A 56,145-nucleotide genomic window follows, 5' to 3' on the forward strand; every position below is an offset into this window, starting at 1 on the left:
GCGCGATACACCCGCCGCCAGCGCCGCCTCGATCACGTTGAGCGTGCCCGCAACGTTGCCGTGCTCGAACCCGGCGGCGTCTGGCGCGTTGACCACACCCGCCACATGGATCACCGCCTCGGCCCCCGTAACCAACCGGGTCAGCGCGGCGCGCGCATCCAGATCGCCCTTGATCCAGTCGACGCCGGGGCGCGGGTCCTGGGGCCGGCGGGTCAGCGCGCGCACCTCTACCCCGGCGCGCGCCGCGCGGTCGAGCAAGGCCTGTCCGACAAACCCGGTCGCGCCGGTAACCGCAATCATCACAGCAGGACCAACTGGTCCCGGTGGACCACCGCCGAGCGCGGGGCATAGCCCAGCAGGTCCGCCTGCTCGGCCGATTGCGTGCCCATCAGCCGCGCGCATTCCGCCGCGTCATATTCGCTAAGGCCATGCGCCAGCGTCGTCCCGTCCTCGCCCCGGATGGCAATCGCATCGCCGCGCGAGAATTCACCCTCGGTCCGCACGATCCCGGCGGCGAGCAGGCTGCTGCCCTTGCCCAGCGCCCGCGCGGCTCCCGCATCGACCACGACCGCGCCTTTCAGCCGCAACCGTCCGCCCAGCCAGGCCTTGCGCGCACCAGCCTTCCGCCGGGGCAGGAACAACGTCCCGATCCCCTGATCGGTCGCCCGCGCGATCGGCGCGTCGTGCAGCCCGCTGGCAATGGCCAGCGCAATACCCGCCAGTTCGGCAATTTCCGCCGCCTGCAGTTTCGAGGTCATCCCGCCCGACCCCATGCCGGACGAGGAACCCCCGGTGGCCATCGCGTGAATTTCCGCCGTCACCCCGCGCACTTCGGGTAGCAGCCTGGCGCCGGGCTCAGCCGGGTTGCGATCGAACAGCCCGTCAACGTCGGACAGCAGCAGCACGGCGCTGGCCCGCGCGGCCTGCGCCACCCGCGCGGCCAACCGGTCGTTATCGCCAAAGCGGATTTCCTGCGTGGCGACGCTGTCATTCTCGTTGATCACCGGCACCGCGCCTGCATCGAGCAGCCGGGTCAGCGTGGCGGTGGCGTTGAGGTAGCGGCGGCGATCCTCCAGATCGTCCAGCGTCAGCAGCAATTGCGCGGCGGTCAGCCCATGCTGGCCGAGCAGCTCGGCCCACAGCCCCGACAGCGCGATCTGGCCCACGGCGGCAGCGGCCTGCGCATCGGCCAGACTGCCGCGCCCGCCCTTGTCGAGCCCCAGCGTCCGCGCCCCCAGCGCAATCGCACCGGACGACACCACGATGACATCCTGTCCGCGTGCCTTCGCGGCGGCGATTTCGCTAACCAGCCCTTCCAGCCAGGCGCGCCGCACACCGTCCTTCGCGACCAGCAACGACGATCCGACCTTGACCACCAGACGGGGGCAAGTCGCGGCATCGGCAAGGTCGGCAAGGCGGGCGATCTTCATCAGCGCGGGATTAGCGATTGGACGCGCGCCCGCAAGTTTTTTGGCCGCATCTGCCGCTCGGCCCAGCGTGAAAGTTCGCCTAGACCGGCGACCACGGCGTGTCGTCGGCTTCCTCGCGCTCACCATCGGGGCGTTCGGTCACCGTCGCGGCGGGGAGGTATTCCAGCACGGCGTCGAGCAGCGCGTCGATGCCCTGCCCGGTCGCGCCGGAAATCGGGAACACCCGCTCCGCCCCGGCCTCATGCAGTTCGCGCGTGAACGCATCGACCAGTTCGGCGTCGACCAGATCGACCTTGTTGAGCGCGATCAGGCGCGGCTTTTCGTCCAGCCCGCCGCCATAGGCCGCAAGTTCTTCCTCGACGATTTCCAGCGCCTCGGCCGGGTCGGTGCCCTGCACGTCGATCAGGTGGATCAGCACCCGGCAGCGTTCGATATGGCCCAGGAAGCGGTCGCCCACGCCCGCACCTTCGGCCGCGCCCGCGATCAGGCCGGGAATGTCGGCCAGTACGAATTCGCGGTTGCGGTGATGCACCACCCCCAGCTGCGGACGCAGCGTGGTGAAGGCGTAATCGCCAACCTTGGCCTTGGTGTTGGTGATCTGGTTGATGAAGGTGGACTTGCCCGCGTTGGGCAGGCCGACCAGGCCCGCGTCGGCCAGCAGCTTAAGCCGCAACCAGACGTACATTTCCTCGCCCGGCAGGCCGGGCTGGTGCTGGCGCGGGGCGCGGTTGGTGGAAGTCTTGTAGCTGGCATTGCCGCGACCGCCCAGCCCGCCTTCCAGCAGGGTCACCCGCTGGCCCGCCTCGGTCAGGTCGAGCAGCACGGTCTCGCGGTCGTCGTCCAGCACCTGCGTGCCGACCGGAACCTTGATCACCAGATCCTTGCCCGCCGCGCCGTGGCGGTTCTTGCCCATGCCCTGCACACCGCGCTGGGCCTTGAAGTGCTGGGTATAGCGGAAATCGATCAGGGTGTTCAGGCCCGCAACCGCTTCGAAAATGATGTCCCCGCCCTTGCCGCCGTTGCCGCCATCGGGGCCGCCGTATTCGACGTATTTTTCACGCCGGAACGAAACGGCGCCGGGGCCGCCCGCACCGGAACGGATGAAAATCTTGGCCTGGTCGAGAAAGTGCATGGTTCTGGCTGTCGCGAAAGTGGTCTGCGACGATCAGCCTACCACGTCAGGGGGAAAAAATCGCTACTGGTGGAGCCGAGGGGGATCGAACCCCTGACCTCGTCATTGCGAACGACGCGCTCTCCCATCTGAGCTACGGCCCCGTTCCAGTGCAAACACGCCGACCTGATCAGGCCTGCGAGAGCGGTCCCCTTAGCGAAAGGGAACCGCCCATGAAAGAGTAAAGTTGCGACTTTTTGCGATCAACGCGTCACAGTCGTCGCGGCCGGAGCCGCCGAGGACGCCGCGGTGGGCGCATACTTGGCATCCCAGGCGGCAACATCGGCACGATACTGCTCATAGGTGCGGAAAAAGGTTTCGAACACCGTCTCCAGCGTCGCCATGCTGCGCTGGCTGAACGCGCCGAGTTCAGCCGGCTTCACGGTGGCCGAATCGCGCGCGATCACGGTGGCCGCATCACAGAATGCCTCCAGCGTCGCGGGGTAGGCGTAATAGTTGTAAACTTGCGTCATGTAGGCTTCACGCGGGCGGATGAACGCGGAACCGTACCGCTTGCGGAAATCCCCGTCGACTGCCGTGTTCGCGGCCTTCAGCCCCTTGGCGTGGGTCTTCAGGAAAGTCTTGTAGTTGGTCAGGATCTCCGCATGCTCTGCCTTCAGGCAGTTCAGCGCGGCGACGTTATAGGCCGAGCGGATGTTCCAGATCGTCTGCGCCGGGGTCAGCCTGGCATTGACCGTCTGGCGCACGCCATCGGGGCCGATCGGCGGCACGAACAGTCCGGCCGAAGCGCCCAGCGGCGGGAGCGGACGCGGCGGGATGTACACGACGGGCGCGGGTGCGGGCGGCGGCGGCGGGGGCGGCGGAGGGGCCGATTTCGGCCCGCATGCAGCCACCAGGGCGGCGGCCAGGGTGGCCGCACCGATCATTGCCTTGCGCCGGAAAGTTGCGCTCATTTTCGTCCTGTCCCTCAAGCTGATGGATTGCGGTCCTGGCCCGGTCCGGGCTGACCTGCAATCTCGCAAAGTCCCTAGCCCCGATCATCGCCAAAGAAAATGCCCGGTGCGACCAATGGCGCACCGGGCATCGTATTTTCAGACCGACCGGACGGCCGATCCCGCCCGCTTATTCGCGGTTGCCCAGGAAGCTGAGCAGGAACTGGAACATGTTGATGAAGTCCAGATACAGCGTCAGCGCGCCCAGCACGACCGCCTTGCCGGCGAATTCGGTGCCCTGCACATAGGCATGTTCTTCCTTCAGGCGCTGGGTGTCATACGCGGTCAGGCCCGCGAAGATCAGCACGCCCAGGATCGAGATGGCCAGTTGCAGCCCGCTCGACTGGAGGAAGATGTTGATCACCATCGCGATCACGATGCCGATCAGGCCCATGGTCATGAACTGGCCCATGCCGGTCAGGTTCTTCTTGGTGGTGTAACCCACCAGGCTGAGGCCCGCGAAGGCGCCCGCCGTGGCGAAGAACGTGGTCGCGATCGAGGCGCCGGTGAAGACCAGGAAGATGGTCGACAGCGACAGGCCCATGGCGACGCAGAACGACCAGAACAGCACCTGCAGCGTGCCGGTCTGCATCCGGTTGGCGCCAAAGCTCATCGCGAAGACGAAGCCCAGCGGAGCGAGCATGATCAGCCAGCGCAGCGGGGTGGCCATGACCGATGCGGCCATGCCGGAATTGGCGAACAGCATCGCGACGATGCCCGAAAGCAGCACGCCCGATGCCATGTAATTGTAGATCGAGAGCATGTGGCGGCGCAGCCCGGCGTCAAACTTGACCGCCGCGCCAAGCGCGTCACCGTTAAGGCTGGGGGACGCGCCGAAGCCCGTCCGAGTGGGCTGGGGATCGTTCCAGTTTGCCATTTTATCCAAAACTCCTTTGTCACCCCGGCATGATAGCAAGGGATCAAGTCCGGAATATCGGATTGTTCCGTTCCGCTTTCAAGCGAAACCGGACATCGGCAGCTGTCGCAAATTGTATCAGGAAGCCGCGCGGGCGGCGGCGGCCATCTCCGCATTGCGATCCCGCGCGGCGCGCAGGGTGTCCTGCACCAGCGCCAGCAGCGCCCCGCCCTCGTCCAGCACATCCAGCCCCTTCTGCGTGCTGCCACCCGGGCTGGCGACGCGGCGGGCCAGTTCAGCCGGCGAGTGCGGCGATGCGGCGGCCAGCAGCGCGGCCCCTTCCACCGTCGCCACGGCCAGCCGCTGGGCCTGCGCGGGATCGAGGCCCAGCGCGCTTGCTCCGGCCGCCAGCGCATCGATGAAGCGATAGACGAACCCCGGCCCCGACCCGGCGAGCGCGGTGACGAGATCGAACTCGCTTTCCGCCGCCAGCCATTCGGGCGCGCCGAGCGGGTCCATCAGCGTCGTCACCGCCGCGCGGCCAGCATCGTCCAGCCCGGTATCGAACAGCGCCACGGGCGACTTGCCGATTGCCGCGGCCAGGTTTGGCATGAGCCGCACGATGGCCCGCGCCGCCGGGAACCGCGCGGACAGGCTGGCCAGTTCCACCCCCGCGAGGATCGACAGCACCACGGTATCCGCCCCCGCCAGCGCGGTGAGCGCGGGCGCGACATCGTCCAGCATTTGCGGCTTCACCCCCAGCAGGATCGCGTCAAAGTGGCGCTGCGGCAATGCGCGCAGCAGTTCGACCCCGGCAGGTGCCTCGGCCAGATAGGGATCAACCACGGTGAAGCGCGCCGGATCCGCACCGCCTGCCAGCCACCCGGCCAGCATCGCCCCGCCCATGTTGCCGCAGCCCAGCAGAAGGATTGAATCGAGACGCATCGGCGCTTGCTCCATCAGAAGTTCGTCATGGCGCGCACGGCACGGCCACCCGGAGGAGCGGGCACGGTGCGCAGGCGTGCCTCGCTAAGCGCGTGGCACCGAAAGTCCAGAGTGAAAAGGTTCAGGCCTCGCCCGCTGCGTCGACCATCGCGCTGGACAGCGCTTCGGTCGGGGACTTGTCCCCCCACAAGACGAACTGGAACGCGGGATAGAACCGGTCGCATTCCTCGACCGCCGCTTCCACCGCGACTTGTGCCTGGGCAAGGCTGAGCAGCCCGTCATCACCCAGCAGCAAGCCGTGGCGATAGAGCAGGACGCTGCCGTTCGACCACATGTCGAAATGGCCGACCCACAGCTGCTCGTTCACCATCGCCAGCAATTCATAGATGTTGCCCAGCTTGTCATCCGGGATGCGGATATCGGGCAGGCACAGCAACTGCAGCACGTGATCCTCGCGCCGCCAGATCCCACGCAGGGTGTAGGTTGCCCAGCTGCCCTTGATCTCGCCCGAAATCTCGTCTTCGGCGACGAACTCGCACGGCCAGCCGCGCGCCTCGAACAGCGAGGCGAGCATGTCGACGGGCGCTGCGTCTTCCTCCCGTGCGAATTCTCGGCTGCCTTGCATCTTTGGTTCCCGGCGGCTGTCTGCACCCCATGGCGCGGCCTCACGCTGGATGCGTCGGGAAGGGGCGATCCGACAATGTCAGGTTAACGCACCGTTGCGCATAACTCGACAAGGCTGTTCACAAAGTGTGGAAAAGGAGTGGGCAACCCCACGCCGCCGCCATCCGCAAATCTACTTACCCGCCTTCAGCGCATCGACGATCTGCCCGGCCGGACTGGTCCAGCTGAACGCGCCGTCGATTCCGGCCTTCTTGAGCTGCGCGATATAGGCATTCGCCGCCTTGTCCGACGGGAACGGCCCGGTCAGCAGCCGGTTGGTCTGGCCCCAGGCGGTCACGAACGGACTGCGCTTGGCAAACACGTCCGCATTCTCGCGCGAGAAGCGCCGCCAGTCGAACGCCAGCGCCGACTTGTCGCGCCCGGTCGCCACCTGCACCCAGATCCGGCTCGGATGCTTGGCCGCAGCCGAAGCCTTGATCGCCTTTTCGCGGGCCTCGGCCTCTCTGGCGGCCTTGGCTTCACGCTCGGCCTTGGCCTTGGCTTCGGCGGCGGCCTTGGCCTTGGGATCGACCGTCGGCGCGATCCGGCGCAGGTCAACGGCCCCGGCCGCCGGTTCAGCCTCACGGCTGGGCGGGCCGAGATCGGCGAACAGCTCCGCCAGGTTCTTGGGCCGCGCGGCCGGGACCGGAGCCGGTGCCGGAGACGATGCCGAAACCGGCGCTGCCGCCGCAGGGCTTGGGGGAGGAGCGACCGGCGCGCTGGCTGCCGGCGCGGGCTTCAACTCGAACGTGCGCGCCGCGCTGCTACCGCCATCAAGCGAGGCAAAACCCGGTGCTGCGGCTGGCGCGGCTGTCCCAGTGGTCGCGAGCGCCGGACGCGGCGCTTCGGCACTGGCGGGCTGAGCGGCGGCCAGCGTCGGCGCGGCGGCCGGCGCAGGCGCGGGCGCAGCCGTGACGGTCACCGGTCGGACCGGAGCCGGGGTGGGCGGCGTGGGCGATGCAGCCGCCTGAAGCGGGGGCAGCTCGGCCTGACGCGGCGCAGACGCCGCCAATCCGGCGGCGGCAGGAGCCGGTGCTGTCGTCACTGGCGGGGTGGCGGTGGTTTCACGCGTAGCGATCGGGGCCACCGGCGCGGCCGCGGTCGCGGCCACCCGCACCGCCGGCGTCCGCGCCGGAGCGGCATCGCCGCTGCGCTTGCGATCTCTGGAACGATCCCTGGCCTGATCCTTCGCACCCGACCGCGCGACCGGCACAGGTGCCGGAGTGGCCGCTGCCAGAACGGCGCGCGGGCGCTGGAACGCGGCAAAGCGGGGATCTTCGCGCCCGATATCGGCCGCGCGGGGAAACTGTCCAAGATTGGCCGCCGCCGCCTGCTGGGCCGCCGTCAGGCGCGGCATATACCGCAGATAGGCCGTCATCGGTTCGGCCAGCTGGGCGGGCATGGTCGACCGGACGATCGATTCCGCTTCGGCGCCCTGCCCCAGAATGGCCAGCGCAAAGGCGCGGGTCCGCCAGGCACCCTTGTCCTGCTTTTGCAGCAGCGGGGTCAACGTCAGCTCCATCGCGCGGCGATCCCCGCCGATGGCCTGGCTGAGCGCCAGCCGTCGCACGGTTTCATCGTCGCTGCCCGCAGCCAGCGCCAGCTTGTAATACTTCTGGGCCGTTTCGTTATCGCCCACCAGATCGTAGGCCAGCCCGCGCGGCCCCAGCAGCGCGGGATCGATCGCCCCGCCCTGCTCCGCCTCGTTGAACAGGTTGATCGCCGCAACCGGATCGTCGCTCAGCGCATAGGCCCCGGCCAGACCGGCCTTCACGTTCGGGTTGCCTGGCGCGAGCTTGGCGGCACGCTGGTAAAAGCCCACGGCCGCAGCCGAATCGCCGATCTGCATCGACATCCGCCCGGCCTCGATCAGGGTCGGGACATCGGTGGGATTGCGTGACAGCCGGTGCAGCACCTCATTGAGCTTCATGCCCGTCGATCCGGGGACCGACTGCACCACCGGGGCGCTGATCGTCGGCACCGCACCCGTGCCGTCCGCCTGGGCCAGCGCCGCGCCCGGCAGCGCCAACAGGCTGGCCCCCAGCAAGGCAGCCAGCCGCGCGCGCCGCAGCGGGGCAGGAACAGCGGTGGTGGGGGCAGATTCGGACATCGCGAAAACCTTATTCCCGAAACAGGCAGGACGAGAGCCCATTGCAAGGGTCAGGACCCATTACATACGCCTTCGAGGTTTGAGTCAAAATGGCTCAGTGCAAGGAAGGAAGGCGAAGGAATAGGTCGATACTTCAAGGCTTCCTGACGCAGCAATGGGCCATTTTGGCCAAACCCCGCCGGGGCGGCGGATTGGCTTCCATCTCGGGCTAAAATTCCCTTGGAAAGGCAACCAGCCTTCCCTGCGTGAATTGCCGCCCGATATGTTCGCCATTCCGCCGCCTCGAAGGCGCATGTAATGGGTCCTGACCCTAGGCCCCCGTCCCTGAACTGTTGCCAAACGGCACCCCGGCTGCATCGCCCCGTGGCGCTTCTGCCTTACTGGTTGTTCTGCCGCCCAAGGAAGCGGGGAATGCTGATCGACGGACCACCATCGTTGTCGTCGTCGTCATCATCTTCGCTCGACGAGCGGCCACCGCGCGAAAGGTTGGCCATGCGTTCGAACAGCGTTGCCCCGCCCACGCGCGGACCGGCGGAACCGGCCGGCGGTGCGGGCGCGCGGGCAGGAGCCGCAGCGCCAAAGTCATCCGCCGTGCCGGCCGGATCGATCGCGCCGCTGGCGCGTTCGCCGCTTTCGCTGGAAACCAGCCCACGGCGGCGGCCGGGCATGGCGAGCGGCGATGCCGCTTCATCTTCTGCCGCGAGTGCATCCGCACCCAGCAGCAGTTCGTCACCATCGCTCGCAGCGGCAGGTTCACCGGCTTCGAGGTTCAGCTCCAGCGGTTCACCCGCCGCGGCGTCTTCGGTGTCCCAGTCATCGTCGGCATAAGTCGCGACAGGCTGCGCGGCCGGGGGCGGTGCGGGGGTGGGTTCCGGCTCTGGCTCGGGAGCGGCCGCAACCGGCGCGGGAGCGGGTTCGGGCGTGCGCTCGAACAGCGGCTCGGCAGCCGGAGCAGCCATCGCCGGACGCGCAGGCCCGCGCGATCCGCCCATGTTGAACGGGCGTTCGCTGGCGGATTCGGCCTGCTGGGCCGTCTGTTCGATCCCGGTGGCGACCACCGACACGCGAATCTTGCCCTGCAGGTCGGGGTTGAAAGCGCTGCCCCAGATGATGTTGGCGTTGGGATCGACCAGCTCGCGGATGTGGTTCGCGGCCTCGTCCACTTCGAGCAGCTTCATGTCGTCGCCGCCGATGATGGAGATGATCACGCCCTTCGCGCCCTGCATCGACACGCCGTCGAGCAGCGGGTTGGCAATCGCCTTTTCGGCGGCTTCCAGCGCGCGGTTTTCGCCCTGGCCCTCGCCCGTGCCCATCATCGCCTTGCCCATCTCGGCCATGACCGAGCGGACGTCGGCAAAGTCGAGGTTGATCAGGCCCGGCATGACCATCAGGTCGGTGATGGAGCGCACGCCCTGCTGCAGCACCTCGTCAGCCAGTTCGAACGCTTCCTTGAAAGTCGTCTCGGCCTTGGCCACCAGGAACAGGTTCTGGTTGGGAATGACGATCAGGGTGTCGACGTGCTTTTGCAGCTCCTCGATCCCCGCCTCGGCCGAGCGCATCCGGCGCGTGCCTTCGAACAGGAACGGCTTGGTCACGACGCCGACCGTCAGCACGCCCTTTTCACGCGCCAGCTTGGCCACGACCGGGGCCGCGCCGGTGCCGGTGCCGCCGCCCATGCCCGCCGCGATGAAGCACATGTGCACGCCATCGAGCGCCCGCTCGATCTCGGCCATCGTTTCCTCGGCAGCCGCACGACCGACTTCGGGCCGCGAACCCGCGCCCAGGCCCTGGGTGATATCCGGACCCAGCTGGATGCGATGCTCGGCAATCGAATTGTTGAGCGCCTGCGCATCGGTGTTGGCGACGACGAAGTCCACGCCCTCGATCCCGGCATGGATCATGTTGGCAATGGCGTTGCCACCGGCCCCGCCCACCCCGATCACGGTGATCCGGGGACGCAGCTCTTCAACGGCTGGCGGTCCGATATTGATGCTCATGGCGCTCTCCTGTCCGTCGCGCGGATGCAAATGGTCATTTGGAATGGTTACTGCACTGTAAGAATCGGGCAAGCCAAGTCACTGGGGCGCGTTGTCCACAGTCGGCGCCGGATTCGGGCCAATTTCGTCGCACTTCAGAAGTACTCTTTGACGGCGCGCAACACGCGGCCAACCAGCCCCAGCCCCGAATAGCGCATCGTCTTCTGATAGCCCGGACCGATCGCGCGGATGTCGATCGGATCGTCGGCGGCATAGAGCACCAGGCCGGCCAGCGTGGTAAAGCCCGGCGTGGCGTGCGCCTCGGCCAGTCCCTTCATGTGCAACGGCTTGCCGATGCGCACCGGGCGGCCCAGCGCCGATTGCGCGAAATCGGCCAGCCCCGCCAGTTCGGCCCCGCCGCCGGTCAGCACCACCAGTTGGCCGCGCTGGCCGGTAAAGCCCAGGCCCTTGAGCGCCTTGGACACGTCTTCCATCAACCGTCCGAGCTGGCCGGTAATGACCGAGACGAGTTCGGCGCGGGGAATGCGGTTCTTGTCATCGGCGTGGCGCGCGGCCGGGCCGGTCGCTTCCTCGCCGGGGGCATTGACCGGGATCATCTCGCGGTGGTCCGCCGGGCTGGCGATGGCCGAACCGTGGACGCATTTCAGCCGCTCGGCCTGGAACCGGCGAATGCCGAACGCGCTGGCGATGGCGTCGGTCACATCGCCCGACCCCATCGGGATCGTCACCAGCCCCAGCAGCATCCCCGCGGCATAGACCGACACGTTGGTCACTTCCCCGCCAAATTCGACCAGTGCAACGCCCAGTTCGCGTTCCTCGGCAGAGAGGCAGGCATAGCCCGCCGCGATCGGCGATCCGATCACCCCTTCGACATCAAGATGCGCGTTCTGGACGGCTTCGGTGATGTTGCGGATCGGGGCGCCGTCAGCCAGCATCACGTGGATGTCCACGCCCAGCCGCTCGGCATGCAGGCCCTTGGGATCGGACACGCCGTCCGCTCCGTCGAGCGTATAGTGTGCGGGCTGCGCGTGCAGCACCATGCGACCATCGGGCTGGATCACATCGCGCGCGGCCACCAGCAGGTGATCGATGTCGTCCTGCTCGATCCGGCGACCGCCGATATCGACTTCCACTTGCGCGATCTGGCTGGCCAGCCCTGCCCCGGACGATCCGATCCAGACTTTCGACACGGAAACGTTGGCCATCTTCTCGGCCCGCTCGACCGCATCGCGCACGGCGTAAGTAGCCGCCTGCATATCGGTTACGTAACCGCGCTTGATCCCTTGCGCGGCGCGGTGGCCGGACCCCAGCACGACCATCTCGCCCGTTTCCGAAAGCCCCGCGATCATCGCGGAAATGCGGAACGAGCCGATGTTGACGGCACCGAATACCTTGGCAATGCGGGGCGGTGCCATCAGTCCTTGTCCGCCGCTTTGCTGGCCGGTTTGGTGGATTCGGGCTTCTCGGCCTTGTCAGTCGCACCTGCCGCTGCGTCGGCCTTCGCCTTGGTCGAGGTGGCGACCACAGCGGCCTGTTCCACTTCATCGGTCCGGCCCGGCACGCGCAGGTAAATGCGATCCGGCGCGCGCATGTCAAACGCGGCGACCTTGCCGCCCAGCAGGCGGTTGCGCCCGTCGATCTGCGCGAACTTCATCAGCGCGCCCGCCGATTGCCGCGCGCCTTCGGGCAGCGCCAGCACCTGGCCGGTGCGGAAGGTCAGGTTCCAGCGGCGGTTGCCGACCCATTCCGCCTCGCGCACCTGGCCCTTGATCGCGGGCGCGGCATCCAGCAGCGCGCCCAGCGCGACGACCTGCTTGCCCGCCCCCGGACCGCCAACGATCAGCTTGCCCTTGGCCCGCTCGGCCGAAACGGTTTCCAGTTCGGTCCCCTCGGCATCGATCAGCACCAGCTTGCCGGCCTTCTTCAGCACGGCGGCGGGTTTGCGCTCGACGATATCGACCACCAGCGTATCCGGCAGCTGGCGCGAGACGCGGGCATCCTGCACCCACGAGAGTTGCAGCAGTTCATTGCGCAGGCCATCGATATCGACCAGCGGCATCGCCCGTTCCCGCTCTGCCAGCGCACGTTCATAGACTTTCAGTTCGTTGAGGTTCTGGACCCCGCGCACTTCCACCCGGCGCACTTCGAACCCGGCATCGCGCGCCACCGCGGCCAGCTGCTTTTCCGCCATCGCCGGAATCCCGGCAAAACTGGCAACCGTCCACGCCAAGACCACCGCGCCGCCCAGGATCATGGCCAGGAAAATGCGGTGCAGCTGCGCCTCGCTGAACGGCAGCCAGCCCATCGCGGCGTCGAGTGCCGACCCGGTCTTCGCCTTGGCCGCGCGCACCTGCCGCGCCTTGCTTTGCGCCGCGGCGGCGCGTCGCACGCCCTTGCCGCCGCGCTTGATGGTCTGCGCGCTCATGCTGCCCCCTGCTTGCTGTTCAGCGCATCGGCGATGATCGCCTCGACCAGATCGCCATAGCTCATGCCCAGATGCCGGGCCTGTTCGGGCACCAGGCTGAGCGGAGTCATCCCCGGCTGGGTGTTGGTTTCCAGCACGAACAACCCGGCCAGACCGCGTTCATCATCCCAGCGGAAGTCGGTGCGACTGCACCCCTTGCACCCCAGCAGGCGGTGCGCGCGCAAGGCCAGATCGAGGCAGGCCTGGGTGATTTCATCGGGGATCTCCGCCGGGCAGACATGCTCGGTCATGCCCTCGGTATACTTGGCATCGAAGTCATAGAAGCCGGACTTCGGCTTCAGTTCGGTCACCATCAGTGCCCGGTCACCCAGCACCGCCGTGGTCAATTCGCGCCCGCGAATGAACGGTTCGGCCAGCAGCCGGTCAAATTCCTGCCACGGCCCCTTGGCGTCCGGGCTGATCGGGTTGCCGTAGTTGCCATCTGCCGTGACGATCGCCACGCCCACCGACGAGCCCTCGTTCACGGGCTTGAGCACATAGGGCCGCTCCAGCGGGTCGCGCTCATAGATTTCCGCCGTCTCGACGATCCGCCCGCCCGGCATCGGAATGCCATGCGGCACCAGCGCCTGCTTGGTCAGTTCCTTGTCGATGGCGATGACCGAAGTGACCATGCCCGAATGGGTATAGGTCAGCCCCATCAGGTCCATCAGCCCCTGGATCGAGCCATCTTCCCCCGGCGAGCCGTGCAGCGCGTTGAACACCACATCGGGCGCGGCCTCGGCCAGTTTCTGCGCCACGTCGCGGCCCATGTCGATCCGGGTGACGCGATGGCCGCGCTCTTCCAGCGCGCTTGCCACGCCCTCGCCGCTCATCAGGCTGACCGGCCGTTCGTTCGACCAGCCGCCCATCAGCACCGCGACATGGAGTTTCGGAAGGCTCACTTGGACTTACCTACTCTTTGAATTTCCCATTCCAGATCGACCCCGGAATGCGCTTTCACCCGCCGCCGCACTTCGTCGCCCAGCGCCTCGATATCGGCGCTGGTCGCATCGCCCAGATTGAGCAGGAAGTTGCAGTGCTTTTCGCTGACTTGTGCCCCGCCCAGGGTCAGCCCCCGGCACCCGGCCGCGTCGACCAGTTCCCACGCCTTGTGACCCGACGGATTCTTGAAGGTGGAACCGCCGGTCTTGCTGCGCAGCGGCTGGCTGGCTTCGCGGCTGGCGGAAATGCGGTCCATTTCGGCCTGGATGTCCTCCGCCTTGCCGGGACGCCCCCTGAACCGCGCGGCGACCACGATGGCCCCGTCCGGCAACTCGCTGTGGCGATAGGTATAATGCAGGTCCGCCGCGGCCAGCGTGTGCAGGCTGCCATCGCGCAGCACCACGTCGCAATCGACCAGAATGTCCTTCACTTCACCGCCGTAGGCGCCGCCGTTCATCCGCACGAACCCGCCGACCGTGCCGGGGATCGAGCGCAGGAATTCAAGGCCGCCAATGCCGTTGTCGCGCGCGGTGGAGGACACCAGGATGCCCGAAGCCCCCGCGCCGCAATCCAGCGTCAGGCCCGCGCATTTGCTGACTTTGGCAAAGGCCTTGCCCAGCCGCACCACCACGCCCGGCACCCCGCCGTCGCGCACGATCAGGTTGGACCCCAGCCCCAGCGGCATCACCGGCACGGCCGGATCAAGCCCGCGCAGGAAGGCTTGCAGGTCGGCCACGTCCTTCGGCTCGAACAGCCATTCGGCGCTACCGCCGGATTTGAACCACACCAGCGGGGCCAGCGGCGCGTTCGCCGTCAGCTTACCCGCAACAGTGGGGAGCGCCGCCTGCGTCACCCGCCCCTCCGCTGGAACGTGATCGCGGCGGCCAGACCGCCCGCCCACTTCGTGATGTCCCCCGCCCCCAGGCAGACGACCATGTCGCCCGGCTGGACAGTCTCGGCCAGCGCGCGGGCCAGCGCGTCGGCATTGGCGATCACTTGCGCATTGCGATGTCCGCGCGCCTTCATGCCGGCCACCATCGCGGCGGAATCCACGCCCTCGATCGGCTGTTCGCCGGCGGCATAGACCGGCGCGGCATAGACCACGTCGGCATCGTTGAACGCGGCGGCGAAGTCATCCATGTGGTCGCGCAGGCGGGTGAAGCGGTGCGGCTGGACCACGGCGATCACCCGGCCCTTCACCCCTTCGCGCGCGGCGGCCAGCACGGCGCGGATTTCGACCGGATGGTGGCCATAATCGTCGATCACGGTCACGCCATCGACTTCGCCAACCTTGGTAAAGCGCCGCTTGACCCCGCCGAACTTGGCAAAGCCGGTACGGATGACGTCTTCCGGCACGCCCATTTCCACCGCCACGGCGACCGCCGCGAGCGAATTCTGCACGTTATGCCGCCCCGGCATGGGCAGTTCGATGCCCTCGATCCGGCGGAAGCTGCCATCGCGCTGGCGCAGCACCGCATCGAACCGGTTGCCGCCGGGGAACGGGGTGACGTTTTCGCCGCGCACGTCAGCCTGCGCCGAAAAGCCATAAGTCACCACGCGCCGGTCGCGGACCTTGGGGATCACCGCTTGCACTTCCGGATGGTCGATGCACAGCACTGCGCAGCCATAGAAGGGGACGTTCTCGATGAATTCGACGAACGCGTCCTTGATCGCGTCAAAGCTGCCGTAGTGATCGAGGTGTTCGGGATCGATGTTGGTGACGATGGCAATCGTGCCGTCGAGCCGCAGGAACGAGCCGTCGCTCTCATCCGCCTCGACCACCATCCATTCGCTTTCGCCGAGGCGCGCGTTGGAACCGTAGGAATTGATGATCCCGCCGTTGATCACCGTGGGATCGACCCCGCCCGCATCGAGCAGCGCCGCGACCAGCGACGTCGTCGTGGTCTTGCCATGCGTGCCCGCCACGGCAACCGTGCGCTTCAGGCGCATCAGTTCGGCCAGCATTTCGGCCCGGCGCACCACCGGCACGCGGTTTTCCAGCGCGGCGACGACTTCCGGGTTGTCACGCTTCACCGCGGTCGACGTCACCACCACCGCCGCTTCGCCCAGATTTTCGGCGGCATGGCCGATCATCACCTTGATCCCGCGGGCGCGCAGCCCTTCGACCACATAGCCTTCGGCAATGTCGCTGCCCTGCACGCTGTAGCCCAGGTTGTGCATCACCTCGGCAATGCCGGACATGCCGATCCCGCCGATGCCGACGAAGTGGATCGTGCCGATATCGGTGGGCATGCGCCCGCCGGGTGCGGAAGAAAGGGCGCGTTTCACGCGTTCAGGTCCTTTGCCATTGCCTCGCCCGCCACGGCCTCGCCGGACGGGGCGGTTACACTGTTCGCCACGCGGATCACGTCCATCAGCGGCGCCCCGCCAAACCCCTCGACCAGATCGGCCAGATCGCGCACCGCATTGGGATAACCGCAGTTCCACGCCGCATGGGCCGCATTGCCCAGCGTTTCCGGGTTCATCGCGATGGCCTGGATCTGCTTGGCCAGTTCGGCGGCGGTAAACCGGTCCTGCCGGATCATCCGCGCGCCGCCCGCCTTGGCCACATCGCGGGTATTGGCGGCCTGATGGTCATCCGTGGCGATAGGCAGCGGCACGAGGATCGCGGGACGGCCCACGGCGGTCAGCTCCGCAATGGTCGATGCCCCCGCACGGCCGATGAACAGGTGCGCATCGGCCAGCCGCTCGGCCATGTTTTCGAAATAGGTGCCCAGCTCTGCCGGAATGTCATGCCCGGCATAGCGCGCGCGCACGGCCTCGATGTCTTCCGGGCGGCATTGCTGCGTCACTTGCAGGCGGCCCCGCAGCGCGGGCGGCAGCATGGCCAGGCCATCGGGCACCACTTCGGACAGCACGCTCGCTCCCTGGCTGCCGCCGGTCACCAGCACGCGCAGCAGGCCGTCTTCGGCAAACGGCGGAAACGGCTGGTCACGCAGCGCCAGCACTTCCGCGCGGACCGGGTTGCCAACCAGATGGACCTTCCCCGCCAGCTTGTCGGCCAGCCGGTCCACTTGCGAATAGGACGTGGCGATGGCGTCCACCCGGCTCGCCAGGAAACGGTTCACGCGGCCCAGCACCGCATTCTGTTCGTGGATCACGCTGGGGATCTTCGCGCTGGTCGCCGCCCACAGCGCCGGGAACGCCGGATATCCGCCAAACCCGACCACGGCGGAGGGCTGAAAGCTCTCGAACAGGCGCAGCGCCATGCGCCGCCCCTCCAGGATCGCGCCGATACCCTTGGGCCAGTGCAGCGGGTTCTTGCCGATCCGCCCGGCCGGCAGGACATGGGCCACCAGCGTTTCCGGCTTGCCGGGAAGCCGCGCCCCGCGCTCGTCCGTGATCAACGCGACATGGTGGCCGCGCCGCTCCAGCTCGGTCGCCAGCGCGAACGCCGGGATCAGGTGGCCGCCGGTGCCGCCAGCGGCCAGCACATAATGACGGCTCACGCCCGGAGCGGTGCTGCTCATTTCGAAATCCCCGGAATGGTGATGCCAACGTCGCGCAAATTGAAACCCTCACGCTGCAGGAACGGGTTGCGGCGGGTAATCGCCAGCAGGAACCCCACCCCCAGACACAGCGCGATGGTGGACGACCCGCCATAGGAAATCAGCGGCAGCGTCATCCCCTTGGATGGGAACAGTTGCAGGTTGACCAGGATGTTGATGAACGCCTGCCCGCCCAGCTGCGCGGTGAGGCCGGCGGCGGCCAGCGCGGTGAACAGGTCTTCCTCGTCCAGCAGGCGCAGCAGCACGCGCAGGACAATGGCCAGATAGAGCACCACGATCAGCGCGCACATCAGCAGGCCGAATTCCTCGCCAATGACGGAAAAGATATAGTCGGTGTGCGCCTCTGGCAGGCCCAGCTTGCGCGTGCCCAGCCACAGCCCGCTGCCGGTCCACCCCCCGGCCAGCAGCGTGCGCTGGGCCAGGTCGACCTGATCGTAGGCACTGCCGCCGCCCAGGAACGCATCGATGCGGTGGCGGGCGTTGTCGTAGAAAACATAGGCCGCAACCACAAAGGCCACGACCCCGCCGGCCAGCCCCGCAATGCGCTTCACGTCGATCCCGGACATCAGGACGAGCACGCCCCACACGCCCGCGAACAGCACGGCCGAACCAAAATCGGGCTGCAACATCAACAGCATGACGATCAGCGCCATGACCACTGTCGACATCGCCATCACCGGCAGGTTCGGATCGCGCACCCGCCATGACAGAATCCATGCCAGCCCGATGGCATAGGCGGGCTTGAGGAACTCTGACGGCTGCAACGACACGCCCAGGTTCAGCCAGCGCTTCGCCCCGTTCACGTTGGTGCCGATCAGCGGGACCAGGAACAGCCCGATCAGCATCGCGAAACCCAGCAGGATGCCGGCCCGCCGAGCGGTTTCGCGCGGCAGCAGCGATGCGCCGAACAGCGCGATCAGCCCCAGCACCTGCCAGCGCAAGTGGATGTAGAAAAAGTGCAGATCGTCCAGCCGCACCGCCGAAGTGGACAGCCGCCGCGCGCTGGCGGGCGACGATGCCGCCACCGCCGCGGTGCCGATTGCCATCAGCACCAGCACCATCGCCAGCAACCAGCGGTCGATCTCGCGCCACCACATCGCCAGCTCGCTGCGCCGGTTGCGGCGATAGCGCTGCCCGGCCAGGCCCGCCGGACCTTGCCCCGCGCGGGGAACATAGGGCGGATGGGTCGCCATCAGCACGGGCTCCCACTGGCGTCGGGCGCGATCAGCGCCTGCACGATCTGGCGAAAGCTGTCGCCGCGCGCCTCGTAATCGCGGAACTGGTCGAAACTGGCGCACGCCGGGCTGAGCAGCACGACATCGCCAGGGTGCGCCGCCGCCATGGCTTGCTGGATGGCTTCGCACATCATTTCGCTGCGGGTCACCGGCATGTGCGGAGCCAGCAACTCGGCAAAGCGCGGTCCGGCCTCACCGATCGTGTAGGCTGCCGCGATGTTGCCGAAATAGGGCGCGCATTCGTCCAGCCGGTCGCCCTTGGGCAAGCCGCCAAGGATCCAGTGGACCCGGCGGTTCGGGTTCGGCGGAAACGCCGCCAGCGCGGGCGCGGTTGAGGCCGGGTTGGTCGCCTTGCTGTCGTTAATGAACATCACGCCGTTCGCTTCGGCCACGCGCTCCATCCGGTGCGGCAGCCCGCGGAACGTCGCCATGGCCGGCCCCCACTGCTGCGCGGTCAGCCCCAGCGCCTCGGCGATGGCCACCGCAACGGCGGCATTCTGCAGGTTGTGCGGCCCCTGCAGGGTCGGCCAGCCCGCGTGCAGCGCGATCAGGTCCTGCCCGTCAACGGACCGCACCCGCGCGGGATCGCGGCGCGATTCTTCGCGCGCGGCGACGGCGCGCGTCTCCGCGTCGCCCACGCCGAACACCGCGAACTGGTCCGCCCGCTGCATCGCGAACAGCCGCGCCTTCGACGCGGCATAACCGGCAAACCCGTCATAGCGATCGAGGTGATCGGGCGTGATGTTGAGCAGCGCCGCGACATCGCATTCCAGGCTGTGCGTCAGGTCGATCTGATAGCTGGACAGTTCCAGCACATAGACCCCGCCGGGCGAGAGCGGGGTTTGCGAGAGGATCGGCAGGCCGATGTTGCCGCCCATCCGCACCGGCAGCGCGGCGCTTTGCAGGATGTGATGGACCAGCGCGGTGGTGGTCGACTTGCCGTTGGTGCCGGTAATGCCAACCACGCGGTGCGCGGGCAGCGCGGCGCGGGCCTGCGCGAACAGCTCGATGTCGCCGATCACCGGCACACCGGCCTGTGCCGCATGGGCGGCGATGGGGTGGGAATTGAGCGGAACGCCGGGTGAGACCACCACCCCGGCATAGCCGGTCAGGTCGATCCCCAGCGGGTCGGCCAGCTCAACCCGGCCTTCCAGCTTGCGGCGCGGTTCTTCGCGGTTGTCCCACGCGGTGACTTTCGCCCCGCTGGCCAGCAGGCATTCCACCGCCGCCAGCCCCGACCGGGCCAGGCCGAGCACGGCATAGCGTTTTCCGGCAAAGGCGGGCGAGGAGATCACCGCAGCTTCAGCGTCGAAAGCCCGATCAGCGCCAGAATGATCGAGACGATCCAGAACCGGATCACCACGGTCGATTCCTTCCAGCCCAGCTGTTCGAAGTGGTGGTGGATCGGGGCCATCTTGAACACGCGCTTGCCGGTGCGCTTGTACACCGCGACCTGGATGATGACCGACGCGGTTTCCGCCACGAACAGCCCGCCGACAATCAGCAGCACGATTTCATGATGCGCGGCAACGGCAATCGCCCCCAGCGCCCCGCCCAGCGCAAGGCTGCCGGTATCGCCCATGAACACGGCCGCGGGCGGCGCGTTGAACCACAGGAATGCCAGGCACGCCCCCATGATCCCGGCACACAGGATCGCCAGTTCACCCGCGCGCGGGACGTGCGGGATGCCAAGGTAGGCCGAAAAGTCAGCCCGGCCGGCCAGATAGGCGATGATCGCAAACGTTCCCGCCGCGATCACGACCGGCATCGCGGCCAGCCCGTCCAGCCCGTCGGTCAGGTTCACCGCGTTGCCGAAGCCCACGATCACGGTCGCCGCGAACAGGTAATAGAACGGCCCCAGCGGGATGTAGATGTTGCTGAAGAAGGGTACGTAAAGGTTGGTGTTGACCTGGCTGACGATCAGCCACGAGGCGACCCCCGCCACAGCGAATTCACCCAGCAGCCGCACGCGCCCGGATACCCCGGCGGTGCTGCGCTTTTTCACCTTGTCGTAATCATCCAGGAACCCGATCAGCCCGAATCCGCCGGTCACCGCCATGCAGGCCCAGACGAACGGGTTGGTCAGGTCCATCCACAGCAGCATCGCGATCAGCAGCGACGTGAGGATCATCAGCCCGCCCATCGTCGGCGTGCCGCGCTTGGCCAGGTGGGTCTGCGGCCCATCCTCGCGGATCGGCTGGCCCTTGCCCTGTCGGACGCGCAGCATGTTGATGAAGCGCGGCCCGATGATCAGCCCGATCACCAGCGCAGTCATCAGCGCCGCACCCGCGCGGAAGGTCTGATAGCGAATGAGGTTCGCCAGACCTTCAAATTCGAAATACTGCGCGATCAGGTACAGCATCCTGACCTTATTCCTTGTTCTGTTCGAGCGCGGAAACCAGTTTCCCCAACCCGACCGAGTTCGACCCCTTGACGAGGATCGCGTCGCCGCGTTCCACCCCATGCTCGCGCAGCGCGGCCAGCGCTTCGGTTGCATTGCGGCAATGCGTGAACCGAATGGCCTTGCCAAGCGCACCGCTGCCCGCTTTCCCCAGTTCGTCGGCCAGCGGCGTCATCTCGTCACCCACCAGGATCGCGAAATCGACGCCCGCCGCAGTCATCGGATCGACCAGCTCGGCATGGAAGCCGGGGCCATGCTCACCCAGTTCCTTCATCGCCCCCAGCACCGCCAACCGCCGCGTTGCAGGCGTGGCGCCGAGCTGCGCCAGCGTCGCGCGCATCGAGGCAGGGTTGGCATTATAGCTTTCATCGATCAGCAGAGCGGTGCCGCCATCGGCGGTTTTCAGCGCGGAGCGCGCGCCGCGCCCCTTCAGCCCTTCCATTTCGGCCAGCGCCAGCCCCGCCGCACCCAGATCGCCGCCCGCCGCGCGGACCGCCGCCATCACCGCCAGCGAATTGGCCACCCAGTGCTCGCCCGGCGCGGAAACGGTATAGCACAACCGCCGCTCACCCAGGTCCGCCGTCACCAGCGAGCCGCCGCCCGGTGCCGCCACGGCATCCAGCAGCCGCACCGCCGATCCCACGGCCTTGCCGAACGAGACGACTTGCGCGCCCAGCCGCAGTGCCGCTTCGCGCAGCTGTGGGTAATAGGGGCTGTCTGCCGGGATCACGGCCACGCCGCCCGGTTCCAGCCCGCCAAAGATTTCCGCCTTGGCGTCGGCAATCGCCTCCATGCTGCCCAGCATTTCGATATGGGCGGGCGCGATAGTGGTGATGACAGCCACGTGCGGACGAACTTGTGCGGTCAGATCAGCGATTTCGCCGGCATGGTTCATGCCCATTTCGAACACGCCGAACTTCGCTCGCGCGGGCATCCGCGCCAGGCTCAGCGGCACGCCGACGTGGTTGTTATAGCTCTTGACGCTGCGATGCGCCTTGCCCCGGCTCGACCGGTCGAGCGCGGCGAAAATCGCTTCCTTCACGCCGGTCTTGCCGACCGATCCGGTGACCCCGATCACGCACGGCTCACCGCGTTCGCGGGCGGCTTTGGCCAGCAGGCCCAGCGCGGCGTTGGTATCGGCCACGAGGATGTGCGGACCCGCGACCGGGCGGTCCACGACCGCCGCCGCCGCACCCTTGGCAAAGGCCGCCTCGACAAAGCGGTGGCCGTCCATGCTTTCGCCCTTCAGCGCGAAGAACAGGTCGCCTTCCACCACGTCGCGACTGTCGATTTCCACGCCGGATACCTGAAAATCACCGCTGGCGGTGCCGCCGACCGCGCGGGCAATGGCGCCTGAGTCCCACAGCGCAAGCGGCAGATCGTCCTCAACCTCGGTCGGCCAGGCGAGAATCCGGACGGCTGCGTTCATGCTGCGCACTCCCTGGCGACGGTCACATCGTCAAACGGCAGCACGCGCATCTCCGCGCCTGCGCCCACGATCTGGCCCTGTTCATGTCCCTTGCCCGCAATAAGCACGATATCGTCCCGTCCTGCCTCGGCGATGGCCGCCGCGATGGCTGCGCGCCGGTCGCCCACTTCACGCAAGGCTCCGTCGCCACCCGCCAGTATCATGGCGCGGATCGTGGCGGAATCTTCGCTGCGGGGGTTATCATCAGTCACGATGCCCAGATCGGCCTGAAGCGCGGCAACCCGGCCCATTTCCGGGCGCTTGCCCTGATCCCGATCACCGCCCGCGCCGAACACCACGATCAGCCGCCCGGCGCAGTGCGGGCGCAGCGCCGCAATGGCGGCTTCCAGCGCATCGGGGGTATGGGCATAATCGACATAGACCGGCGTGCCGCTGCGCGAAATCGCCGCCCGCTCCAGCCGCCCGCGCACCGGCTGCAACCGGCCCAGCGCATCGAACACTTGCGCCGCATCGCCGCCGCTGGCCAGCACCAGCCCGGCCGCAACCAGCGCGTTGGCGGTCTGATAGGCCCCGATCAGCGGCAGATTGACCTTGCGGACCGTGCCCGCCCATTCGATTTCGAGCACCTGCCCCAGTTGCCCCGGCGTGCGCGACACCAGCCGCAGCCCTTCGGCATCAGCCCGTTCCCCCGCCGTCAGCACAGCGAGGCCGCGCTGGCGGGCATGGGTGATGGCCTTGTCCGACCACTCGTCGTCCGCCCAGACCACCGCCGTGCCGTCCGCATCGACGACTTCACCAAACAGCCGCATCTTGGCCGCGAAGTAATCTTCCATGTCGGCGTGATAATCAAGGTGATCGCGGCTGAGGTTGGTGAACGCGCCCGCCACCACCCGCAGCCCTTCGTTGCGATACTGCGACAGCCCGTGGCTGGATGCTTCATAGGCGACGTGGGTCACGCCCTCGCGCGCCAGCCCGCTCATGTTCGCCAGGAACGTGACGATGTCGGGCGTGGTCAGCCCGGTCGAAACGCTCTCGTCAGACGTCGTCACCCCCAGCGTTCCGATCGAGGCGGCGCGGTGGCCCGCCATGCGCCAGATCTGGCGGGTCATTTCGGCGACCGAGGTTTTGCCGTTGGTCCCGGTCACCGCGACAATGGTGTCCGGCACGGGGGTAAAGAACTGCGCTGCCAGCCGGGCAAAGGTCTGGCGCGGGTTGTCCGCCGCGATGTGAATCGCGCCGCTGACCACCGCTGCGGGGCGAGCAACGATGGCGACGGCTCCCGCGGCAATGGCGGCGGGGATGAAGTCCTCCCCATTCACGCGGGCGCCCTGAAACGCGCCGAACACCGTGCCGGGGGCGACCTTGCGGTTGTCGATGGCAAACCCGGTAATTTGCGCTTCGGCTCCTGCGGGCAGCGTCACACCGGCGCGCGTTGCCAGAACCGTCAGCTTCATTCACCGTCTCCATTCGCGACCAGCGGGGCAACGTCCGTAATGTCCACGTCGCGGCTGTCATCTGGCATGATGCCCAGCAGCGGCCCGATCCGCGGGACGACCCGGCCCACCACTGGCGCGGCGTTCCACGCAGCGGTGCGCTGGCCCGACGTGGCAACCGTCCCCTGCGGTTCATCCAGCATGGCAATCACGACATAGCGCGGGTGATCCATCGGGAAGGCGGCCGCAAACGTCGCCACCAGATTGCTGCGCTGATAGCCGCCTACGCCCGGCTTTTCCGCCGATCCGGTCTTGCCGCCCACGCGGTAGCCGGCGGCGTTGGCCTTCTTCCCCGTACCGACGTCCACGATCATCCGCAGCAGCTGGCGCATCCGCGCGCTGGTGCTGGCCTTGAATACGCGCCGACCCGGCACTTCGACGCCGGGCTGGACCTTTTGCAGGGTGGCCGGACGCCAGACCCCGCCATTGACCAGCGCGGCATAAGCGCTGGCCAAATGCAGCGGCGTGACCGCGATGCCGTGGCCGTAAGACACCGTCATCGTCGTGATCCGCGACCAGTCGCCCTTGGGCCAGAGCGGGAACCCGCGCGCGGGCAGTTCGATATAGGGGCGCTCGTTCATCCCCAGCGCCCGCATCGTCGCGTTGAGCCGCGCCGCGCCCAACTCGTCCGCGATCAGGGCGGTGACGATGTTGGACGACTGCACCAGCGATTCCGGCACGTTCAGCGATGCGCCCAGATCGTGACTGTCGCGGATGCGGAAGCCGCCGATCTCGATTGGGCGGTTGGCAGGGTAACGACGCGCCAGGTTGGTAACGGTCCCGGCATCAATCGCGGCAGCAACCGTGATCGGCTTGAAGGTCGATCCCAGCTCGTACACCTGGTTGGTCACGCGGTTGAAGATGTTCGCTTCGCCCGCACGGTCGATCAGGTTTGGGTTGAACGAGGGCAGCGAGGCCAGCGCCAGCACTTCGCCAGTGTCGACGTCCAGCACGATCCCGGCGGCGCCCTTGGCGGCGCTGTCGGCCATGCCCTTCAGCAGTTCGTCTTCCAGCGCGCCCTGAACACGGGTGTCGATCGACAGCGCCGCCGGCATGCCGCGCTGCGCGGGATCGGTCAGGCGCTTGTCGAACACTTCCTCCATGCCGACATGGCCGTGCCCGTCGGCACTGACATAGCCCAGCACGTGCGCGGCCATCGAGCCCTGCGGATAGAACCGTTCCGTCTCGCGCGGGAATTCCAGCGCCGGTTCGCCCAGTTCGTGCACCTTGTTGGCATCTTCGGGCAGAATGCGACGGCGCAGGTAGCCGGGCTTGCCCGATGCCAACCGGGCTTCGGTTTCGGCCACGTCCATGTCCGGGAAGATCCGGGCCAGCGCCTCGGCCACGGCGCGCGGACTGCGCACCAGCGGCGGGCCATCCCCATCCAGCGCGGCCGGGTTGTACCACAGCGAATAGGCCGGAAACGCGCGGGCCAGCGGCACGCCGTTGCGATCGACGATGTCGGCGCGCTGCGGCACCAGCGCCGCGAACACATCGGTATTGCGCGGGGCATCCGCAAACAGGCCCAGGATCGCGATCCGCACCAGCGCGGCAAACGCGATCAGGGCAAACACCAGCACCACCCACAGCACCCGCCACTTGGCCATCAGCAGCAGGTGCTGCCGGACGTTGACCAGTTCAAACCGGCCCGACGCCACCACCGTGGAGACTGCCAGCGTGGTCATGGCCGGGCGGTTTCCTTCCGCTCTACCGTGCCCAGCTTCTCGCCCAGCGTCGCGGCGGTCACCGGCTTGCGCGGACCATCATCGGCAACTTCGGCGGCCATCGCGCGGCCGGTCAGCGGCGAGACCATCGCCGGAAAGCCATCGTCCGCCTCGCCCTGCAAGGCCAGCCGCGCCACGCGGATCGGGCTGGGCGCGCCCGGTGCCTGCGGCTTGCCAAGGTCGGCCAACTGGCGTTCCCCTTCAAGGTATTGCCCGGCGGTCGGCGCCTGATAGCCGAATTCGACGTCGTTGAGCGACTTCAGCTGCTGCTGGTTGGCGCGCGTCTGGAACTCGGTTTCCAGGAACATCTTCTCCTGCTTGACCGCCACGATCTGGCGCTCGGTCAGGCGCACCTGGCTTTTCACCGCGTTGACGCGGAACGTCAGCGCGACCAGCAGGGTCAGGCAGGTGATCAGCAGGGCGGCCCAGCCAATCGAACGAAGGCGATCACGGGTCAGGTTCATGCGGCCCTCCTTTCGCGAGCAGGAGCGTCGGTGCGCGTGGCCGCCCGCAGCGTGGCGGAGCGGGCGCGCGGATTGCGGAGCAGTTCGGCCTCCGACGGGCGGATGGCCTTGGAAACGTGGGCAAAGGTCGGTGCGGCCGAGGGCGCGGCGGCAGGCAGGTGGCGCGAGGCATTGGCCACGGCCCCGCTGGCATCGCGCAGGAACTGCTTCACGATCCGGTCTTCGAGGCTGTGAAAGCTGACCACGGCCAGCCGCCCGCCGGCGGCGAGCAGGGTCTCTGCCCCGGTCAGCGCGTCGTTCAGCTCGTCCAGTTCGGCGTTCACGTGGATGCGGATTGCCTGAAAGCTGCGGGTGGCCGGATCCTTGGGGGCGCCGGGGCGATGGCCCAGCGCCTTGCGCACGACAGCGGCCAGCTGCCCGGTGGTGCTGAGCGGGCGCGCCGCCACGATCGCGCGGGCAACCCGGCGCGACTGGCGCTCTTCCCCGTACTGGAACAGCACGTCGGCGATCTCGGCCTCGTCGGCGGTGTTGACGAAGTCGGCCGCGCTCGGCCCGTCCTGCGCCATGCGCATGTCCAGCGGACCATCGCTGGCGAAGGCAAAGCCGCGTTCCGGCTGGTCGAGCTGCATCGAGGACACGCCGATGTCCATCACCACGCCATCGACGCGCGCCACGCCGACTTCGGCCAGCGCCGCGACCATTTCCGAAAAGCGGCGGGGGTGCAGCACCAGGCGGGGCGACTGCCCTTGCGTTTCCGGCCAGAGGCGCCCGGCGGCAATTGCATCGGGATCGCGGTCAAAGGCGTGGACCACGGCACCGGCATCCAGCAGACGGCGGGTATAGCCGCCCGCACCGAACGTGGCGTCCACGATCACGGCGCCGGGCGTGGGGGCGAGCGCGGCGATCACTTCATCGAGCAGGACGGGAATGTGCGGGACGGTCACTTGCGCCCCTTTCCGGCCAGCGCCTGGGCTTCCAGATCGAGGCAGGCTTCCTGCGCATCGATCCAGTCGGCGCTCATCTTGGCCAGTTCTTCGGGGTTCCAGATCGTGAACGACTTGCCGCCGCCCTGGAAGAAGGCGCGGTCCGTCAGGCCGCCAAGGCGGAAATAGCGCTCCGGCAGCACGAACCGGCCGCTGTCATCAAAAGGCACGCGGGCAAAGCCATAGAGCTGCTGGGCGCGCATATCGCGGTCGAAATCAACCCCGCGCTCCAGCGCGATGCGCTCTTCGCGGTCCAGCTCGCTTTCGAATTCGGCAACGCGCGACAGACCGAAACCGGTCAGGCACTTCCAGCGGGGATGCTTGGCCAGGCACAACACGCGCTCGCCCTGGCCGGAATCACGAACCGCTTTGCGGAAGTCTGGCGGCAGCACGAAGCGGCCCTTTTCGCCCAACAGCGAAAAGCCCTGGCCACTGTAGCTGATCGGCCTTGCCGCCTCCACTTTGCCCCGCCTCTATCCGGGAAAGCCCGGACCCCACAAAAAGACCTCCCCGCCCGACCGCGTGCCCTCGCGGCCAGATCACCCTGCACCGGGTGCGGCGGTGAACATCCATATCGATGAAATGGATCATTACCGCCGCAAGGGCGGGGATGGAAGGGATTTTTGCGGGAAATCACGGGATAAGATGGTAAACCATTGATTTATAAATACATGATTTCAAAAATTGCTGACCAAAAACACCTGCCGACTGCCCGAAAGCATTACGGAAAATCAACAATTTAAGGGTATTCCCGCAGGCGGGAAACGGCCGTTCCCGCAATTTCCCGACTCTGCCCCGCTCAGCGGTCCCGCGCCAGTGCGTCGAGCAGCCAGGCCAGCGCCGTGCGGCGCTCTCCGGCGGGGTCGATCGGTTCAAGCACCGCCGCATCGGCCACGGCCACCACCCGGCCCGCCCCGACCGTGCAGATCACCACCAGCGCATCGGCGAGAGCGCGGCACTGCCCGCCCCCGGCAGGCGGCCCCGCAATCCGCCAGCGTCCGGCAAGATTGTAGGGCAGCGCCGCCTCTGGCCCCGGCTGCGTGCGCGCACCGAAGGGCTGGCTTTCATCAAAGGTCAGCTCCAGCCCCCACCGGGTGAGAATGGGGGAAAGCAACGCCACGGCTTGCGGACGGCGGGGGTCGGTAATGGCAAAGTCGGAATGCTGGGTCAGGGCCGGATCAGCCAGCAACAGCAGCCGTCCCCCTCCCCGCACCCAGGCATCCAGCGCCACGTTTTCGTCCGGACTGAGCGGACGCGGCTGGGCGATCACGAGCCGCCGCAAACCATCCAGCGGCGCGCGCGCGCCAGTCCCGGCCAGAGCATCGAGCGGCATGATCGCGCCGCGCGCGGTCAATTCGGCGCGGGCCCAGTGCGGCGGAGCGGGATCGTTCAGCTGCGCCGCAATGTCGGGCGCCTCGTTCCACAGGATCGGAAGCGTGGTGAACAACCCGATCGGTTCGCCCGGCGGGGCGCCGCGCGGCTGCATCGCCCACGGCGCCAGCCCCGCGACAAGCGCCGCCGCAGCCAGCCAGACCCGGCGCGAGCGACTAATTGGCGGGGCCACCCGGCGCGGCGGCGGCAGGCGTTTCCTCTGCCTTGGTGGCGGGCACCACCCCGGCATCGGCCAACGGATCGGCCTTCGCCTCCGAACCGTCCTTCGCTTCCATGGCGGAGGGCGGCGCGGGGTTGGCGGCTTCGCTCAATCGCGCGCGATCGTTGATGATGTTGGCCAGGCCGACGATCAGCACGATCGCTGCCAGCCCGAACAGCCCGGCCTGCAGGCGTTGCACCGCCTGCGCCCGCAGTTCCCGCGCCGTCGGCGGCACGAAATGCTGCGGTCCGGAAAGCGGTTCCAGCACGCGGCCATTGCCGTTGAAGGGGGGCTGAGTTGCCATGCCCGCCTATCCTATCCGATCAGGCCAGCCAGGGGAATACCGGCAGGCCCTTCGAACGCAGCCAGTCGGCGTTGTAGAGGCTGGAGAGATAGCGGAAGCCGGTGTCGCACAGGATCGTCGCCACCCGCGCGTCCTCGCGCCCTTCGGCCACCAGCTGGCGGCCCAGCGCGACCGCACCGGCCACGTTGATGCCCGACGACAGGCCCAGGCACAGCCCTTCCTCGCGCAGCAGCCGCGCGACCCAGTCCAGCCCTTCCTCGTCCGAAATGCGGAACTGCGTGTCGATCGGCGCGCCATCGAGGTTGGCGGTGATCCGCCCCTGCCCGATCCCTTCGGCGACAGACGACCCTTCGGCCTTCAGCTCGCCATGCGCGTAATAGTTGTAGAGCGCCGCGCCGTGCGGATCGGTCAGCGCGATGCGGATGTTTTCGTCAAACGCCTTCAGCCCCATGCCGACCCCGGCAATGGTCCCGCCCGTGCCCGCCGCGCAGGTGAAGCCGTCCACCCGGCCTTCCAGCTGCGCCCAGATTTCGGGCGCGGTGGATTCGATATGGGCCTTGCGGTTGGCGATGTTGTCGAACTGGTTGGCCCAGATCGCCCCTTCCGTCTCCTCGGCCAGACAGCGCGAGGTGTGCACGAAGTGGCCCGGGTTGGAAAACGGCGCCGCCGGAACCAGCACCAGTTCCGCCCCCAGCGCGCGCAACGTGTCCATCTTCTCCCGCGACTGGGTTTCGGGCATGACGATCACCGTCTTGTAGCCCAGCGCATTGGCCACCAGCGCCAGCCCGATGCCGGTATTCCCGGCGGTTCCCTCGACGATGGTCCCGCCGGGCTGCAAGGTGCCGCGCGCCTCGGCATCGCGCACGATCCACAGCGCCGCCCGGTCCTTTACCGACGCGCCGGGATTGGCGAATTCGCACTTGCCCCAGATTTCACAGCCCGCGGCCTCGCTCGGCCCCTGCAACAGGACAAGCGGCGTGTTGCCGATCAGATCGAGCGTGTTCGATTGTACGTTGAATGCAGTCATGGCCGCAGAGGTAAGAGCGGCGCTGCCCCAACGCAACGGATTTGCGCTTGGGGCAGCAAAAGCTGGAATGGGGGCAGACCGGGCAGCCCCCGCCCGATCAGTCTTCCTGCGCGATGGTGACCTTCAGGCCATCCAGCGCGTCGGTCAGGTGGATCTGGCACGACAGGCGCGAGGTTTCGTTGCGGTGGTCCGAGCTGTCGAGCAGGTCGTTCTCGTCTTCGCTCATCGGTTCGACCGCACCGGCAAAGGCCGGATCGACATAGACGTGGCAGGTCGCGCAGCTGCAGCAGCCGCCGCACAGGGCCAGCAGTTCGTCAAAGCCGTTGTCGCGGATCACTTCCATGACCGACAGGCCCGCGCTCGCCTCGACCGTCTTCTCTTCACCCGCGCGATTGACAACCACCAGCTTCGGCATGATCCAGATCCCTCTTGCTTGCGCCCCCTATCGGCGCATCGCCGTGGCTGCTAGCCACTCGTTTTTCCTTTGGCAAGCAGGACCGCAAGCATGGGCTTGACCGCCGCACAATTGAAGCAAAGCCTGGACGCCGTTGCCGGGATCGAACCCGCCTTTGCCCGCGCCCTGGAAGTGGCCGGTTATCCCGAACCGCGGATCCGCAAACGCGGCTATGGCACCCTGCTGCGCACCATTGTCGGCCAGCAGGTCAGCGTCGCGGCGGCGGCATCGATGTGGCGCAAGCTGGAGGCGCACATCGGACCGGAGCTGAGCCTGGAGCGCGTGCTGGAATCCGATTTCGACACGCTGCGCGCCTGCGGCCTTTCCCGCCAGAAACAGGGCTATATCCGCTCGCTGTGCGAACTGGTCGTAACCGGCGCGGTGGATTTCGACCATCTGCCCGAGGATGACGAGGAGGCGATTGCCCAGCTGACCCGGATCAAGGGGATCGGCCGCTGGTCCGCTGAAATCTACCTGCTGTTCGCAGAGGGGCGCGGCGATGTCTGGCCGGCGGGCGATCTGGCAGTGCAGGCGGGCCTGCACAAGCTGCTGGACCTGCCCGAGCGCCCCAGCGAAAAGCGCACCCGCGAACTGGCCGAAGCCTGGCGTCCGCACCGGGGCGCGACCGCGATCCTCACCTGGCATTGCTATAACAATCCGGCGCTCTAAGAATACTGACATAAATGTCAGCATGATTCGGGAGAGCGCGGTGGCGCAGCACAAGAGCATCTTCATCACCGGCGCGGCATCGGGCATCGGCCGGGCCGTCGCGCAGTTGTTCGGCGCGCGCGGCTGGTTCGTGGGCCTGGCCGATGTGAACGAGGCCGGGATGCGCGAAACCGCCGCCGGCATTCCCGCCGGGGCCAGTTCTGTCCACCTGCTCGATGTGCGGGACCGCGCCGCGTGGGACGATGCGCTGGCCGCCTTCGCCGCCGCTGCGGGCGGCCGGATCGATGTGATGTTCAACAATGCCGGGGTGCCGCTGGGCGGGCAGTTGATCGACAACAACGTGGCGGAAATCGAACGCTGCCTCGACATCAACCTGAAAGGCGTGCTGTTCGGCGCGCAGGCCGCGCATCCGTGGCTGAAGGCCAGCGCGCCGGGTTCGTGCCTGCTCAACACCGCCAGCGCGGCGGGGATCTATGGCACACCGGGGGCATCGGTCTATTCCGCGACCAAGTTCGGGGTGCGCGCGATCACCGAATGCCTTGATGCCGAATGGTCCGGGGACGGGATCAAGGTCGCCAGCCTGATGCCCGCCTTCATCGACACGCCGCTGCTGGATCAGGCCTCCAACCAGGGCGACAATGCCAGGATTCGCGGGCGGGTGCAGGACGCGGGGCTGGAAATCACGCCGGTTGGCGAAGTGGCCGAGGCCGCATGGAACGCCGTCCACGGCAAGGCGCTGCACACCCGCGTCGGCAAGACCGCGCACCGGCTGGCCTTTGCCGCCCGCTGGATGCCGGGCAAACTGCGCAAGCAGACCCGTTCGTCGCTGAAGCCGCTGGGCGGTTAGGGCGCTGGGCGGTTAGCCCCCCGTCATCCCGGCAATCGCCTCCACCATCGCGGCGTCGCGGGCCGACAGGCCATCGGCGTCGTGCGTGGTCAGCGTGATCTGCACGCGGTTATAGACGTTGAACCATTCGGGGTGGTGATCGGCCTTGTCGGCATAGAGCGCGACGCGGGTCATGAACCCGAAGGCCTCGTTGAAATCGGCAAAGCGCAGTTCGCGTTCCAGCGCCTTACCATCGGCGCGCAGCGTCCATTCGGGGTGCGCGGCCAGCAGCGCGGACACTTCGGCATCGGTCAGGCGGGGAATCGACATCAGGCTCTCCTTGGCAGGGGCATGGCTTTCCCCTATCGCGTGCCGCCATGCAAGACTGCCGCATCGCCGCGAACACACTGGCCTGCCGCCGCGGCGACCGTCTGCTGTTTCGCGCCCTGTCGTTTGCGCTGTCCAGCGGGCAGGCGCTGCAACTGGTCGGCGCGAACGGGATCGGCAAATCCAGCCTGATCCGCATCCTCGCGGGTCTCGCCCCGGCCTATGCGGGCACAGTCGAGCGCACCGGCACCATCGGCCTGGTCGATGAACGCCCCGCGCTGGACCCGCACAAGCCGCTGGGCGAGGCGCTGGGGTTCTGGCAGCGGATCGACGGACCGGCGGACAACGAATTGGCACAGCTGGGCCTCTCCGCCCTGCTCGACGTGCCGGTGCGCTATCTCTCCACCGGCCAGAAAAAGCGCGCCGCCCTCGCCCGGCTGCTGGGGCAGAAGGCGGCGATCTGGCTGCTCGACGAACCGCTCAACGGGCTGGACACCAGGGGCGTCGCATTGGTGGAGGCGCTGGCGGCCGAGCATTGCCGGCAGGGCGGCATCTGCGTGATCGCATCGCACCAGCCGTTCAACCTGCCCGGCCTGCAGCGGCTGGACCTGCTGGAGCACGTGGCGTGAGCGCGCGGCTGTTCACCCTGCTGCGCCGCGATCTGGGCCTGTTGCTGCTGGGCGGACGGCGCGGCGGGGCGACCCTGCCGGTGCTGTTCTTCCTGGCCGTGGCGATGCTCTATCCCTTTGCGGTCGGCCCCGATGCGCCGCTGCTGGCGCGGACCGGCGGCGGCGTGATCTGGGTCGCGGCACTGCTGGCGGCGATCCTGCCGCTCGACCGGCTGATCGAACCCGATCTGGAACAGGGGATGTTCGATCAGTGGGCGCTGCGCGGGATCAGTGAGGAACTGATCGTCGCGGTGCGGGTGCTGGCGCACTGGCTCAGCTTCGGCCCACCGCTGATGCTGGCCGCGGTGCCCGCCTCCGCACTGGTCGGGATCGATGCGGACAAGCTGCGGATTGTCGAGCTGGGCCTGCTGGCCGGCACCCCCGGCCTCGCCGCGCTGGGCGTGATGGTCGCCGCCCTGACCGCAGGCCTGCGCGGCGGTGCGGCGCTGGGCGGATTGCTGGTGATTCCGCTGGCGATCCCGCTGCTGGTGTTCGGCGCGGGCAGCCTGGCCATCGGCGGGGAAAGCGGCATCGCTCTCACCGCCGCGTTCAGCCTGGTGCTGCTGGCGATCACCCCATTCGCGGCTGGCGCAGCGATCCGCAGCGCGCGCGGCTAACTCAATACGGCGGCTTGTGCAGGCCTGCCGGGCTGAGCGTAAAGATCTCGCACCCGTCCTCGGTAATCCCCAGCGAGTGTTCGAACTGCGCCGAGAGCGACCGGTCGCGCGTCACCGCCGTCCAGCCGTCCTCCAGCATCTTCACCCCCGGCTTGCCCAGGTTGATCATCGGTTCGATGGTGAAGAACATCCCCGGCTTCAGTTCCGGCCCGGTCCCGGCGCGCGCGGCATGGACCACTTCGGGCGCATCATGGAACAGGCGGCCCAGGCCATGCCCGCAGAATTCGCGCACCACGCCATAGCGGTGCTTTTCGGCATGGGCCTGAATGGCCGCGCCGATATCGCCCAGCCGCGCGCCGGGGCGGGCGTGCTCGATGCCGATCATCAGGCATTCATACGTCACTTCGACCAGCCGCCGTGCCTTCAGCGGCACATCGCCAACCAGATACATCCGGCTGGAATCGCCATGCCAGCCGTCCAGCAGCGGGGTGACGTCGATGTTGATGATATCGCCGTCGCGCAGCACCTTGTCGCCCGGAATGCCGTGGCAGATCACGTTGTTGATCGAGGTGCAGCAGCTGTGCGCATAGCCGCGATAGCCCAGCGTTGCCGGGATCGCCCCGCCCGCCAGCGTCATTTCGCGCACGATGTCGTCCAGTTCGCCCGTGGTCACGCCGGGACAGACATGATCGACCAGCGCATCGAGGATTTCGGCGGCCAGCCGGCCGGCCTTGCGCATTCCTTCGAACGCGGCCGGGCCGTGCAGCTTGATGGTGCCGTCGCGCAGGACGGTCTCGTTATCGGCGACAACCTGGTATTGAGTCATGGCCGCAGCCTATAGCGGCACGGGCGTCGATTGGCTATTGCCTGTCGGACATGACCGACAAGCACGATCTGATCCAGCCCGACCGCGGCCAGCCCGCCACCCCCATCCACCTCGTCGACAAGGCCGGGCTGGACGATTTCATCAAGGGACTATCGGCCCCGCAGCGCGCCGCCCTCGCCGCGCAAAAGTTCGTCGGCGATGGCTATTCCCATGCCATCCTGCCCGATGGCGACGGGTGGTTCGTGGTATCGGGCGTGGCCAATGTGAACAGCCTGTCCAGCTGGTGCATGGCCAAGCTGGCGGAAGTGCTGCCCCCCGGAACCTATCGCCGCGCGGGCGCGCAGCCGGGCCCGGCCCTGTTCGGCTGGGTCAGCGGGCAATACCGGTTTGACCGCTATCGCAGCGATCCCACCCCCGATGGCCCGCGCGTGCTGCTGACCAAGGACGTCAAGGCGATCGGCCCGGCGCTGGCCGAAGCCGCCGCCGTCGCGCTGGTCCGCGATCTGGTCAACACCCCCGCCGAAGACATGGGCCCGGCCCAGCTGGAGCACGAAGCCCAGCTGATCGCCAAGGCGCACAAGGCGGAATTCAAGGTAACATCCGGGGACGCGCTGGAACGCGGCTTTCCGATGGTGCACGGCGTGGGTCGCGCCGCCGCGCGCAGCCACGCGCCGCGCGTGATCGAACTGCACTGGGGCGATCCCGCGCATCCCCGCATCGCGCTGGTTGGCAAGGGCGTGTGCTTCGATTCCGGCGGGCTGGACATCAAGCCATCGTCCGGCATGTTGCTGATGAAAAAGGACATGGGCGGCGCTGCCCATGCCCTCGCGCTGGCGCAGCTGGTGATGCAGGCCGGGCTGAAAGTGCGGCTGCACCTGGTGATCCCGGCGGTGGAAAACGCGATTTCCGGCAATGCCTTCCGCCCCGGCGACGTGCTGCGCAGCCGCGCCGGCCTCAGCGTCGAGATCGGCAACACCGATGCCGAAGGGCGGCTGGTGCTGGGCGACGCGCTGGCCCGCGCGGGCGAGGAGACGCCCGAACTGGTGCTCGATTTCGCCACGCTCACCGGCGCGGCCCGCGTCGCGCTGGGGCCAGACCTGCCCGCGCTGATGGCCCGCCGGACGGAAACCGCCGCCGATCTGCAAGCCGCAGGCAAGGCGGCTGATGATCCGTGCTGGCCGCTGCCGCTGCACGATGGCTACCGCGAATACCTGAAATCCGACATCGCCGACCTCAACAACGCGGGCGGCAACGGCTTTGCCGGAGCGATTGTCGGCGGGCTGTTCCTCGACAAGTTCGTGCCGGAAGGGACCGACTGGGCCCACTTCGATACGTTCGCCTGGCGTCCGGCGGCCAAGCCGGGACGCCCCAAGGGCGGTGACGCGCTGGGGCTGCGCGCGGCGTGGGGGCTGTTGCAGCAACGGTACGGCTGACCGCCGCCCCTCTCATTACCCGCCCCGTCACCCCGGACTTGATCCGGCGTGACGGCTTGGTGTGTGGGTAAGAGGCGCGTCAGTTCCCCAGAATGCCTTTCAGCAGCGATTCCGCCGGTTTCAGCGGATTGGCGCGCAGCTTTGCTTCCTCGGCACCGATGTAGCGGAAAATCCCGTTCAGCGCCTGATCGGTCACCGATGCGCCCAGCTTGTCGCGCGTCAGGCCAGAGAGTGCGGGGACGCCCGACTTGCCCGACAGCCTGTTCAGCGCCGTGAACGCCCCGGTCTTGCCCAGCGCGCTGTCGATCAGCGGACGCAGCTTGGCGGTCAGCTCATCCCCCGCGCTGCGGCGCAGGTATTGCGATGCGCCATCGTTCTGGGTGGCGATCCCCGGCACGTCGGACAAGGTCAGCCGGTCAATCGCGGCGCGGAAAACGGGCTTGGCCTCTTTCGCGGCGAGCCCCGCCGCATCGTTGAGCTTGCGGGTCAGGCCATCGGTCAGGCCCAGCTTGCTGCCCTTGGACAGCACCTGCCCCAACAGCCCGCCGCCCCCGCCCAGCAAAGGCAGCATGATCCGCACTGCCGGATCGGCATAGAACGCACCGGGCACCGCGAGCTTGTCCAGCGCGGAATCCGATGCCTTGCCCAGCACCCCGCCAAGGCCCGAACCCAGCCCCTGCGCGCCAGCGGCCCCGGCCAGTGGCAAAAGCGCCAATCCGGCCAGCAGGCTGCGGCGATCCAGCGGAAATCCCATCTGCGACATGAGGCCCTCCATTCGTGGTAAACCGATGATTTAACAGGACTGTGCGCCCCGCCGGGCGAATATGCAAACAAAAGGGGCGGCCCGCACATGGCAGGCCGCCCCCGTATTGCAGCGCAGGCTGCGCGCCGGCTTACTTGACGCCGATGACGTCCGGGTTGCCATCGGGATCGCCCGCGACAAACCCGCCACTGCGGATCGCGCCCTGCAGCAGCAGGCCCGCGAAGTGCGGGGTCGCCATCGAAGTGCCGCTGATCGTGTTGTAGCCCCCGCTCAGCCAGGTCGACTTGATGCTGACGCCCGGCTCGGCATAGTCGACCGGCGGGTTGCCGAAGTTGGAGAAGCTGGCAAACGTATCGCCCGCCGCAAAGGCCGAGATGGTGAAGACGTTCGGACCGTTGGCGCGTGCGGGCGAGTGATTGACCGCGTTGTCGCTTTCGTTGCCGGCGGCCAGCGCAAAGCGCACCCCGCCCGCCGCCGCGTTGACCACGGCGGTATCCAGCGCGGTGCTGACGCCGCCGCCCAGGCTCATGTTCGCAACGTCACCCGGACGGCCATTGGCCGCGACATAGTCGATCCCGGCGATCACGCCCGAAGTCGAACCGCTGCCACGGCGGTCGAGCACGCGCACCGCCACAACCGGCGCACCGGGGGCAACACCGATCACGCCAATCGCGTTGTCGCGCGCGGCAATGGTACCCGCGACGTGCGTGCCGTGGCCGTTCTGGTCCGCCGCGGTGGTGGTGCCGCCCAGGAACGAGCGGCTGCGCGCGACGTCAACGTTGAGGTCGGGGTGGGTCAGGTCGATCCCGCTGTCGATCACCCACGCGGTCGCGAAAGTGCCTGCGCCGCCGCCGTTGACGCGGGTGATGCCCCACGGGGTCTGCTGCGCGGGCTGGGTGGTGCCGCCGCCGCCCGGCTTGGCTTCGGCGCGGACCGGACCGGCAGTGACCACCTGATCCTGTTCGCAGAACGCGATATTGGGGTTGGCGGCCTTCATCCGCTCGATCCCCTGGGCCGAGGCGTTGGCCTGGAAGCCGCGGATCGCAACGCTGTAGACGTGGCCCAGCTGCGCGCCAGCGGCCTGCACGGCGCGGTTCGCTTCGGCCTGGGCGTTCCCGCGCGACACGGCCGCCTTGTTGAACACGCAGATATAGCTGTTTGCAATCGGATCGCCGGCAACCTGGGCCTGGGCCGCAGGCGCAGCCAGCGCAACCATCGGCAGGGCGGCCAGGGCAAGGCGGAACATCTTCTTCATGCGAAACTCCCTCCAGATAACGCTCCGGCCACGGACCTTGCGGCGACCGGAATGTGAGGCAGACTAACGCACAAACCCCAGTCGTGAAGAGGTTAGTTACATCCGCTGTGGATTTTCATGATTTGCGGAATATTAACCATAGCCAGAGCGCTGGATCTGATTTTTATTTATCCTTTACAGATGTTTAGCGAAACATTCTTGCGCAACCTCACGGCGCCGGAACGGGCCCGACGGCACTCGCCTGTGCTGCCCCGCTGCTTCCCTCCTCGAACCGGCGGTGGCGGACGATGTGCGGGGTGATGACGATGTAGAGTTCGGTCTTGCTACTGGTCGACCGTTCCAGCCGGAACAGCTGCCCGGCCAGCGGGATATCACCCAGCAGCGGCACCTTGGACTTGCGCTTCAGGATGTTTTCCTGCGTCAGCCCGCCGATCACGAAGGTCTCCCCATCGCGCACCGAGGCGGAGGTTTCCGCCTCGCGCTGGCTGATCGTGGGATAGCCCTGCGAATAGCCGGTGACCGATGAGACCACGCCATAGATCTGCGAGGTGACGAACCCGTCCGAGCTGACCCGCGGCGCGATCTGGAGCGTCACGCCCACGTTCACGTATTGCACCTGCTGCGACACGCCATTGACCCCTGACAGCGTGATCGAGGTCAGGATCGGCAGGGCATCGCCGGTGATGATCTTGGCGGTCGATCCGCTTTGCGCCGCGATCCGCGGGCGCGACAGAATGCGGCCCTCGCCCTTTTCGACCTGGGCATAGATCGCCGCCTGCATCATGCCGGACGGCAGGACATCGTTGGGATCGACGTTGAAGGGCAGGAACTCACCCGTCTGGATTCGTCCCACGGCCAGCTGGCCGGAACTGTTGTTGAGGTCGATCCCCAGGTTCTTCGCGCCGCTTTCGGTCAGCTCGACGAACTGCGTTTCCAGGATTACACTGTCCACCGGCACGTCGATCAGCGCGATCTGCTCTTTCACCTGCTCGATCCGTTCAGGCGTGCCCGTAACCCACACCGCGTTGAGGCGCCGGTCGATGGCAAGCCCGTTGCCGAACGATTGCCCCAGCGGCTTGTCGGCGCGCTGGTTCGGGTTGGCGGCCTGCATGTAGTTCTGCTGGCCATTGCTGCCGAGCGAGCCAAAGCCCGGTTCGCGGCGGATGAAGGTGTTGTTCGGTTCCACCACCGCGCCTTCGACCAGCAACCCGATCACTTCGCTGACATCGGCATATTTCAGCGGGATCATCTCGGACTTCTCGCCGGGCCGGGGCGCGACCGGCGCGGGGGCAAGGGCCGAGGCCGGAACCACCGTTTCGCCGCTGGAGCCGAGCGGGCGGCTGCCGGTCGCCTCCTCGTCGCTGACCTTGCGCACGCGCACCTGAATCACGCCGCCCGCTGCGGGTTCGACCGTGACCTTGGCCGGGCCCGCGGTTTCGAACCGCATGACCAGATCGGCCCCGCGCGTTTCGAACAGGGTTGCGCGCACCAGCCCCTTGTAGGCCGCGCGCGACGGGATCTTCTGCACTTTCAGCGTGGTGCGCAGCACCAGCGCGGGCGCGCCGGGGATCGCGTTCTGCGGTTCCATCCGGGGCACTTCGGGGGAAAAGCGCAGCATGAACGCGGCCTGCTCCGCGTCCTCGCTCACCAGCTTGAGATCTTCAATGACCGAGGGAATCGGTGCTTGCGCGACCGCCGGCCCCGACAGGCCCAGCACCAGCAGAATGGCCAGAACAATACGGTTGAACAGCCCCTGCGGCACCAGCTTCACGCCCCCGATCCCCTGCCCCGATGGCAGCTTGCGGCGCGGACACTACCGCGCCGGGAAGCAATTGCAAATCGGGGTTAAAATCAACCTTACGGGAGAAATCCTCAGGGACGGGGGGCCTTGGGCGCGGTGGGGGCGAATTCCTTGCCGAACAGGTTCCCGGCATACCAGCGCGGCTGCTCGGTCGCGTCGGCGATGCCGCGAATGATGTGATAGTTCACTTCGGCAAACTTCGCGCCCGCCTGCCAGTCGATCGGCAGCTTCAGGTCGTCGCTGGGCTTGTGATAGTGCGTGGCGAGGAAGTCCTTGAACGCCTTTTCGCCCGGCCCTTCAAACCCGGTCATCAGGAACACCGAGGGGACGCCCTGCTGGACGAAGCGATAGTGGTCCGACCGGGTGAACAGCCCCTCTTCGGGCAGCGGATCGGGCGACAGCTTGATCCCGGCCTTGGCCGCGCTTTCCGCGACAATCGGCCCCAGCGTGGATGCTTCCGCGCCGAACGCGATCACATCGGTGAAGCGATAGAGCAGCACCGGCATGTCGAAATTGACGACCGCCACCGGCTTGCCCGTGCCAGTTACCGGGTTGCGCGCCAGATAGTCGGACCCGATCAGCCCGCCTTCTTCCGCGGTCACTGCCGCAAACAGGATCGGGCGGCGCGGGGCGTCCTTGCCGTTGGTCTTGTCCTTGACCAGCGCCTTGGCCACTTCCAGCATGGTCGCCACGCCGCTGGCATTGTCCAGTGCGCCGTTGGCAATCTTGTCTTCGGCCGTGCCGTGATCACCGATGTGATCGAGGTGCGCGGTCATCACCACCACTTCATCGGCCAGCGCGGGATCGGACCCCGGCAGCATGGCGACGACATTGGCGCTGGGCCTGTCGGTCCAGGTGCTGGCGACTTCGATCCGGCCACTGGCGCGCAGGGCAAAGCCCTTGGGCCGCTTGCCCGCCACATCCGCCTCGGCCAGGATCGTATCGAGCGGTTTGCCGGCCGCCGCGAACAGTTTCGCCGCCATTTCCGGGTTCAGCGTCGCGCCCGCACGAATGCCGCTGGCGCGCACGAAGGCCTTGCCGTCGGTGCCGACCCAGCCCTTGGCCGAAGATCCCGCCTGCGCCTTGCGCCGGTCCCACGCCAGCCGCTTGGTTTCCTGCAAGGTCGGCACCGTGATCATCCCCACGGCCCCGCGCTTCATCGCCATCAGGGCCTTTTCGGCGTTCAGGTGCGCGCCCTGTTCGCTGTTCATGCCCTTGGGATAGCCGGACAGGACCACCACGATCTTGCCCTTCACGTCCAGCCCGGCATAGTCCTTCAGCCCGAGTTCGGGGTGATCCAGCCCATATCCGGCAAACACCAGCGGCGCATCCAGCGCGACCTGCTGTTCAGCCAGGCTGGGGCGGATCAGCACTTGCGCGGTATCATCGATCCGCAGTTCCTGCCCGCCAAAGCGCAGCGTCAGCGCGGGCGTGCCGTCCAGCTTCGCCATGCGCAGGATCAGGTTCTGGAAATAGCTGCCGTTCACCGGCTGGAGCCCCATGCCGAGATACTGTGAGGCGACGTAGTTCGCCGCAATGTCATACCCACGCGATCCGCCCTCGCGCCCTTCCATCAGGTCATCCGCCAGAAACGTCACGTGCGCACGCACCGCTTCGGGATCGAACACCGGCGCTTCGGCCCGCGCCGCCGCAGTCAGCGACAGCGCCAGCAGGGGGGCGGCAAGCAGGGTGGCAGCGTGAAGTCGGCGCATCGGTTACCTCGGCTAGCATTGGTCCAGTCTGCCCCGCCGGATGCCAGATGCGCCCGCACGGCACAAACGGGCGGCTGTGCCGCTCAACGCCCGCTGTCGCGCGTTCGTCGAAAAGCGCGCATTCCACCCGCAAGGCAAGGCTGGCCCGGTGCGCCGTTTCGGCTAGAACGTCGGTAATACACTTAGTCTGGCTGGGGACCCTGATGCGCCGATTGCTGCCCGTTTCGCTGCTTGCCCTGTCGCTGGCGGCCTGCTCTGCCGGTCCCCGCGCCGAAGTGGTCGCCCCGCCCCCGCCCGTTGCCGCCGTCCCGGCCACGCCGGCCCCCGCCCCGCTGGCTGAACTGGTCAAGGCGGTCGACATTCCGTTCGAGCGGTTCCAGCTCGCCAACGGATTGACGGTGATCGTCCATACCGACCGCAAGGCTCCCATCGTTGGCGTCACCACTTATTACCGCGTCGGGTCCAAGCACGAGCCGAAGGGCCGCACCGGGTTTGCCCACCTGTTCGAACACCTGATGTTCGGCGGATCGGAAAACGTCCCCAATTTCGACGTGCCCCTGGAAAGCGCCGGATCGACTTCGACCAACGGCTCCACCTGGTATGACCGCACCAACTACGTCGAAACCGTGCCGACCGGCGCGCTCGATCTGGCGCTGTTCATGGAAAGCGACCGGATGGGTCATCTGTTGGGTGCGGTCACGCAGGACAAGCTGGATAAGCAGCGCGGCGTCGTCCAGAATGAAAAACGACAGGGCGACAATCAGCCTTACGGGCTGGAAGGGTTCGCGCTGGGCGACGGGCTGTTCCCGGTTGGCCATCCCTACCGCCACTCCACAATCGGTTCGATGGCCGACCTCAGCGCCGCCAGCCTGGCCGATGTGCGTAAGTGGTTTACCGACAACTACGGCCCCAACAACGCCGTACTGGTGCTGACCGGCGATATCGACGCCGCGACTGCCCGCCCGATGGTGGAAAAGTGGTTCGGCAAGATCCCTGCTGGTCCCGCCGTCCCCTCGGTCGCCGCCGCTCCGGTCACCCTGCCCGCCCCGGTCGTGCGCGACATCGCCGATCAGGTGCCAACCCTGCGCCTGACCCGCAACTGGAGCGGTCCGGGTCTGGCCGACGGCGATGCCGAGGCGCTGGCCGTGGGGCTGGACGTGCTGGGCGGCCTCGCCAGTTCGCGGCTGGACAACGCACTGGTGCGCGGCAGCCAGCAGGCGACCAGCGTATTTGCGGGTGTGCAGCAGCATGAACAGCTGTCGATGATCCAGGTGGCGATGGACGTGAAGGCCGGGGTTGCCCGCGCCGATGCCGAAGCCGCGCTCGACGCCGTGATCGCAAAGTTTCTGGCCGAAGGGCCGACCGAGGATGAACTGCGCCGCTCCGCCACCCGGCTGGTTTCACAGGAAATCGGCCAGCTGGAAGTGGTCGGCGACTTTGGCGGCAAGGGCATGACGCTGGCCGAAGGACAGCTCTATCTGGGCAATCCAGCCAACTACAAGGAAAGCCTCGCCCGGATCGCCGCGCTTACCCCGGACAAGGTCCGCGCGGCCGTGGCCAAGTGGCTGTCGCGCCCGGTCCTGGCAGTCAACACCGTACCCGGCACCCGCACCGAAAAGGGCGAGCTGATGGGCGGCTGGGGCGATGAAGCCGCCAGCCCCGCCCCTAAGACAGCGAAAGCCGCCGACGCAAAAGCAGCCGCGCCGAAGCTCAAGACCGGGCCGAAGCGCGAATTTCCACCGGTTGCGCCGGTCGGCGATCTGGCCTTCCCGGCGGTGGAGCGCGCGGTCCTGTCCAACGGGATGCCGATCGCGCTGGCCCGCCGCACCGCCGTGCCCAAGGTGATCGTCAGCATCAGCTTCGATGCCGGGACGTCCGCTGACCGGCTGAGCACCCCCGGCACGCAGTCGCTGATGCTGGGCCTGCTGGATGAAGGTACCGCCACGCGCGATGCCGTCGCCATTGCCGAGGAACAGGAACGGCTGGGCGCGTCGATCTCTGCTGGGGCCGGGCTGGATTCCAGCACCGTGACGCTGAACGCGCTGACCGCCAACCTTGCCCCCTCGCTCAGCCTGCTGGCCGATCTGGTCCGCAACCCCGCATTCCGCGCCGAAGACGTGGCCCGCGTGCGCGACCAGCAACTCAGCAATATCGCGCAGGCGCAATCCAACCCGCGCGCGCTGGCCAGCCGGAACCTGCCGCCGCTGCTGTTCGGCGCGGCCCATCCCTATGGCCTGCCCGGTGACGGGCTGGGCGATGCGAAATCCGTCGCCGCGCTCACGCCGGCGGCCTTGCGCGCCGCGCATGACAAGTGGCTACGGCCCGATACGGGCCGGATCACCGTGGTCGGCGATGTGACGATGGCGCAGTTGAAGCCGCTGCTGGAGGCCGCGTTCGGCGGCTGGCAGCCGCCCGCACAGGCCCGCCCGGTCAAGCCGCTGGACCTGCCGGTACCCGCCCCCTCGCCCCGGATCGTGCTGATCGACCGCCCGAACTCGCCGCAGTCGGTGATCGTTGGCGGGCGGGTGCTGCCGCTGACCGGCAAGGACCGGGATCAGGAAGCGCTGGACCTCGCCAACGAAGTGCTGGGCGATGGCTTCCTCAGCCGCCTCAACCTGGACCTGCGCGAAGACAAGGGCTGGTCCTATGGCGTGCGCAGCGCGGTCAGCAGCCCGGTCGGTCCGCGCAGTTTCAGCGTGGTTGCCCCGGTGCAGGCAGATCGCACCGGCGATTCGATCCGCCTCCTGCTGGACCAGATGGCCGCCTTCCCCGCGAAAAAGCCGGTCAATGCAGAGGAACTCACCCGCGTTACCGATGGCAACATCCGGGGCCTGCCCAACCGGTTCCAGACCAACGCCCAGGTGCTGGGTGCGATTGTCGGGAATGACCGGCTGGGCCGTCCGGACGATTATTACGCCACCCTGCCCACCCGCTATCGCGGCATCGATGCGGCGGCGATGAACCGCGCGGCGCAGCAATATCTCCAGCCCGCCGGGCTGGTGTTCGTGGTGGTTGGTGACCGCAAGGTGATCGAACCGCAGCTCAAGTCCCTGCCCCTGCCGCTGGAAATCGCAACGCCGGTTGACAGCGGCGCGGTGGCGGGCGAGTGATAGCGCTACTTACCCTAATGTCAGTGAGGAGAGAGACATGTCTATTGCCGGTACCTACGAATGCGTGACCAAGACCCCGATGGGCGACCAGAAGAGCGAATTCACGATTGAAGTGAACGGTGACACTTTCACCGGCAAGAACGCTGGCGCGATGGGTTCGATGGACCTCGAAAACGGCAAGATCGACGGCAACAAGCTGACCTGGTCGATGAAGATGACCGTGCCGATGCCGATGACGCTGGAAGGCGAAGCCACGGTCGATGGCGACACCATCACGGGCGGCGTGAAGGCCGGCGCGTTCGGCACTTTCCCGATGAGCGGCACCCGCAAGGCCTGAGCCAGCGCGGACCCGATAGCGAAAGGGCGCCGGAGGGTTACACCGGCGCCCTTTTTGCTGGCCGTTCGCCCGCTCAGCTGGCGGGCGGCTGGGCCACGGGTTCGACCGGTGCAGCAACAGCTTCAGCGACCGGCGCGGGCACAGCCTTGGCCCGCAGGTCCACCTGCTTGCCGCGCTCGTACATGAACACGCCCTCGATCTCCATCACCCGGTCCACTTCCTGCCCATACCAGTTGGGGCGGGTGCCAGCCGGCTTGAACGCGGCGGGAATCACCGAGCCTTCCGGCAGGCGCGGATCGCTGAACACGATCGGCTTCAGGCGATAGTTGGTGGTGCCCGGCGGCAGGTCGAACGGAGTCTTGGGCCGCTCTTCCTTGGGCAGGTCGCGGTGTGCCTCGGCAAAGGGGACCGAATATTCGAACGAGACGACCTTGCCCGCCGGAGCCTCGAACGAGACGGTGCCCAGGCACGCACAGGTCATGCCTGCGCCATAGAACAGGTATTCACCCGGCGGGACTTCCTGCAGGAAGGCCGAACCGTTTTCCTTGTTGAACCGGTTCTGCGGCCCCAGCGTGACGGTGCGGGTCTGCTCATAGAGCGGGAAGCCGAAGTTCTCCTCGGTCGGTTCCTGCGGCTCCTTGGGGCGCTTCACGCTGGAATCCGCCTTTTTCAGATAGCCCATCTCGCGCACCCAGGCGGCGTGCTTCTTTTCCCACTTGGCCCGTTCCTTGGCCAGTTCCTCGGCCCGCTCCGCCGCGTGCGCAGCGGCCTGTTCGGCGTTGGGCAGCTTCATCAGCGTGGGCATGACGAAGAACGGGGAATAGACCAGGATGTAGGCCTTGTCCGGCTTCAGCGCGACCGGGCCGGGCTTGTCGCGGATGATCGTGGTTTCCCACTTCTCCTTGTCCTTCTTCTCCTCGGCCGCGGCGGTCCCGGCCTGCAGCGTCAGGATGGCGGCGGCGCTGGCAAGCGCGAGGCTCCGCGCGCTCACAGCCCCAGCTCCTTGCCCGCCGGGCGCGGACCGGAAGCGACCTTGGCCTGCTGGGCCAGCATCGCCTGGCGCTTGTCCTCGCCCTCGGCGGAGAAGCCTTCCTCGAAATTGAATTCCTGCCACAGGTCTTTCTCCAGCCCGAACCGGGCGTAGCCGCGATAGCCCATGCAGCGGCGCATGTTGACGCGGCGCAGACGGCGCTTTTCAGCCGAGCCGAAAATCGCGGCGATCATCACGTTGGCGATCACGCCCCCCGCCGCCCCGGCAGCGGTGTAGGTATAGGGATAGGGCGCTTCCTGGTACTTGTACCCGCTGGAAAGTCCGCGCGCGAACCCGTCGCAATCGCGCAGGTCAGCCAGCGCTTCCTCGAACGTGGTGTTCGCCCGGTTGAAGAAATAATACTTGTCGAAGTCCGCCTCGATCAGCGGGTTCGACACGAAGTCCAGCTTCGGCATCGGCACCGTCGCCGGATCGGGCACCACGGTCATCGGATCGACCTTGGGCGCGGAGCCTTGCGCCCCGGCGGCGGACGCCACCAGAGCCAGCGAGGCGGCCAGCCCCGTTACAGTTTTGCGCGACATCTAAGGATTGCCCCCTCACATTCTCTCGTGAGGGAATGACTTGCAGGAAAATACCTATCCCGCAAGCCACCCGGCAATCGCTTATCCCAGTTTCTTGCGCAGCAATTCGTTGACGACCTGCGGGTTCGATTTGCCCTGCATCGCCTTCATCGTCTGGCCCACGAAGAACCCGAACAGGGCTTCCTTGCCGCCCTTGTATTCTTCGACCTTGGCGGCGTTGTCGGCCAGGACCTTGTCGATCGCGGCTTCGATCGCGCCGGTATCGCTGGTCTGCTTCAGGCCCTCACGCTCGACGATGGCGGCCGCGCCGTCACCGGTTTCGAGCATCTTTTCCAGCACCTGCTTGGCAATCGAGCCGGAGATCGTGCCGTCCGCGATCAGCGCCAGCAGTTCCGCGCCGCCTTCCGCCGTGACCGGGCTGTCAGCCAGCCCCTTGCCCAGCTTGTTGAGCGCGCCGAACAGTTCCGAAATCAGCCAGTTGGACGCCTGCTTGGCCAGCTCCGCTTCCGGCTTGCCCGCCTTGGCGGCAGCAGCGGCCAGCAGCGCTTCGAACCAGCGCGCGGTCTCGACATCCGCCGTCAGCACGCCCGCCGCATAGGGCGCCAGCCCCAGCGCGTTTTCATAACGGTGGCGCTTGGCGTCCGGCAGCTCGGGCAGCGACGCGCGGCATTCCTCGATGAAGGCATCGTCCAGCACCAGCGGCAGCAGGTCCGGATCTGGGAAATAGCGGTAATCGTGCGCGTCTTCCTTGCTGCGCATCGAACGGGTTTCGTTCTTGTCCGGGTCGTAGAGCCGGGTTTCCTGCACGACCGTGCCGCCATCCTCGATCAGGTCGATCTGGCGGCGCGCTTCGCTTTCCACCACGGCCATCACGAAGCGGACGGAGTTCACGTTCTTGGTTTCGGTGCGGGTGCCGAACGGCTCGCCCGGACGGCGGACCGAGACATTGACGTCCGCGCGCATCGAACCCTGGTCCATGTTGCCATCGCACGACCCGACATAGCGCAGGATCGTGCGCAGCTTCGCCAGATAGGCCCCGGCTTCAGCGGGCGAGCGGATATCCGGGCGGCTGACGATTTCCATCAGCGCCACGCCCGACCGGTTGAGGTCGACATAGGACATCGTCGGGTGCTGATCGTGCATCAGCTTGCCCGCGTCCTGCTCCACGTGAATGCGCTCGATCCCGATGCGCTTCACGTCCGCTTCGGGGTTCTTGTCATCCAGGCTGATCTCGATCTCGCCCTCGCCCACCAGCGGGTGGTAAAGCTGGCTGATCTGATAGCCCTGCGGCAAATCGGCATAGAAGTAGTTCTTGCGATCGAACCGCGACCACTTGTTGATCTGCGCGTTGATCGCGAGGCCCGTGCGGACCGCCTGGCGGATGCATTCGCGGTTCGGCACCGGCAGCATCCCCGGCATCGCGGCATCGACGAGGCTGACCTGCGTGTTCGGCTCCGCCCCGAACGCGGTCGCCGCGCCGGAAAACAGCTTGGAATTCGACGTGACCTGCGCGTGAACCTCAAGGCCGACCACGACCTCCCATTCACCCGTCATGCCCTGGATACGATATTCGCTCATCTTACCACCACTGTTCCGGCTTCGCGGAGAACTGCGCGCGCGCTTCGATTGCGAGGCCCGCGTTGAGCACGCCCTGTTCGTCGAACGGCCGTCCGACGATCTGGAGGCCCAGCGGCAGCCCTTCGCGGTTGAGGCCTGCGGGCACGGACATCGCGGGCAGGCCGGCCAGCGAGGCCGGCACGGCGAACACGTCGTTCAGGTACATCGCCAGCGGATCGGCGGTCTTTTCGCCCAGCCCGAACGCCGCCGTCGGCGCGGTGGGCGCGAGGATGACGTCGCAGTGCTGGAACGCCAGTTCAAAGTCACGGGCGATCAGCGCGCGGACCTTCTGCGCCTGCGTGTAATAGGCGTCATAGAAACCGGCGGACAGCACGTAGGTACCGATCAGGATGCGGCGCTTCACCTCGGCCCCGAAGCCGGCGGCGCGGGTCGCGGCATACATCTCTTGCAGGTTCGCGCCGTCCGGCAGATCGCGCAGGCCATAGCGCACGCCGTCATAACGGGCGAGGTTGGACGAGGCTTCGGCCGGGGCGATGATGTAATACGCGGGCAGCGCATACTTGGTGTGCGGCAGGCTGATCTCGACGATCTCGGCCCCGGCATCCTTCAGCCAGGCGATCCCGTCGTCCCAGCTCTTGGCGACATCGGCATCGAGGCCGTCGACGCGGTATTCCCTGGGAATGCCGACCTTCTTGCCCTTCATATCGGCGTTCAGGCTGGCTTCCCAATTGGGAACGGCCATGTCGAGGCTGGTCGAATCCTTGGGATCGAACCCGGCCATCGCCTCCAGCATGATCGCGCAGTCGCGCACGTCGCGCGCCATCGGCCCGGCCTGATCGAGGCTGCTGGCGAAAGCCACGATGCCCCAGCGGCTGCACCGGCCATAGGTCGGCTTGATGCCCGAAATCCCGGTGAAGGCGGCGGGCTGGCGGATCGAGCCGCCAGTGTCGGTGCCGGTCGCCGCCGGGCAGAGCCGCGCGGCAATCGCCGCCGAGCTGCCGCCAGACGAACCGCCCGGCGCCATCGCGGCCGTGCTGCCATCGTTGCGCCGCCAGGGCGAAATGACGTTGCCGAAATAGCTCGTCTCGTTCGATGAACCCATTGCGAACTGGTCAAGGTTCAGCTTGCCCAGCATCCCCGCGCCCGCATCCCACAGCTTCTGGCTGACGGTGCTTTCGTACTGCGGCGTGAAGCCTTCCAGCATGTGGCTGGCGGCGGTGGTCTGCACGCCCTTGGTGGCGAACAGGTCCTTCATGCCGATCGGCACGCCCGCCAGCTTGCCCAGCGCGTTACCGGCAGCGCGGTCGGCATCGACCTTGCGGGCGGCGTCCAGCGCGGCTTCGGGGGTGGTGACGATGAACGCGTTCAGCGCCTGCGCGGCGGCAACGCGGGCGTTGAACGCTTCGGCCACTTCCACGGCGGAAAACGTGCCAGCAGCAACGCCGTCGCGGATCGCGGCAACGGTAAGGTCGGTCAGGTTGGTCATTACTCGATCACCTTGGGCACGCCGAAAAAGCCATGTTCGGCGGCCGGAGCATTGGCCAGGACGGCATCGCGCACGTCGCCGCCGGTCAGCGGATCGGCGTTGATCACGTCATCGCGCAGCCGCAGCGTGTTGGGGATCACGGCGGTCATCGGTTCGACCCCGGTGACGTCGACTTCGCCCAGCTGTTCGACCCAGGCCAGAATCCCGTTGAGTTCGGGGACCATCGCCTCAAGCTCGCTCTCGCTGACCTTGATGCGGGCCAGCGAGGCGATGCGGGCCACGGTAGCGGTATCAACCGACATGGCAGTTATCCTTGGTAAGAAACGTTGGAGTGGCGCAACCGCGCCTTACTGGGCGCCGCCCGGCATGCCCTGCGGCATCCCTTGCGGGCCAGCGGCCCCGCCACCCTGCTGCTGCATCTGCTGCATTTGCATCTGCATCGCGCGCTGGGCCGCCTCGATCTCGGCGCGGTCCTTGAAATCGATCAGTTCGATTTCGAAGGTCAGGTCGGTGTTGGGCGGAATATCGCCCGCCGCCTTGTCGCCATAGGCCAGTTCGGCCGGGATCTCGACCTTGTACTTCCCGCCGCGCTGCATCTTCTGCAGGGCCTGGGTAAAGCCGGGGATCACGCCTTCGACCGGGAACGCGGCCTGTTCCTGCTGGTCGAACACCTTGCCGTCGGGCAGCGTGCCCTTGTACTTGATCAGCACCACGTCCTTCACCGTCGGCGACGGGCCGGTGCCCACCTTCAGCGTCTCGACCTCTACCGAGCCCGGCAGCGTCGCATAGGCAAGGCCGGCGGCGGCGAGCGCGGCGGCGGCAACGCCGATCCACAGCTTGGTCAGGGCGCCCTTGGCAATGGGCTGGAGCGGGACGCGGGTGATCTCGGTCATCTTGGGCCTTCCTTCGGGCGCACCAAAACAAAAGGGCGCGGATTCGTCCGCGCCCTCATGGCTTATCGCGTTGCAGCGTTCAAGGCTGCAAGCGGCGTCTTACTTGACGCCGTCGCGTTCCGCCCGCTTGCGCTCCATCTTGCGAGCGCGGCGCACGGCAGCGGCCTTTTCACGGGCGCGCTTTTCCGACGGCTTTTCAAAGTGACGGCGCAGCTTCATCTCGCGGTACACGCCCTCGCGCTGCAGCTTCTTCTTGAGCGCGCGCAGAGCCTGTTCGACATTGTTGTCCCGGACGAGAATTTGCATAAACCGACACACCTCACAAACGAAAGGAACAGAGCCCCGCTGATCCGTAGCGCGGGGAATGTGCCTTTGCGAAATAGCAAAAGAAACACGAACCGAATCCGCCAGGATCGGCTCCAACCGGCGGGCGGCTAGCAGAGTCGCGCTGGGAACGCAAGCCGCGAAAGCACCCTGTGGCCGAACTGCCGCTTGCGCGGCGACTCCGGCACGGCGCCCAGTTACCCTGCCCGCCCGGATTGCGCCAGCCCCCGTTCTGTGGTGTCTGCACGCAACAAGGGGGCGCTTTTCATGCAGACCAGTTTCACGCTGGCGGATTGGGCCGTGCTGGCGGGCTATGTCCTGCTGCTGGCGACGGCAGGCTGGCTGTCCACCCGGCGCGGGCTGGCCAGCCGGGACGATTACTTCCTGGCCGGGCATCATGCGCCGACCTGGCTGGTGGCGATTTCGGTGCTGTCGACCGTGCAATCGGCGGCGACGTTCCTCGGTGCGCCCGATTCCAGCTATCGTGGCAACTTCACGTACCTGTCAGGCGTGATCGGTGCCCTGCTGGCCGCGTGGATCGTCGCCCGGGTGCTCATCCCGCGCTTCTACGCGCTGGGGGTGACGACGGTGTACGAGCTGCTCGAAACCCGCTTTGACGCCACCGCGCGGCGGGCGGCGGCGCTGATGTACCTGCTGGGCCGGATCCTCGCCAGCGGCGCGCGGCTCTACCTCGCGGCCATCGCCGTCTCGATGATCCTGTTTCTTGACGTTGACCCGCAACACATTGCGATATCGGCGTTTATTCTGCTCCTGTTCGGGCTGGTATTCACCTTCATGGGCGGGTTAAACTCGATCATCTGGAGCGATCTTGTCCAGGTCGTCCTCTATGTCGGCGCCGCCCTGATCGTCGCGATTTACCTGTGGAGCCTGATTCCGCTGGATTTCGGCCAGGCCGTGGACGCCCTGCGCCACGCCCCAGGCGGAACGGACAAGCTGGTGCTGATCGACACCTCGCTGAACCTGTCGGCACCATTCGGGATCTTCGCGGTACTCACGGGGGTAACCCTGCTCAACGTCGGCTCCTCTGGCCTCGATCAGGACATCACCCAGCGCCTGATCGCCTGCCGCGACGCCCGGCAAGGCAACCGCGCGCTCTATCTCGCCAACTGGGTATCGCTGCCGGTGATCGCGCTGTTCCTGCTGATCGGCGCGCTGCTGCATTTATACTATGCCAGCGGCAGCGCCCCCAGCGGCAGCTTCAACGGCGAGAAGGTGACGGTGTTCATGCACTTCATCCTGACCGAACTGCCCCCCGGTCTGCGCGGACTGGTGACCGTGGGCGTGATCGCGGCGGCGGCCATCAACTCAGGGCTGATCTCGATGGCCTCGGTGCTGGTCAACGACCTCTATCGCCCGCTTGCCGAGCGCAGGGCCCCGCGTGGTGACGCTCACTACGTCCGCGCCGGGCGGATCGCGACGATCGTGCTGGGCTGCGCGTTGTTCGGAATGGCGATCCTGTCCTACTACTGGCAACGCTATGCCGACAGCTCGCTGCTGGAATTCGTGCTGGGAGTGATGGCCTTTGCCTATTCCGGGCTGATCGGGGTCTATGCCATCGCGCTGTTCACCACGCGCGGTTCCTCCGCCAGCGTGATCGCTGCCTTTGCCGCCGGATTCCTGACCGTTCTGGCGTTCCAGCCCTATGTGATCGACAGCCTGAACCTGCCGGAAAGCCTGCGCGGCATCGCCTTTCCGTGGCAACTGGTGGCCGGAACGCTGATTGCCGCAGCGGTCTGCGCGATCGCTAGCGGCCAGGCATCGGGCAAGGGTGTGGTCAGAAGCGGGGCAACACGCTAAGGCGGGCGCAATGAACAACCCTCCTTCTTTTGCGATGTCATCGCTCTATGTCGCCGCGGGCGGCGGTCTGGGCGCCTGGCTGCGCTATCTGGTCGGCCGCCTGTGGGGCGCGTCCGGCGGTACGGCTGCGTTTCCTTATGCCACGCTGACCGTCAATATTCTCGGCAGTTTCGCCATGGGCCTGCTGGCCGGCTGGCTGGCCCGGTTCGGTGCGCACGGGGAAGGCTGGCGCCTGCTGCTGGGCGTCGGACTGCTGGGCGGCTTCACCACGTTTTCCGCGTTCAGCCTGGAACTGGTCAACATGATCCAGCGCGGCAATTGGGCGCAGGCTGGCAGCTACAGCGCCCTGTCGCTGATCGGCGGGATCGCCGGGCTGCTGGCGGGCCTCGCCGTGGTGCGGGGGCTGGCATGAGCGACCCCAAGGACACCGCCGCCGTCCGCCAGTTCACCGTCCGCGCCGATGATGACGGCGTGCGGCTAGACCGCTGGTTCAAGCGCCACTTGCCGCAGATCGGCTTTGCCACGGTCAGCCGCTGGGCGCGCACCGGGCAGATCCGCGTCGACGGCAAGCGCGCCGATCCGGCAGACCGACTGACCACCGGGCAAGTGTTGCGCGTGCCGCCGGGCGGCGACGCCCCGGAAACCAAGGCCCGCACCCGCAAGCCGCTGACCGAGGCGCAGATCGCGCTGGCCGACAGCATGGTCATCACGCAGGACCGCGCCGCCATCGTGCTGAACAAGCCGCCGGGCCTCGCCACGCAGGGCGGCAGCGGCACATATGAACACGTCGACGGGCTGCTGGACGCCTTCGCGCCCGATGGCCCCCGCCCCCGGCTCGTCCACCGGCTCGACAAGGACACTTCCGGCGTCCTGCTGATCGCCCGCACGCCGGGCGCCGCGGCGTTCTTTTCCAAGCGCTTTTCGGGCCGCACGGCGCGCAAGATCTATTGGGCGCTGATCACCGGCGTCCCCTCGATCGAGGACGGGCTGATCGAACTGCCGCTGGCCAAGCAGCCCGGCACCGGCGGCGAAAAGATGATGGTCGACGAAAGCGAGCACGGCCAGCCCGCCCGCACCCGCTATCGCGTGATCGACCGCGCCGGCAACCGGGCGTGCTGGGTGGAACTGCAACCGCTGACCGGGCGCACCCACCAGTTGCGCGTCCACATGGCGGCGATTGGCCACCCCATCGTCGGCGACGGCAAGTATGGCGGGCCGGACGCCTTCCTGTCGGGCAGCATCAGCCGCAAGATGCACCTGCACGCCCGCCGCCTGATCATCGAGCATCCGGACGGCGCTCCGCTGGACGTCGTGGCCGAACTGCCCGAACACTTCGCGGCCAGCATGGAGCAACTGGGCTTTGACGAGGCCGACGGCGCCGATCTGCCCGAAGCCCCGCGCCTGCCCGAACGCGAAGCGCGCAAGCTGGCGGCCAAGGCCCACGCCAAGCAATACCGCAAGGAACGCCGCGGTGAGCGCAAGGGGGGCGAACGCAAGAGCGGTGACCGCCGTGCCCGCACCGGAGGAAGCGGAATTGCCGATGCCCCGCCCAAAAAGCGCGGCCCGACCAAGGGCAAGGGATCGCCCAAGCCTGCCAGCAAACCGGCCGGAAAGCCGCTTGCCGCCAAGGCACCGGCCCGTGCCCGCCGCCCCGCCGGAACCAAGGCGGCACCCCGGCCGGGCAAACGCTGATGCATCCGAACGCCGCCTTCCGCCATCCTGACCGGGCGCTGTGCGAGGCGCTGATCGAGGAAATCGGGTTCGGCATGGTCTTTGCGACCACGCCTGACGGCCCGCGCGTGGCCCATGTGCCGCTGCTGTCCACCGGGGACGGCGCGATCCAGTTCCACCTGTCGCGCGGCAACGCGTTGACCAAGCACCTCAACGGCGCAACCGCGCTGATCGTGGTCAATGGCCCGGACGGCTATGTCTCCCCGCGCTGGTATGCCGACCGGGAACAGGTGCCGACGTGGAACTATATCGCGGTCGAACTGGAAGGCCGGGTTCGGCGGATGGATGCGGATGGGCTGCTGGCCCACCTTGAAGCCGTGTCCGACCGCCACGAGGAACGGATCGTCGAGGGTGATTTCTGGTCGATGGACAAGCTCCCAGCCGAGAAATTGCGCGGGTTGCTGGCCGGGATCGTCGGGTTCGAGATGGAAATCCAGGCCTGGCGCGAGACGCTGAAACTGTCGCAGAACAAACCGGCCGACGAACGCGCTCGCGTCGCGGACGGGCTGGAATCCGAAGGATCGCCCGCGATTGCCCAACTGATGCGGACGCTGACGCCATGACGGTGAAGCTGGCGGTGTTCGATTGCGATGGCACGCTGGTCGATGGCCAGGGCGGGGTCTGCGCATCGATGGACGCGGCCTTTGCGGCTGTCGGGCTCGCCGCGCCGGATCATCATCAGGTGCGCCGAATCGTCGGGCTCAGCCTGCCGCAGGCAATCCGCCTGCTCGCCCCGGATGCCGAGGAACCCGTCCGGGCCGAAATCGACCGCGCCTACCGCGAGATCTTCCGCGCCGCGCGCGAGGCCGGGCAACTGGCCGAACCGCTGTTCCCCGGCATCCGCGCCTGCCTGGACAGCCTGCGCGATGCAGGCTGGACGCTGGGCGTGGCGACCGGCAAGTCGGATCGGGGGCTGGAACATTGCCTGGCGACCCACGGCATTTCCGGCCACTTCGTGACGTTGCAAACCGCGGATCGGCACCCGTCCAAGCCCCATCCCGCCATGCTGGAGGCCGCCATGGCCGACGCACTGGCCGATGCAGCCCAGTCGGTCATGATCGGTGACACCCAATTCGACATCCTGATGGCCGTCAACGCCGGGGTCCGCGCGATCGGGGTCGACTGGGGGTATCACACGCCGCATGAATTGCTGGATGCGGGGGCCGAGACGGTGGTCCGCTCCCCCGCCGAATTGCTGGAGGTGCTCCAGTGAGCAAGGATCCCGCGATGGCGCGGTTCTTCATCATTCAGGCGGTCCGGGCGGGCGGTGTCGCGCTGGCGGTCTATGGCCTGATCGCCTTGGCGGGCAAGGCTGCATTGCCGCCGCCGGCCGGACTGGTGCTGACCGTGATCGGCATGATCACAGCCTATCTTGGCCCGCTGACCCTCGCCAAACGCTGGAAAAGTCCCGACGCATGAAGCGCTTTTACAAGGAAGCCGCCGCCGCACCGGTTGCGGGCGGCTGGCAAGTGACGCTGGATGGCCGCGCGATCAAGACCGCCGGGGGACGCCCGCAGATCGTCCAGAGCGAAGCCGCAGCGACCCTGCTGGCGCGCGAATGGGCCGATCAGGGCGAGGAGATCGATCCCGCGCGCTTCTTGCTGCGCGATCTGGCCGACTATGCGCTGGATGTCGTCGCGGCGGATCGGGCGGACGTGATCGCCACGCTGCTGCGCTATGCCGAAACGGACACGCTGTGTTACCGCGCCGAGGCGGGAGAGCCGCTGGAAGCGCGCCAGATCGAGGTCTGGGAACCGCTGCTGAAAGCGGCCGAAGCACGCTGGGACATCCATTTCGAACGGATCGGCGGCGTGATCCACCGCCCCCAGCCCGCCGCAACGCTGAAGCGGCTGGAAGCCGTGCTGCAGGCCGAAGATGACTTCGCGCTGGCCGCGCTCAACACGCTGACCACGCTGGCGGCATCGCTGGTGATCGGCCTTGCCGCGCTGGCTGCGGATGCCGATGCGGACGCGCTGTGGGACATCGCCAATCTTGAGGAAGACTGGCAGGCCGAGTTGTGGGGCAAGGAAGCGGAATACGTCGAGCGCCGCGCCCGGCGCCTCGCCACGTTCACTGCCGCAATGGAGTTCGCGCGGGCCGTTCGCGGCTAGGCGCTTACTGCGCCATCCATTCCGCCACCTGGCCCGCCACATCGTTCGCCGCCCGGTTCAGCGCCGCCCCGACCGCGTCGGGCTTGGCCGACACCCCAGAAACGACGCTTTCAAACCGCCGG

The 56,145-nt window shown here is 67.4% G+C and carries 56 protein-coding genes and 1 tRNA gene (2 of these 57 cut by a window edge); 14 read left to right on the plus strand and 43 right to left on the minus strand.

Features of this window, described 5'->3' with window-relative positions:
• The 29 genes from IE113_RS04915 to IE113_RS05055 all read right to left on the minus strand — a co-directional run.
• Positions 1–300, minus strand: partial view of an NAD-dependent epimerase/dehydratase family protein gene (locus IE113_RS04915; protein ID WP_189539303.1) — the start only. The gene continues 609 nt to the left of window position 1, outside the view; only the first 300 of its 909 coding nucleotides appear in the window; the start codon lies at positions 298–300; its stop codon lies off the left edge, out of view.
• On the minus strand, positions 300–1,430 hold the full coding sequence (gene proB, locus IE113_RS04920; RefSeq protein WP_189539304.1) for a glutamate 5-kinase: 1,131 nt from the start codon (positions 1,428–1,430) through the stop codon (positions 300–302). The genes IE113_RS04915 and proB overlap by 1 nt, the downstream gene beginning before the upstream one ends.
• 79 nt (positions 1,431–1,509) lie before the next feature.
• The gene (obgE, locus tag IE113_RS04925; protein ID WP_189539305.1) at positions 1,510–2,562 is read right to left on the minus strand and encodes a GTPase ObgE; all 1,053 of its coding nucleotides are present in this window, start codon (positions 2,560–2,562) and stop codon (positions 1,510–1,512) included.
• 67 nt (positions 2,563–2,629) lie between these two features.
• A tRNA-Ala gene (locus IE113_RS04930) sits at positions 2,630–2,705 on the minus strand.
• A 99-nt stretch (positions 2,706–2,804) separates the two neighbouring features.
• Positions 2,805–3,515, minus strand: a complete 711-nt coding sequence (locus IE113_RS04935; RefSeq protein WP_189539306.1) for a hypothetical protein — start codon at positions 3,513–3,515, stop codon at positions 2,805–2,807.
• Positions 3,516–3,684: 169 nt separating this feature from the next.
• Positions 3,685–4,431 (minus strand): Bax inhibitor-1/YccA family protein, encoded by a 747-nt coding sequence (locus tag IE113_RS04940; protein WP_189539307.1) that lies wholly within the window; start codon positions 4,429–4,431, stop codon positions 3,685–3,687.
• Positions 4,432–4,548: 117 nt separating this feature from the next.
• Positions 4,549–5,355: a pyrroline-5-carboxylate reductase family protein gene (locus IE113_RS04945; RefSeq protein WP_189539308.1), complete on the minus strand. Its 807-nt coding sequence runs from the start codon at positions 5,353–5,355 to the stop codon at positions 4,549–4,551.
• 121 nt (positions 5,356–5,476) lie between these two features.
• Complete coding sequence (locus IE113_RS04950; protein ID WP_189539309.1) at positions 5,477–5,980, minus strand: type III secretion system chaperone family protein; 504 nt, start codon at positions 5,978–5,980, stop codon at positions 5,477–5,479.
• Positions 5,981–6,151: 171 nt separating this feature from the next.
• Positions 6,152–8,128, minus strand: a complete 1,977-nt coding sequence (locus tag IE113_RS04955; RefSeq protein ID WP_189539310.1) for an SPOR domain-containing protein — start codon at positions 8,126–8,128, stop codon at positions 6,152–6,154.
• A 377-nt stretch (positions 8,129–8,505) separates the two neighbouring features.
• Complete coding sequence (gene ftsZ, locus IE113_RS04960) at positions 8,506–10,125, minus strand: cell division protein FtsZ (RefSeq protein WP_189539311.1); 1,620 nt, start codon at positions 10,123–10,125, stop codon at positions 8,506–8,508.
• A 134-nt stretch (positions 10,126–10,259) separates the two neighbouring features.
• Positions 10,260–11,540, minus strand: coding sequence for a cell division protein FtsA (gene ftsA / locus IE113_RS04965; RefSeq protein ID WP_189539312.1), 1,281 nt, complete (start codon positions 11,538–11,540; stop codon positions 10,260–10,262).
• Positions 11,540–12,550, minus strand: coding sequence for a cell division protein FtsQ/DivIB (locus tag IE113_RS04970; RefSeq protein ID WP_189539313.1), 1,011 nt, complete (start codon positions 12,548–12,550; stop codon positions 11,540–11,542). The genes ftsA and IE113_RS04970 overlap by 1 nt, the downstream gene beginning before the upstream one ends.
• Positions 12,547–13,491, minus strand: coding sequence for a D-alanine--D-alanine ligase (locus IE113_RS04975; protein ID WP_189539314.1), 945 nt, complete (start codon positions 13,489–13,491; stop codon positions 12,547–12,549). The genes IE113_RS04970 and IE113_RS04975 overlap by 4 nt, the downstream gene beginning before the upstream one ends.
• Positions 13,488–14,384: a UDP-N-acetylmuramate dehydrogenase gene (gene murB / locus IE113_RS04980; protein WP_189539315.1), complete on the minus strand. Its 897-nt coding sequence runs from the start codon at positions 14,382–14,384 to the stop codon at positions 13,488–13,490. Before murB ends, IE113_RS04975 begins: the two co-directional genes overlap by 4 nt.
• Entirely contained in the window at positions 14,381–15,784 is a 1,404-nt protein-coding gene (gene murC / locus IE113_RS04985) for a UDP-N-acetylmuramate--L-alanine ligase (protein ID WP_189539316.1), read from the minus strand. The genes murB and murC overlap by 4 nt, the downstream gene beginning before the upstream one ends.
• Positions 15,785–15,816: 32 nt before the next feature.
• Positions 15,817–17,022: an undecaprenyldiphospho-muramoylpentapeptide beta-N-acetylglucosaminyltransferase gene (gene murG / locus IE113_RS04990; RefSeq protein ID WP_189539317.1), complete on the minus strand. Its 1,206-nt coding sequence runs from the start codon at positions 17,020–17,022 to the stop codon at positions 15,817–15,819.
• Entirely contained in the window at positions 17,019–18,254 is a 1,236-nt protein-coding gene (locus IE113_RS04995; protein WP_189539318.1) for an FtsW/RodA/SpoVE family cell cycle protein, read from the minus strand. The genes murG and IE113_RS04995 overlap by 4 nt, the downstream gene beginning before the upstream one ends.
• Positions 18,254–19,591 carry a UDP-N-acetylmuramoyl-L-alanine--D-glutamate ligase gene (gene murD, locus IE113_RS05000; RefSeq protein WP_189539319.1) on the minus strand — a complete coding sequence of 446 codons (1,338 nt, stop codon included), beginning with the start codon at positions 19,589–19,591 and terminating at the stop codon, positions 18,254–18,256. Before murD ends, IE113_RS04995 begins: the two co-directional genes overlap by 1 nt.
• Positions 19,588–20,658: a phospho-N-acetylmuramoyl-pentapeptide-transferase gene (mraY, locus tag IE113_RS05005; RefSeq protein ID WP_189539320.1), complete on the minus strand. Its 1,071-nt coding sequence runs from the start codon at positions 20,656–20,658 to the stop codon at positions 19,588–19,590. The genes murD and mraY overlap by 4 nt, the downstream gene beginning before the upstream one ends.
• Before the next feature lie 7 nt (positions 20,659–20,665).
• Positions 20,666–22,126 (minus strand): UDP-N-acetylmuramoyl-tripeptide--D-alanyl-D-alanine ligase, encoded by a 1,461-nt coding sequence (locus IE113_RS05010; RefSeq protein WP_189539321.1) that lies wholly within the window; start codon positions 22,124–22,126, stop codon positions 20,666–20,668.
• On the minus strand, positions 22,123–23,580 hold the full coding sequence (locus tag IE113_RS05015) for a UDP-N-acetylmuramoyl-L-alanyl-D-glutamate--2,6-diaminopimelate ligase (protein WP_189539322.1): 1,458 nt from the start codon (positions 23,578–23,580) through the stop codon (positions 22,123–22,125). The genes IE113_RS05010 and IE113_RS05015 overlap by 4 nt, the downstream gene beginning before the upstream one ends.
• Positions 23,577–25,304 (minus strand): peptidoglycan D,D-transpeptidase FtsI family protein, encoded by a 1,728-nt coding sequence (locus IE113_RS05020; protein WP_189539323.1) that lies wholly within the window; start codon positions 25,302–25,304, stop codon positions 23,577–23,579. The genes IE113_RS05015 and IE113_RS05020 overlap by 4 nt, the downstream gene beginning before the upstream one ends.
• Positions 25,301–25,807, minus strand: coding sequence for a hypothetical protein (locus IE113_RS05025; RefSeq protein WP_189539324.1), 507 nt, complete (start codon positions 25,805–25,807; stop codon positions 25,301–25,303). The genes IE113_RS05020 and IE113_RS05025 overlap by 4 nt, the downstream gene beginning before the upstream one ends.
• Positions 25,804–26,751, minus strand: a complete 948-nt coding sequence (gene rsmH / locus IE113_RS05030) for a 16S rRNA (cytosine(1402)-N(4))-methyltransferase RsmH (protein WP_189539325.1) — start codon at positions 26,749–26,751, stop codon at positions 25,804–25,806. The genes IE113_RS05025 and rsmH overlap by 4 nt, the downstream gene beginning before the upstream one ends.
• Positions 26,748–27,251: a division/cell wall cluster transcriptional repressor MraZ gene (locus IE113_RS05035; protein WP_229822149.1), complete on the minus strand. Its 504-nt coding sequence runs from the start codon at positions 27,249–27,251 to the stop codon at positions 26,748–26,750. The genes rsmH and IE113_RS05035 overlap by 4 nt, the downstream gene beginning before the upstream one ends.
• Positions 27,252–27,589: 338 nt before the next feature.
• Positions 27,590–28,354, minus strand: a complete 765-nt coding sequence (locus tag IE113_RS05040) for a motility-associated ABC transporter substrate-binding family protein (RefSeq protein WP_189539326.1) — start codon at positions 28,352–28,354, stop codon at positions 27,590–27,592.
• Complete coding sequence (locus tag IE113_RS05045) at positions 28,338–28,685, minus strand: hypothetical protein (RefSeq protein ID WP_189539327.1); 348 nt, start codon at positions 28,683–28,685, stop codon at positions 28,338–28,340. Before IE113_RS05045 ends, IE113_RS05040 begins: the two co-directional genes overlap by 17 nt.
• Before the next feature lie 19 nt (positions 28,686–28,704).
• Complete coding sequence (locus tag IE113_RS05050; protein ID WP_189539328.1) at positions 28,705–29,712, minus strand: cysteine synthase A; 1,008 nt, start codon at positions 29,710–29,712, stop codon at positions 28,705–28,707.
• Positions 29,713–29,809: 97 nt separating this feature from the next.
• Positions 29,810–30,127 carry a 2Fe-2S iron-sulfur cluster-binding protein gene (locus IE113_RS05055; RefSeq protein WP_189539329.1) on the minus strand — a complete coding sequence of 106 codons (318 nt, stop codon included), beginning with the start codon at positions 30,125–30,127 and terminating at the stop codon, positions 29,810–29,812.
• 90 nt (positions 30,128–30,217) lie between these two features.
• Here IE113_RS05055 and IE113_RS05060 point away from each other — a divergent pair, with 90 nt between their 5' ends.
• Together IE113_RS05060 and IE113_RS05065 are read left to right on the plus strand one after the other, a co-directional pair.
• Positions 30,218–30,835 (plus strand): DNA-3-methyladenine glycosylase family protein, encoded by a 618-nt coding sequence (locus IE113_RS05060; protein WP_189539330.1) that lies wholly within the window; start codon positions 30,218–30,220, stop codon positions 30,833–30,835.
• A gap of 22 nt (positions 30,836–30,857) precedes the next feature.
• A complete protein-coding gene (locus IE113_RS05065) occupies positions 30,858–31,682 on the plus strand; it encodes an SDR family oxidoreductase (protein ID WP_189539331.1) in 825 nt (274 codons plus the stop codon).
• A gap of 12 nt (positions 31,683–31,694) precedes the next feature.
• Here the strand turns inward: IE113_RS05065 and IE113_RS05070 are convergent, their stop codons facing one another.
• Complete coding sequence (locus IE113_RS05070; RefSeq protein ID WP_189539332.1) at positions 31,695–31,991, minus strand: 4a-hydroxytetrahydrobiopterin dehydratase; 297 nt, start codon at positions 31,989–31,991, stop codon at positions 31,695–31,697.
• A 47-nt stretch (positions 31,992–32,038) separates the two neighbouring features.
• Here IE113_RS05070 and ccmA point away from each other — a divergent pair, with 47 nt between their 5' ends.
• The gene (gene ccmA, locus IE113_RS05075; RefSeq protein ID WP_189539333.1) at positions 32,039–32,617 is read left to right on the plus strand and encodes a heme ABC exporter ATP-binding protein CcmA; all 579 of its coding nucleotides are present in this window, start codon (positions 32,039–32,041) and stop codon (positions 32,615–32,617) included.
• Positions 32,614–33,273, plus strand: coding sequence for a heme exporter protein CcmB (locus IE113_RS05080; protein WP_189539334.1), 660 nt, complete (start codon positions 32,614–32,616; stop codon positions 33,271–33,273). Before ccmA ends, IE113_RS05080 begins: the two co-directional genes overlap by 4 nt.
• A 1-nt stretch (position 33,274) precedes the next feature.
• Here the strand turns inward: IE113_RS05080 and map are convergent, their stop codons facing one another.
• A complete protein-coding gene (map, locus tag IE113_RS05085; protein WP_189539335.1) occupies positions 33,275–34,099 on the minus strand; it encodes a type I methionyl aminopeptidase in 825 nt (274 codons plus the stop codon).
• Between the two features lie 50 nt (positions 34,100–34,149).
• Between map and IE113_RS05090 the strand changes: the two genes are divergently transcribed.
• Positions 34,150–35,532, plus strand: a complete 1,383-nt coding sequence (locus IE113_RS05090) for a leucyl aminopeptidase family protein (RefSeq protein WP_189539336.1) — start codon at positions 34,150–34,152, stop codon at positions 35,530–35,532.
• A 79-nt stretch (positions 35,533–35,611) separates the two neighbouring features.
• Here IE113_RS05090 and IE113_RS05095 read toward each other — a convergent pair whose 3' ends face one another.
• From IE113_RS05095 to IE113_RS05110, 4 genes are all read right to left on the minus strand, one after another.
• Positions 35,612–36,295 carry a DUF4197 domain-containing protein gene (locus tag IE113_RS05095; RefSeq protein WP_229822150.1) on the minus strand — a complete coding sequence of 228 codons (684 nt, stop codon included), beginning with the start codon at positions 36,293–36,295 and terminating at the stop codon, positions 35,612–35,614.
• Between the two features lie 130 nt (positions 36,296–36,425).
• Positions 36,426–37,550, minus strand: coding sequence for a S8 family serine peptidase (locus IE113_RS05100; RefSeq protein WP_189539337.1), 1,125 nt, complete (start codon positions 37,548–37,550; stop codon positions 36,426–36,428).
• Between the two features lie 208 nt (positions 37,551–37,758).
• Entirely contained in the window at positions 37,759–39,321 is a 1,563-nt protein-coding gene (locus IE113_RS05105) for a secretin GspD/PilQ domain-containing protein (protein WP_189539338.1), read from the minus strand.
• Between the two features lie 101 nt (positions 39,322–39,422).
• Positions 39,423–41,063, minus strand: coding sequence for a M28 family metallopeptidase (locus tag IE113_RS05110; RefSeq protein ID WP_189539339.1), 1,641 nt, complete (start codon positions 41,061–41,063; stop codon positions 39,423–39,425).
• A 203-nt stretch (positions 41,064–41,266) separates the two neighbouring features.
• On the opposite strand from IE113_RS05110, the gene IE113_RS05115 reads away from it, so the two are divergent.
• Entirely contained in the window at positions 41,267–44,173 is a 2,907-nt protein-coding gene (locus IE113_RS05115; protein ID WP_189539340.1) for a M16 family metallopeptidase, read from the plus strand.
• A gap of 37 nt (positions 44,174–44,210) precedes the next feature.
• The gene (locus IE113_RS05120; RefSeq protein ID WP_189539341.1) at positions 44,211–44,510 is read left to right on the plus strand and encodes a hypothetical protein; all 300 of its coding nucleotides are present in this window, start codon (positions 44,211–44,213) and stop codon (positions 44,508–44,510) included.
• A gap of 73 nt (positions 44,511–44,583) precedes the next feature.
• On the opposite strand, the gene IE113_RS05125 is transcribed toward IE113_RS05120, so the two are convergent.
• The 7 genes from IE113_RS05125 to rpsU all read right to left on the minus strand — a co-directional run bounded on the left by IE113_RS05125 (position 44,584) and on the right by rpsU (position 50,345).
• Positions 44,584–45,501, minus strand: a complete 918-nt coding sequence (locus IE113_RS05125) for a hypothetical protein (RefSeq protein ID WP_189539342.1) — start codon at positions 45,499–45,501, stop codon at positions 44,584–44,586.
• Positions 45,498–46,082 carry a hypothetical protein gene (locus IE113_RS05130; protein ID WP_189539343.1) on the minus strand — a complete coding sequence of 195 codons (585 nt, stop codon included), beginning with the start codon at positions 46,080–46,082 and terminating at the stop codon, positions 45,498–45,500. The genes IE113_RS05125 and IE113_RS05130 overlap by 4 nt, the downstream gene beginning before the upstream one ends.
• 81 nt (positions 46,083–46,163) lie before the next feature.
• Entirely contained in the window at positions 46,164–47,660 is a 1,497-nt protein-coding gene (gene gatB, locus IE113_RS05135; protein WP_189539344.1) for an Asp-tRNA(Asn)/Glu-tRNA(Gln) amidotransferase subunit GatB, read from the minus strand.
• A 1-nt stretch (position 47,661) separates the two neighbouring features.
• Positions 47,662–49,146: an Asp-tRNA(Asn)/Glu-tRNA(Gln) amidotransferase subunit GatA gene (gatA, locus tag IE113_RS05140; RefSeq protein ID WP_189539345.1), complete on the minus strand. Its 1,485-nt coding sequence runs from the start codon at positions 49,144–49,146 to the stop codon at positions 47,662–47,664.
• Entirely contained in the window at positions 49,146–49,448 is a 303-nt protein-coding gene (gene gatC, locus IE113_RS05145; RefSeq protein WP_189539346.1) for an Asp-tRNA(Asn)/Glu-tRNA(Gln) amidotransferase subunit GatC, read from the minus strand. Before gatC ends, gatA begins: the two co-directional genes overlap by 1 nt.
• Positions 49,449–49,493: 45 nt before the next feature.
• Positions 49,494–50,039 carry an FKBP-type peptidyl-prolyl cis-trans isomerase gene (locus IE113_RS05150; protein ID WP_189539347.1) on the minus strand — a complete coding sequence of 182 codons (546 nt, stop codon included), beginning with the start codon at positions 50,037–50,039 and terminating at the stop codon, positions 49,494–49,496.
• A gap of 99 nt (positions 50,040–50,138) precedes the next feature.
• Positions 50,139–50,345 carry a 30S ribosomal protein S21 gene (gene rpsU / locus IE113_RS05155; RefSeq protein ID WP_189539658.1) on the minus strand — a complete coding sequence of 69 codons (207 nt, stop codon included), beginning with the start codon at positions 50,343–50,345 and terminating at the stop codon, positions 50,139–50,141.
• Between the two features lie 285 nt (positions 50,346–50,630).
• On the opposite strand from rpsU, the gene IE113_RS05160 reads away from it, so the two are divergent.
• Genes IE113_RS05160 through IE113_RS05190 form a run of 7 tightly spaced genes read left to right on the plus strand, consistent with a single transcriptional unit; the run spans position 50,631 to position 56,023 of the window.
• Positions 50,631–52,181, plus strand: a complete 1,551-nt coding sequence (locus IE113_RS05160) for a sodium:solute symporter (RefSeq protein WP_189539348.1) — start codon at positions 50,631–50,633, stop codon at positions 52,179–52,181.
• Positions 52,182–52,191: 10 nt separating this feature from the next.
• Entirely contained in the window at positions 52,192–52,593 is a 402-nt protein-coding gene (gene crcB / locus IE113_RS05165; RefSeq protein ID WP_229822151.1) for a fluoride efflux transporter CrcB, read from the plus strand.
• On the plus strand, positions 52,590–53,873 hold the full coding sequence (locus tag IE113_RS05170; RefSeq protein ID WP_189539349.1) for an RluA family pseudouridine synthase: 1,284 nt from the start codon (positions 52,590–52,592) through the stop codon (positions 53,871–53,873). The genes crcB and IE113_RS05170 overlap by 4 nt, the downstream gene beginning before the upstream one ends.
• Positions 53,873–54,475 carry an FMN-binding negative transcriptional regulator gene (locus tag IE113_RS05175; protein WP_189539350.1) on the plus strand — a complete coding sequence of 201 codons (603 nt, stop codon included), beginning with the start codon at positions 53,873–53,875 and terminating at the stop codon, positions 54,473–54,475. The genes IE113_RS05170 and IE113_RS05175 overlap by 1 nt, the downstream gene beginning before the upstream one ends.
• Complete coding sequence (locus tag IE113_RS05180) at positions 54,472–55,125, plus strand: HAD-IA family hydrolase (protein WP_189539351.1); 654 nt, start codon at positions 54,472–54,474, stop codon at positions 55,123–55,125. The genes IE113_RS05175 and IE113_RS05180 overlap by 4 nt, the downstream gene beginning before the upstream one ends.
• On the plus strand, positions 55,122–55,331 hold the full coding sequence (locus IE113_RS05185) for a hypothetical protein (RefSeq protein WP_189539352.1): 210 nt from the start codon (positions 55,122–55,124) through the stop codon (positions 55,329–55,331). Before IE113_RS05180 ends, IE113_RS05185 begins: the two co-directional genes overlap by 4 nt.
• Positions 55,328–56,023, plus strand: coding sequence for an ATP12 family chaperone protein (locus IE113_RS05190; RefSeq protein ID WP_189539353.1), 696 nt, complete (start codon positions 55,328–55,330; stop codon positions 56,021–56,023). The genes IE113_RS05185 and IE113_RS05190 overlap by 4 nt, the downstream gene beginning before the upstream one ends.
• 4 nt (positions 56,024–56,027) lie before the next feature.
• Here the strand turns inward: IE113_RS05190 and IE113_RS05195 are convergent, their stop codons facing one another.
• Positions 56,028–56,145: the end of an ABC-type transport auxiliary lipoprotein family protein gene (locus IE113_RS05195; protein WP_189539354.1), read on the minus strand. 500 nt of this gene lie beyond the right edge of the window; only the last 118 of its 618 coding nucleotides appear in the window; its start codon lies off the right edge, out of view; its stop codon occupies positions 56,028–56,030.

Source organism: Novosphingobium arvoryzae (assembly GCF_014652615.1).
In the GTDB taxonomy this organism is placed as follows: Bacteria; Pseudomonadota; Alphaproteobacteria; order Sphingomonadales; family Sphingomonadaceae; genus Novosphingobium; species Novosphingobium arvoryzae.

Coding starts and splice junctions, on each gene's coding strand:
- proB (WP_189539304.1), bottom strand. CDS start 1,430: ATGAAGATCGCCCGCCTTGCCGACCTTGCCGATGCCGCGACTTGCCCC.
- obgE (WP_189539305.1), bottom strand. CDS start 2,562: ATGCACTTTCTCGACCAGGCCAAGATTTTCATCCGTTCCGGTGCGGGC.
- IE113_RS04935 (WP_189539306.1), bottom strand. CDS start 3,515: ATGAGCGCAACTTTCCGGCGCAAGGCAATGATCGGTGCGGCCACCCTG.
- IE113_RS04940 (WP_189539307.1), bottom strand. CDS start 4,431: ATGGCAAACTGGAACGATCCCCAGCCCACTCGGACGGGCTTCGGCGCG.
- IE113_RS04945 (WP_189539308.1), bottom strand. CDS start 5,355: ATGCGTCTCGATTCAATCCTTCTGCTGGGCTGCGGCAACATGGGCGGG.
- IE113_RS04950 (WP_189539309.1), bottom strand. CDS start 5,980: ATGCAAGGCAGCCGAGAATTCGCACGGGAGGAAGACGCAGCGCCCGTC.
- IE113_RS04955 (WP_189539310.1), bottom strand. CDS start 8,128: ATGTCCGAATCTGCCCCCACCACCGCTGTTCCTGCCCCGCTGCGGCGC.
- ftsZ (WP_189539311.1), bottom strand. CDS start 10,125: ATGAGCATCAATATCGGACCGCCAGCCGTTGAAGAGCTGCGTCCCCGG.
- ftsA (WP_189539312.1), bottom strand. CDS start 11,540: ATGGCACCGCCCCGCATTGCCAAGGTATTCGGTGCCGTCAACATCGGC.
- IE113_RS04970 (WP_189539313.1), bottom strand. CDS start 12,550: ATGAGCGCGCAGACCATCAAGCGCGGCGGCAAGGGCGTGCGACGCGCC.
- murC (WP_189539316.1), bottom strand. CDS start 15,784: ATGCCCACCGATATCGGCACGATCCACTTCGTCGGCATCGGCGGGATC.
- murG (WP_189539317.1), bottom strand. CDS start 17,022: ATGAGCAGCACCGCTCCGGGCGTGAGCCGTCATTATGTGCTGGCCGCT.
- IE113_RS04995 (WP_189539318.1), bottom strand. CDS start 18,254: ATGGCGACCCATCCGCCCTATGTTCCCCGCGCGGGGCAAGGTCCGGCG.
- mraY (WP_189539320.1), bottom strand. CDS start 20,658: ATGCTGTACCTGATCGCGCAGTATTTCGAATTTGAAGGTCTGGCGAAC.
- IE113_RS05010 (WP_189539321.1), bottom strand. CDS start 22,126: ATGAACGCAGCCGTCCGGATTCTCGCCTGGCCGACCGAGGTTGAGGAC.
- IE113_RS05015 (WP_189539322.1), bottom strand. CDS start 23,580: ATGAAGCTGACGGTTCTGGCAACGCGCGCCGGTGTGACGCTGCCCGCA.
- IE113_RS05020 (WP_189539323.1), bottom strand. CDS start 25,304: ATGACCACGCTGGCAGTCTCCACGGTGGTGGCGTCGGGCCGGTTTGAA.
- IE113_RS05025 (WP_189539324.1), bottom strand. CDS start 25,807: ATGAACCTGACCCGTGATCGCCTTCGTTCGATTGGCTGGGCCGCCCTG.
- IE113_RS05045 (WP_189539327.1), bottom strand. CDS start 28,685: ATGGCAACTCAGCCCCCCTTCAACGGCAATGGCCGCGTGCTGGAACCG.
- IE113_RS05050 (WP_189539328.1), bottom strand. CDS start 29,712: ATGACTGCATTCAACGTACAATCGAACACGCTCGATCTGATCGGCAAC.
- IE113_RS05055 (WP_189539329.1), bottom strand. CDS start 30,127: ATGCCGAAGCTGGTGGTTGTCAATCGCGCGGGTGAAGAGAAGACGGTC.
- IE113_RS05060 (WP_189539330.1), top strand. CDS start 30,218: ATGGGCTTGACCGCCGCACAATTGAAGCAAAGCCTGGACGCCGTTGCC.
- IE113_RS05065 (WP_189539331.1), top strand. CDS start 30,858: ATGATTCGGGAGAGCGCGGTGGCGCAGCACAAGAGCATCTTCATCACC.
- IE113_RS05070 (WP_189539332.1), bottom strand. CDS start 31,991: ATGTCGATTCCCCGCCTGACCGATGCCGAAGTGTCCGCGCTGCTGGCC.
- ccmA (WP_189539333.1), top strand. CDS start 32,039: ATGCAAGACTGCCGCATCGCCGCGAACACACTGGCCTGCCGCCGCGGC.
- map (WP_189539335.1), bottom strand. CDS start 34,099: ATGACTCAATACCAGGTTGTCGCCGATAACGAGACCGTCCTGCGCGAC.
- IE113_RS05090 (WP_189539336.1), top strand. CDS start 34,150: ATGACCGACAAGCACGATCTGATCCAGCCCGACCGCGGCCAGCCCGCC.
- IE113_RS05095 (WP_229822150.1), bottom strand. CDS start 36,295: ATGTCGCAGATGGGATTTCCGCTGGATCGCCGCAGCCTGCTGGCCGGA.
- IE113_RS05100 (WP_189539337.1), bottom strand. CDS start 37,550: ATGAAGAAGATGTTCCGCCTTGCCCTGGCCGCCCTGCCGATGGTTGCG.
- IE113_RS05110 (WP_189539339.1), bottom strand. CDS start 41,063: ATGCGCCGACTTCACGCTGCCACCCTGCTTGCCGCCCCCCTGCTGGCG.
- IE113_RS05115 (WP_189539340.1), top strand. CDS start 41,267: ATGCGCCGATTGCTGCCCGTTTCGCTGCTTGCCCTGTCGCTGGCGGCC.
- IE113_RS05120 (WP_189539341.1), top strand. CDS start 44,211: ATGTCTATTGCCGGTACCTACGAATGCGTGACCAAGACCCCGATGGGC.
- IE113_RS05130 (WP_189539343.1), bottom strand. CDS start 46,082: ATGTCGCGCAAAACTGTAACGGGGCTGGCCGCCTCGCTGGCTCTGGTG.
- gatB (WP_189539344.1), bottom strand. CDS start 47,660: ATGAGCGAATATCGTATCCAGGGCATGACGGGTGAATGGGAGGTCGTG.
- gatA (WP_189539345.1), bottom strand. CDS start 49,146: ATGACCAACCTGACCGACCTTACCGTTGCCGCGATCCGCGACGGCGTT.
- gatC (WP_189539346.1), bottom strand. CDS start 49,448: ATGTCGGTTGATACCGCTACCGTGGCCCGCATCGCCTCGCTGGCCCGC.
- IE113_RS05150 (WP_189539347.1), bottom strand. CDS start 50,039: ATGACCGAGATCACCCGCGTCCCGCTCCAGCCCATTGCCAAGGGCGCC.
- rpsU (WP_189539658.1), bottom strand. CDS start 50,345: ATGCAAATTCTCGTCCGGGACAACAATGTCGAACAGGCTCTGCGCGCG.
- IE113_RS05160 (WP_189539348.1), top strand. CDS start 50,631: ATGCAGACCAGTTTCACGCTGGCGGATTGGGCCGTGCTGGCGGGCTAT.
- crcB (WP_229822151.1), top strand. CDS start 52,192: ATGAACAACCCTCCTTCTTTTGCGATGTCATCGCTCTATGTCGCCGCG.
- IE113_RS05170 (WP_189539349.1), top strand. CDS start 52,590: ATGAGCGACCCCAAGGACACCGCCGCCGTCCGCCAGTTCACCGTCCGC.
- IE113_RS05175 (WP_189539350.1), top strand. CDS start 53,873: ATGCATCCGAACGCCGCCTTCCGCCATCCTGACCGGGCGCTGTGCGAG.
- IE113_RS05180 (WP_189539351.1), top strand. CDS start 54,472: ATGACGGTGAAGCTGGCGGTGTTCGATTGCGATGGCACGCTGGTCGAT.
- IE113_RS05190 (WP_189539353.1), top strand. CDS start 55,328: ATGAAGCGCTTTTACAAGGAAGCCGCCGCCGCACCGGTTGCGGGCGGC.